Raw genomic sequence first — 54,678 nt, 5'->3', positions numbered from 1 at the left:
TGCCCGACCCGGTCTGGGCCGAGACCAGCACGTCGCGGCCCTGCGCCTCGGGCGCCAAGACGGCGGATTGCACGCTGGTCAGGGACTCGTAGCCCTTGTCGGCCAACGCCGCCTGCAACGGTGCGGGGATATTCAGTTCGGTCATGTGATTCGCCAAATGCGGGGGTGCCAAAGCGGTTGCCGACACCCGATGAGTGGCACCTCTCGTCGCTGCGACCGGCCCACCCTGCACCCGCCGCCCCGGACAGTCTGGGGCCAAAGGCGGTGCCCTAAACCCTTGGCCGGGGAAAGTCCACAGCCAATCACCTGTCCGGGGTCAGGAGGCGGTGCGCGCGGCCTCCTGCCGGGCGGCGATCTCGCGGCGCATCGTGCGGCGGATCTCGGCGGCCCGCCAGCGGCGGGTGTCCACGTCGTCGCGCGGCTCGGGGCGCGGCACGGGGACGGGATGGCCGTCCGCGTTCACGGCCACCATGGTGAAATAGCACGAGTTGGTGTGGCGGCGGGTGCCGTTGCGGATGTTCTCGGCCTCGACGCGGATGCCGATCTCCATCGAGGTGCGGCCGGTGTGGTTCACGCTGGCGCGGAAGGTGACCAGCTCGCCCACGTGGATCGGCTCCTTGAAGGTCACCTGATCGACGGAAAGGGTCACCGCATATTCCCCCGACCAGCGCGAGGCGCAGGCATAGGCCACCCGGTCCAGAAGCGCCAGCAGCGCCCCGCCATGCACCTTGCCGCTGAAATTCGCCATGTCGGGCGTCATCAGCACCGTCATCTCCAACCCGCGCTTGTCCATCGGCCGTCCCCTGCCACTCTTCCTGGGTCCGGGTGTAGTGACAGCCCCATGACATCGCCACCAAAATCGCCCCCGCGCGCTTGACGCGCCGCGCCCCGCCCGCCACCAAGGCCGCCAGTGACAGGGGACCGCCATGCCGACCGCCATGCCCACGCTGCACCAGTCCTTTTGGGTCTGGGCCCGCATCGCCGCCCTGTCCTTCGGCGGGCCTGCGGGCCAGATCGCGGTCATGCACCGCATCCTGGTCGACGAGCAGCGCTGGATCGACGAGCCCCGCTTCCTGCACGCGCTGAACTTCTGCATGCTGCTGCCCGGCCCCGAGGCGCAGCAGCTGGCCACCTATGTCGGCTGGCTGACAGGAGGCGTGCGCGGCGCGCTGATCGCAGGCGTGCTGTTCATCCTGCCCGGCGCGCTGTCGATCATGGCGCTGTCCTGGATCTATATAACCCTGGGCGACGTGCCCGCGATCGAGGGGCTGTTCTTCGGCCTCAAGGCCGCTGTGCTGGCGCTGGTGGTGCAGGCGGTGATCCGGCTGGCGGGCCGCGCCCTGCCCGGGCCGGGCCTGCGCGGGCTGGCGCTGGTGGCGTTCCTGGCGCTGTTCGCGCTGGACGCGCCCTTTCCGCTGGTCATCGCGGGGGCGGCGCTGATCGGCGCCGTGGCGCTGCGCACGGCGCCTCCGGACCCGGCCGCCCTGCCCCGCCCCGATGACCGGACCGATGCCCGCGCCGCCCGCATCGCGGCGGTCTGGGCGCTGGCGCTGTGGCTGGCACCCGTGGCGGCCCTGCTGGTCCTGGCCCCCGGCAGCGTCTTCACCGAGATCGCGGTCTTCTTCTCGAAGCTGGCCGTCCTGACCTTCGGCGGCGCCTATGCGGTTCTGGCCTGGGTCGCGCAGGAGGCCGCAGGCCCCCTGGCCTGGCTGACCCCGGCCGAGATGCTCGACGGGCTGGGCATGGCCGAGACGACCCCGGGCCCGCTGATCATGGTGCTGCAGTTCGTGGGCTTCCTGGCGGCCCTGCGCGAGGCGGGCTGGGCCAATCCCCTGGGGGCGGCGACGCTTGGCGGGCTGCTGGCCACCTGGGTGACCTTCGCGCCCTGCTTTGCCTGGATCTTCCTCGGCGCCCCCTACATGGAGCGTCTGCGCGCCAATGCCCGTCTGGCGGGCGCGCTGCGGGCGGTGACGGCGGCAGTGGTGGGGGTGATCCTGAACCTGGGCCTGTGGTTCGCCCTCCACCTGATCTGGCGCCAGACCCGGCCGCTGCAGGCCGGTCCCGTGCAGGTCGAGCTGCCGGTCTGGTCCTCGCTGGACCCGGCGGCGGCGGGGCTGTCGGCGCTGGCGCTGCTGGCCGCGCTGCGCTTCCGCGCGGGCATGGGCGCTTTGCTGGCGGGCGCGGCCCTGGCCGGGATGGCCCTGCATCTGGCCGGGCTGACCGCGGCCTGAACACCCCTTGCGCGGCGGGCCGGGCGCGGCTAGCCTGATTCGTGCAAACCGTTGGGGTGTCCCGTTCAGGGGCTGAGAGGCTGCAAGCCAACCCATCGAACCTGATCCGGGTCATACCGGCGGAGGGAACGGTGCAGATGCGTGCGGCCCCCCGGGGTCGGCCTGTCGTCCTCGCCCCCCTTTGTCCGCTCACGACCCGTCGGGCCAACCGAAGGGGACGACGTGACCACAGCCATTGCCCTGACCATCGCAGGCTCTGATTCCGGGGGCGGCGCGGGGATCCAGGCGGATCTCAAAACCTTCTCGGCGCTCGGCTGCTACGGCGCCAGCGTGATCACCGCGCTGACCGCCCAGAACACCCGCACTGTCACGTTGATCGAACCCGCCAGCCCCGCGATGATCGCGGCGCAGATGGCCGCGGTCTTCGACGATCTGGACATCCGCGCGGTCAAGCTGGGCATGCTGGGCGACGCCCGCGCCATCGCGACCGTGGCCGAGGGGCTGCGGGGCCGCGATCTGCCGCTGGTGCTGGACCCGGTGATGGTCGCCAAGTCCGGCGACACGCTGCTGCCCGACGATGCCATCGCCACGCTGCGCGACCTGCTGCTGCCCCGCGCCACCCTGCTGACCCCGAACCTGCCCGAGGCCGCGCGCCTGCTGGACACCTCCCCCGCCACGACCGAGGCGCAGATGGCCGAACAGGGCGCGGCGCTGCGGGCCCTGGGCGCGCGGGCGGTGCTGATGAAGGGCGGCCATGCGGCGGGGCCGGTCTGCACCGATCTTCTGATCACGGCGCAAGGGATCACCCGCCTGACCGCCCCCCGGCAGGCCACCCGCAACACCCACGGCACCGGCTGCACCCTGTCGGCGGCCATCGCCACGGGGCTGGCCCGAGGGCTGGACCTGCCCGAGGCGGTCGCCCTTGCGCATGGCTATCTGCAGCGCGCCATCGCGGCGGCGGACGGGCTGCGCGTTGGCTCGGGCCACGGGCCGGTGCATCATTTCCATGCGGTCTGGGCCCATGTCTGACGTCACCATCATCGGCGCCGGGGTGGCGGGCCTCTTTGCCGCACACGAGCTGCTGGGGCGCGGTGTCACGCCGCGCATCCTGGACCGCAACGGCCCGCCGGGGCCGCATGGCTGTTCCTGGTGGGCGGGCGGCATGCTGGCGCCCTGGTGCGAGGGGGTAACGGCGGAGCCCGTCATCACGCGCCTCGGCGCGGACGCCGCCAACGCATGGGCGGCGGTCACCCCGGTCACCCGCCTCGGCACGCTGGTCCTGGCGCTGGACCGCGACCGGTCCGAGCTGGCGCGCTTTGCCCGCCGCGCCACCGGCCACCGGACCTGCGACAGCGCCGCGCTGGAACCCGACCTGCCCCCCCGGCAGGGCCTGCATTTCCCCGACGAGGCGCATCTGGACCCCCGACGCGCGCTGGCCGACCTGCTGGCCGCACTGGCCGCCCGGGGCGTCACCGTCGAACGCGCCGAGGCCGATCCCGCCGACATTCCCGGCCCGGTGATCGACGCGCGCGGGCTGACAGCCGCCCTGCCCGGCCTGCGCGGCGTGCGGGGCGAGATGATCGTCCTGCACGCGCCCGAGATCACCCTGACACGGCCCGTCCGCCTGCTGCACCCGCGCCATCCGCTGTATATCGTGCCGCGCGCGGGCGGCCTGTTCATGCTGGGCGCCACGCAGATCGAAAGCGCCTCGCGCGCGCCCGTCACCGCGCGATCCGTTCTGGAATTGCTGTCGGCGGCCTATGCGCTGGATCCGCGTTTTGCCGAAAGCTCGGTGATCGAGCTGGGGACCGACCTGCGCCCGGCCTTCCCCGACAACATCCCCCGCGTGACCCTGCGGGGCCGGGTGATCCATCTGAACGGCCTTTTTCGCCACGGCTATCTGATGGCGCCCGCGCTGGCCGCTCAGGCCGCCGATTACCTGACCACCGGAACCAAGGGAGAGCTGATCCATGAGGATTGAGGTCAACGGAGACCCCCGCGACATCGCCGCCACCACCGTCGCGGGCGCGCTGTCGGAACTGGGCTGGGGGGAGGCCCGCGTCGCCACCGCGTTGAACGGCGAGTTCCTGCCCTCGGCCGCCCGCGCGGAGCAGCCGCTGCGCGATGGCGACCGGCTGGAAGTGCTGGCCCCCATGCAGGGGGGCTGAGCGGATGCGCGATTTCTATGGCGTGACCCTGCCCGGCGCGATGATGCTCGGGACGGCGCAATACCCCTCGCCCACCATCATGGAGGCGGCGTTCCGGGCCAGCGGCGCCTCGGTCGCCACCGTGTCGCTGCGGCGCGAGGCCGGAGGGGGCCAGGCCTTCTGGGATCTGATCCGGGGGATGGGCCTGCGCGTGTTGCCCAACACCGCCGGATGCCACACCGCACGCGAGGCCGTCACCACCGCCCGCATGGCCCGCGAGGTCTTCCAGACCGACTGGATCAAGCTGGAGGTGATCGGGCATGCCGACACGCTGCAGCCCGACCCCTTCGGCCTGCTGGAGGCGGCGGAAACCCTGTGTGCCGAGGGGTTCCAGGTCTTCCCCTACACGACCGAGGATCAGGTGCTGGCGCAGCGGCTGGTCGATGCGGGCTGCCGGGTGCTGATGCCTTGGGGCGCGCCGATCGGGTCGGGCATGGGCCTGAACAATCGCCACGGGCTGCGCAGCCTGCGCGCCGCCTTCCCCGACATTCCCATGGTCATCGACGCCGGTCTGGGCCTGCCCAGCCACGCGGCCGAGGCGATGGAGATGGGCTTTGACGCCGTCCTTCTGAACAGCGCCGTCGCGCAGGCGGGCGATCCGGTCGCCATGGCCCGCGCCTTCGGGCTGGCCGTGCAGGCGGGCGCACTGGCGCGCGGCGCCGATCCGATGGGGGTGCGCGAGATGGGCGTGCCCTCGACCCCTCTTCTGGGAAAGGCCTGGCTGTGATGCTGCCGCGATTCTATCCGATCTTCGACGATGCCGCCTGGCTGGACCGCGCCCTGCCCCTGGGCGTCCGTCTGGTGCAGCTGCGCCTGAAGGACCGCACGTCCCCTGATCTGCAGGGCCAGATCCGCCGTGGGCTGGTCTTGGCGCGGCAGCATGGCGCCACGCTGGTCGTGAACGACCACTGGCAGATCGCCATCGACGAGGGCGCCGACTGGCTGCATCTGGGGCAGGAGGATCTGGACAGCGCCGACCTGCCCGCCATCCGCCGCGCCGGGCTGCGGCTTGGCGTCTCGACGCACGACCATGCAGAACTGGACCGGGCCTTGGCGCTGGCGCCCGATTACGTGGCGCTCGGGCCGGTCTATCCGACGATCCTCAAGCAGATGAAATGGCATCAACAGGGGCTGGAGCGGGTCACCGAGTGGAAGTCCCTGATCGGAGACATCCCCCTGATCGCCATCGGCGGCATGTCGGTCGACCGCGCGCCCGGCGCCTTCGCGGCGGGCGCGGATGTGGTCTCTGCCGTCACCGACATCACCCTGCATCCCGACCCCGAAGGCCGTCTGCGCGACTGGCTGGCGGTGACGGCATGAACCGCTATGCCCGCCAGATGCCCCAGATCGGCCCGGAGGGGCAGGCCCGGCTGGCTGCCGCCCATGTCCTGATCGTGGGCGCGGGGGGCCTGGGGTGCCCGGCGCTGCAATATCTGGTGGCGGCGGGGCTGGGGCGGATCACGCTGGTCGATCCCGACCGGATCGAGGTCACCAACCTGCACCGCCAGCCGCTCTATCGCAGCGACCAGATCGGCCAGCCCAAAGCCAGCGCCGCCGCCGCCGTGATGGCCGCGCTGAACCCTGACGTTCAGGTCATCCCCCGCGTGGAATGGCTGACCCCCGCCAATGCGCCCGCGCTGGTCGGGGATGCCGATGCGGTGCTGGATTGCGCCGACAGCTTCGCCGTCAGCCTGACCCTGTCGGATGCCTGCAGGACGGCGGGCAGGCCGCTGATCTCGGGATCCGCGCTGGCCCTGTCGGGCTATGCGCTGGCCTGCGGGGCGGGGGCGCCCAGCCTGCGGGCGGTGTTCCCCGACCTGCCCCGGCAAGGCGCCAGCTGCGCCACGGCGGGCGTGCTGGGGCCGATCGTGGGGATGATTGGCGCGCTGCAGGCGCAGATGGCGCTGGCGGTGCTGGCCGGGCTGGACCCCTCGCCGCTCGGGCGCCTGATCAGCTTCGATGCGGCCAGCTGGCGGATGGGCGGCTTCCGTTTTGATGCCGCGCCCGAGCCTGCGGCCCCCTTGCCCTTCATCGCCGCCAGCCAGATCCGCCCCGGCGATCTGCTGATCGACCTGCGGACCGAAAGCCCGCCCTTTGCCGGGGCGACCCATGTCCCGCCCGAGCGCATCGCCGACCTGGACCCCGGCTCGGCCCCGCGCGTCGTGCTGGCCTGCCGCACGGGCCTGCGCGCGCAGAATGCGGGCCAGGTGCTGCAATCGCGCTGGCCGGGGCAGATCGCCCTGCTGGCCCTGACCGAATTCGACCTAGGAGAGACCCCTTGAAAGCGCTGACATTTGCCTTTGCCACGCTGGCCCTGCCCGCCCATGCGCAGACGGACCTGACCGTCATGCTGGACTGGTTCGTCAATCCTGACCACGCCCCCATCGTGCTGGCCGAGGAGCTGGGATATTTCTCCGAGGCCGGGCTGGCGGTCGCGCTGGTGACCCCCTCGGACCCCAATGATCCGCCGCGCATGGTGGCCGCCGGGCGGGTGGACATCGCCGTCAGCTATCAGCCGCAGCTGCATCTGTCGCGCCATCAGGACCTGCCCGTCACCCGCGTGGGCACGCTGGTCGAGACCCCGCTGACCTGCCTTGTGGTCCTGGCCGACAGCGGCATCGAGACCCCCGCCGATCTGGAGGGCCGCAAGGTGGGCTTTGCCGTCGCGGGCGTGCAGGAGGTGATGCTGAACGCCATGCTGGCCGATGGCGGGCTGGCCCCCGACGCGGTCGAGCAGATCAATATCGGCTGGTCGATCTCTCCGGCGCTGATGTCGGGACAGGTGGACGGCGTCATCGGCGCCTTCCGCAATTTCGAGCTGAACCAGCTGCGGCTGGAGGGATTCGAGGGGCGCTGCCTCTACCCCGAGGCGCATGGCATCCCCGCCTATGACGAGTTGATCTATCTGGCCGATCCCGCCCGCATGGACACAGCCGCGGTGGCCGGGTTCCTGGACGCCACCGAACGCGCCACGGCCTTCATCCAGAACGACCCCGGGGCGGCGTGGGAGATGTTCGCGGCCACCGCATCGGAACTGCAGACGCCGCTGAACGAGGCCGCGTGGCACGACACCTGGCCGCGCTTTGCCGCCCGCCCCGCAGCCCTGGATGCAGGCCGCTATCTGCGCTTCGAGGCGTTTCTGCAGAACCAGGGCGCGACGCCGGGCGGGCTGCCCTTGTCCGATCTGGCCATCGACGTGAACGCGCCATGAGCGCCCCGGACTATGGCCGCGCCTTCGCCCTGTGGCGGCAGGCGGCGGGGGCGGAGTGGAACCGCTATGTGGACCATCACTTCGTACGCCAGCTGGCGGCGGGCAGCCTGCCCCGGGACAGCTTCCTGCATTACCTGCAGCAGGATTACGTGTTCCTTTTGCATTTCGCGCGCAGCTGGTCGCTGGTCTTCGCCAAGTCCGACCGCCTGTCCGAGATGCGCGCGGCCTCGTCCATCGCGCATGGGCTGCTGAATGGCGAGATGCCCCTGCATGTCGAGATCTGCGGGCGGGAAGGGATCACCGAGGCGATGCTGGAACGGACCCCGGAATCCCCCGCCAACATGGCCTATACCCGCTATGTGCAGGCGACCGGCTATTCGGGCGACATCCTGGACCTGCTGGCGGCGCTGGCGCCCTGCGTCTTCGGCTATGGCGAGATCGGACGGGTGCATGCGGCCAGCGGCGGGCCCTATGGCGACTGGACCGCAACCTATGGCGGGCCGGATTATCAGCGCGTCTGCCACGAGGTCGGCGCCCTGACCGATGCGGCGCTGGAGGCGCGGCTTGGACCCGACTGGCCCGCCCTGCCCCGCGCGGCGACGCTGGCGCGGCATTTCACGCAGGCCACGCAGCTGGAGGTCGGGTTCTGGCAGATGGGGCTGGATCGGACATGACGGGGACGGCTGGCAGGGGGGCGCTGCCCCCCGTCCTGCGGACTCCCCCCGGGATATTTGAGCCAAGATGAAGAGGGGCGAGGGGGCGGTGGGGATCCGGGGGGATCTGTGGCTGAACGGGGCGGTGCTGGCGCGGGGGGTGGAGATCGCGGCGGTGGCCGGGGGGTGGACCTGCCTGATGGGGGCCTCGGGCGTGGGGAAGTCGACCTTGGGGCGGATGGTGGCGGGACTGCCGGTGGCGGCGCGGCTGGAGGGCCGGTTGCAGGTGCCGGGGGGGCGGGTGGCGCTGATGGGGCAGTCGGATCAGCTGCTGCCTTGGGCCTCGGCGCTGGCGAATGTCACCCTCGGGGCGCGGCTGCGGGGGGCGCGGCCCGATCTGGCGCGGGCGCGGGCGCTGCTGGCGGATCTGGGGCTGGCGGGGATGGAGGACCGACGGCCCGCCGCGCTGTCGGGCGGGCAGCGGCAGCGCGTCGCGCTGGCCCGCACGCTGATCGAGGATTGCCCGGTGGTGGTCCTGGACGAGCCCTTCTCGGCCCTGGATGCGGCGACGCGGGCGGCGATGCAGGATCTGGCGGCGCGGGCGCTGGCCGGGCGGACGGTGATCCTGATCACCCATGATCCGCTGGAGGCGGCGCGGCTGGCCGACCGGGCCTATCTGATCGGGGCAGCGGGCAGCCGGGCCTTGCCCCTGCCGCCCGGTCCCGTCCCGCGCCCGCTGGCGGCGCCCGAGGTGCTGGCGGCGCAGGCGGCGCTGTTCGGGGCACTGTCGCGGTCATTTGCGCCATGACGGGGGGGCGGTTTCCGGCGCTTGCGCGGCGGGGGGCGGGGCTTGCCGTGCTGCCGCTGGTCGTGCTGGCCCTGTGGCAGGCGGTGGTCTGGGCGACCGGGGTGCCGCCCTTCATCCTGCCCGGGCCCGGGCGCGTCGGGGCGGCGCTGCTGGCCCATGCGCCGATGCTGGCCGAGCATGCGGGCTTCACGCTGGCCAATCTGGCGATGGGGCTGGCGGCAGGGGTCGCGTTTGGGGTGGTCACGGCGCTGAACCTGGCGCTGTCGCCCGTGGCGCGGCGGCTGATGCGGCCCCTGCTGGTGGCGGCGCAGGCGGTGCCCATCTTTGCCTTGGCGCCGGTGGTGACGCTGTGGCTGGGCTATGGGGCGCCGTCCAAGGTGGTGATGGTGGCGCTGGTCGTCTATTTCCCCGTCACCTCGGTCCTCTTCGATGCGCTGATGCGCCCGCCGCCCGCGCTGGAGGATCTGGCGCGGATGATGCGGGCGCGGCCCCTGCCCGAGCTGATGCTGATCCGCCTGCCCCATGCGCTGCCCGCGCTTGGATCGGGGCTGCGGCTGGCCGCCGTGCAGGCGCCCTTCGCGGTGATCATCGGGGAATGGGTCGGCTCCAGCCGGGGGCTGGGGCACCTGATGCTGATGGCCAATGGGCGCGGGCAGACCGACCTGATGTTCGCCGCCCTGACGGTGCTGGCGGCGATGGGGGTCGGGCTGTTCGCGGGCGCCGGGCTGGTCCAGCGCGCCCTGGAGCGGGGCCGCCCCTGACGGCGGCCCCAAGGGGTCTTACCAGGAGGTCAGGACGGCGCCCTCGTAGGTCTCGTCGATGAAGGCCTTCACCTCGGGGCTGTGATAGGCCTCGACCAGGGTCTGGACCCAGGGCTCGGCCTCGCGGCCTTCCTGCACCACGATGATGTTCACATAGGGGCTGTCGGCCTTTTCCATGGCGATCGCGTCGCCCTTGGGCGACAGGCCCGAGGCCAGCGCATAGTTGGTGTTGATGATCGCGATATCGGCATCGGCCAGCGTGCGGGGCAACTGCGCGGCGTCCAGTTCCAGGAACTGCAGCCCCTTGGGGTTCTCGGCCACGTCCAAGGGGCTCGGGACCAGGCCCGTGCCCTCGGCCAGGGTGATGATCCCCAGATCCTGCAGGATCAGCAGCGCGCGGCCGCCATTGGTGGGATCGTTGGGGATCGCCACCTGCGCGCCCTCGGGCAGGTCGGCCAGATCCTCGATCCGGTCGGAATAGATGCCCATCGGCGTGGTGATGGTGGTGCCGACCTCGACCAGACCGAAGCCGCGATCGCTGATCTGGTTTTCCAGATAGGGGCGGTGCTGGAAGCTGTTGGCATCCAGATCGCCATCCGCCAGCGCCTGGTTCGGCACGACGTAATCCGAGAACTCGATGACCTCGATGTTCAGGCCCAAGGGGGCGGCCACTTCGGCCACCTTCTCCATGATCTCGCCATGTTCGCCGGGCGAGACGCCGACGGTGATGTCCTGGGCCAAGGCGGTGGAGGCCATGGCGGCGGTGGACAGGGCAAGGGCGGAGACGAAGGTTGTCAGACGCAGCATGGGATTGGTCCTTTCTTGTCTGCGGGAAAAAGTCAGAGGCCGCGGTTGCGCGGCGCGCGGCGGTCGACGCGGGCGGCGATCCATTCGCCAAGCGACTGGACCAGTTGCACCAGCACGATCAGGATGACGACGACCGCCGCCATCACCTCGGGCATGAAGCGCTGGTATCCATAGCGGATGCCCAGATCGCCCAGGCCCTGCCCGCCGACGGCGCCGACCATCGCGGAATAGCCGATCAGGCTGACCACGGCCAGCGTCAGGCCCAGGGTGATGCTGGGCAGCGCCTCGGGGATCAGCACCCGGGCGATGATCTGCAAGGGTGTGGCGCCCATGGCGCGGGCTGCCTCGATCAGGCCCTGATCGACCTCGCGGATGGCATTTTCCACCAGCCGGGCGATGAAGGGGATCGCGGCCAGCGTCAGCGGCACCATGGCCGCATTCGTGCCGATCGAGGTGCCGGCGATCAGGCGCGTGAAGGGGATGATCGCCACGACCAGAATGATGAAGGGAACCGAGCGCGTGGCATTGACCACCAGCCCCAGGATATTGTTGATCCATGGCGCGCCCAGCAACTCGCCGCGCTGCGAGGTCGCCAGGAAGACCCCCAGGGGCAGCCCGCCAAGCGCGCCCAGCACCGAGGAGACGGCGACCATCCACAGGGTCTGCAGCGTCGCCTCCCACAGCAGGGGGATCAGGTTAGCGGACATGGCCCAGCACCTCCGTCGTCAGCCCGTGGGTGTCCAGGAAGGCCCGGGCGCGGTCGCCCTGATCCGCGGGCACCGAGATCAGCAGGTTGCCGAAGGGGCGCGGCCCGATCTCCTCGATGGCGCCGCCGAGGATGTTGGCGCTGATGCCCAGTTCCGTTGCCAGCCGGGCCAGCATCGGGTCGGTGGCGTGCGTCCCCGCGAAGGTCACGCGGATCACCTGGTCGCCGGGCGGGCCGTCCTGCAGGCGCCCGGCCACGAAGGCGGGCAGCGTGGCGCCGGTCACCCCCGACAGGAAACTGCGGGTGGTCGGATGCACGGGCTTGGTGAAGATGTCATAGGTCGGCCCGGATTCCACAATGCGGCCCGCCTCGATCACCGCCATATGGGTGGCGATGTCGCGCAGCACGGCCATCTCATGGGTGATCAGCAGGATGGTCAGGCCCAGATCGCGGTTGATCCGGCCCAGCAGCTCCAGCACGGTCTGGGTCGTCTCGGGGTCCAGCGCGCTGGTGGCCTCGTCCGACAGCAGGACCTGCGGGCCGGTCGCCAGCGCGCGGGCGATGCCCACGCGCTGCTTCTGGCCGCCCGACAGCTCGGCCGGATAGCGGTCGGCCAGCGGGCCGAGGCCCACCTGGTCGATCAGCTGGTCCACCCGGGCGCGGATCCGGCCGCCGGGCGTGCCCGCGATCTGCAGCGGCAGGGCGATGTTGCCGCGCACCGTGCGCGAGGAGAGCAGGTTGAAGTGCTGGAAGATCATCCCGACATTGCGCCGGATCGCGCGCAGCGCGGGGCCGCGGGCCTGACCGACATCCTGGCCGGTGACGGTGACGCGGCCCTCGGTCGGGCGCTCCAGCCCGTTGACCATGCGCAGCAGGGTGGATTTGCCGGCACCGGACCGGCCGATGATGCCGGTGATGCTGCCCGCAGGCACGGTCAGGTCGATCCCCTCCAGCGCCATGACGCGGCCGCCGGCCTTGGGAAAGCTCTTTCCCAGGCCCTCGAAGATGATCGCCGCGTCCTCTGCCCTGCCCGTCATGTCGCCCGCCTGCCGAAAGTCAGGGCGCGGTCCTGCCCGAAAGCGCGGACGGGCGCAAGCGGATCAGGACCCGCCAGCCGCGCCGGACCGGAACGTCCATTCGCCGCCCTCGCCCAAGCGCGGAACGGTGGCGGGGCGCGCAGCAGCCGCCGCGAAACGCGGGCGGCGGGCCGGGCGGGGCCCAGGGATGGGCGTTCTTATTCCGCCGCCGGGCGCAGGTCGCGGGCCAGCAGCGCGGTCAGGATGGCACGCAGCGTGTCGGGGCGGAAGGGCTTCTCGATCAGCGGCGCATGGTCGAAGCCCTGCGGCAGATGCTCGCGCCCATAGCCCGAGACGAAGCAGAAGGGCACCGAATGCGCGTCGAACATGCGGGCGACCTCGTCCACCGGCTCGCCCTTGAGGTTGCCGTCCAGCAAAGCCAGATCGACCTGACCCTTGCCGCCCGCCTCCAGCGCCTCGGCCACGCTGCGCGCGACTCCAATGACGATGGCGCCGGCATCCTCCAGCTCGTAGCGCAGGTCCAGGGCCACCAGCGGCTCGTCCTCGACCAGCAGCACCCGGCAGCCCTTCAGCGACGAGGGGCGCCCGGCCGCGGCCACGGGCGGCGCCTCGACGGCGCCCGGCACGCCCGACAGCCGCGTGACGCCATCGGCCAGGCGGATGGTCCAGACGACGCCCTCGGGGCGCCAGTCGACCTCGACCGCGCCCGAATCGCCGCCCCCGGCCGCCCCGATCAGCGTGGTGCCGAAGCCGCTGCCCTCGGGCGGGGTCACCGCCGGGCCGCCGGTCTCGCGCCAGACCAGCACCAGATGGCCCGATTCCAGCCGCCAGGACAGGCTGATCCGCCCCTGCGGGACCGACAGCGCGCCATACTTGGCCGCGTTGGTGCCCAGCTCGTGCAGGGTCAGGGCCAGCCGCAGCATGGTGTCGGGGGACAGCTCCACCGGCGGGCCGTCGCGCAGCAGCCGGTCGCCGTCCAGCGTGCCCGAGCTGATCTGGTCGTCGATCAGCTGGTCCAGCGGCGCGCTGGCCCAGGTCGCGTCCGACAGGATCGAATGGGCCCGGGCCAGCGCCTGCAGGCGCCCGCCGAAGCTGGCCTCGAAATCGGTCAGGCTGGCCGACTGGCGCAGGCTCTGGCGCGCGATGGCCTGCACATTGGCCAGCGTGTTCTTGATGCGATGGTTCAGCTCTCCGATCAGCAGGGACCGGATCTCCTCGGCCTGCTTCCGCTCGGTGATGTCCAGAACCTGCAGCGACAGGGACTGCCGCCCCGGCCCCTCGGACAGGACCGAGCCATAGACCTCGCAGCTGATCGGCCCGATATCGGCGTGATCCAGGCTGATCTCGGCCGAAAAGCGCGGGGCGCCGTCCTGGCGGCTGTCCAGCCAGCCAGTCAGCAGGTCCGCGCCCTGATCGTCCAGCCAGCCCGACAGCGTGGCGGTCATGCCCAGCATGTCGCCCGCCGCGCGCCCGAACATGCGCTCGGCGCCCTTGGACCAGCTGCGGATGCACAGATCGCGGTCCAGCGTCACGAAGGCCAGGGGCGAGTTGTCGGCATGCGCCTTCAGCTGCGCCATGGCGCGGTCGCGGTGGCGCGCGATGTCCTGCATCTCGTCGCGCTGGCGTTCCAGATCCTTGGCCTGCCGCCCGATGCGGAAGAACACCTCGGCCTTGGAGCGCAGCACCACCGGGTCGATGGGCTTGAAGATGTAGTCGACCGCCCCCGCCTCGTAGCCGCGAAAGCGCCGCGCCTCGTCCATCTCGGCGGCGGTGACGAAGATGATCGGCACGCCCCGGGTGCGTTCGGTCGACCGCATCAGCTCGGCCAGCTCGTAGCCGTCGGTGCCGGGCATCTGCACGTCGAGGAAGGCCAGCGCATAGTCGTGCTGCAGCATCAGCTCCAGCGCCTCGCTGGCGGTACGGGCGCTGTCCACCACCAGCCCGTCGCGGCGCAGAAGCGCCTCCAGCGCCATGATGTTCTGGTCGATGTCGTCGACGATCAGGAAACGGATGGGTCTATGAGGCATGGGCTGTCTCCTGGGCGGCAGTCCGGCGCCAGATCCGGTCGGGTTCGGCAAAGGCCGCGAAGGAGGCGGCATGGGTGGAAAAGCGCAGCGTCTCGTGCGAGCCGAGGCCCAGGAACCCGCCGCGGGTCAGCGACTCGGCGAAGAGGCCCAGGGCCCGATCCTGTAACGTGTTGTCAAAGTAGATCAAGACGTTGCGGCAGGAAATCAGGTGCACCTCGGAAAACACCTGGTCGGTGGCCAGATTGTGTTCGCTGAAGACGGTCCGCGCCCGCAGGCTGCGGTCGAAGGCGGCGCGCTGGTAGCCCGCGAAATAGTAGTCCGCCAGCGATCCCAGCCCGCCTGCCTGCTGATAGTTGCGGGTGAAGACCGGCAGGCGGTCGATGTCGTAGATACCGCTTTCCGCCCGGGCCAGCGCGCGGTGGTTGATCTCGGTCGCGTAGAACAGCGTGCGGTCGAACAGCCCCTCCTCGCGGAAGAGGATGGCCAGCGAATACAGCTCCTCGCCATCCGCGCAGCCCGCCACCCAGACCTTGAGCGAGGGGAAGGTCCGCAGATGCGGGATCACCTCGCGCCGCAGCGCCAGGTAATAGCCGGGATCGCGGAACATCTCGCTGACCTGCACGGTCATCGCGTCGATGATGTCGGGCAGGACGGCGGGATCGTGCAGCAGGCGGCCCTGCACCTCGGAGAGGGTCGCGCAGCCAAGCCGCTCGCGCGCCAGATCGGCCCGCCGCGCCAGCGAGCTGCGCGAATAGGACCGGAAATCGTAGTGATAGCGCCGGTTCAGCGCCTCGAGGAACAGGTCCAGCTCGATCGCGTCGCCCGGACGCGCGGGCACGGGATCGGGGCTCATCGGGGCATCCAGACGCGGGTCAGCGACAGCAGCTTGTCGACGTCCAGCGGCTTGGACAGATAGTCGTTGGCCCCGGCGGCCAGACACTGGTTCTGATCCTCGGCCATGGCCTTGGCGGTCAGCATGATGATGGGTAGGGTCTTCCAGCGGTCGATCTTGCGGATCTCGCGCGTGGCGGTCAGGCCGTCCATCTCGGGCATCATCACGTCCATCAGCACCAGATCGACCTTGGGCGCCGCGCCGTCGTTGACGCGGCCCAAGGCCTCCAGCGCCTCGCGGCCGTTCCTCGCGATCTGCACGGTGGCGCCGTGGGGCTCGAAGACGCCGGTCAGGGCATAGACGTTGCGGATGTCGTCCTCGACCACCAGGATGCGGCGCCCTTCCAGCTGGGCGTCGCGGTTCAGCGAGGCGGCCAGCATCTCGCGCTGCTTGTCGGGCAGGTCGCTGACCACCTGGTGCAGGAACAGCGTCACCTCGTTGATCAGCCGCTCGGGCGATTTCGCGCCCTTGATGATGATCGACTTGGAATAGCGGCGCAGGCGCTGCTCCTCGTCGGGGGACAGGGCGCGGGCGGTGTAGACGATGACCGGCGGGAAGGACGCGGTGCCGTCGCCGTCCAGCTGTTCCAGCACGTCGAAGCCCGAGGCGTCGGGCAGCGTCATGTCCAGCACGATGCAGTCGACCGTCTGGCTGCGGCAGACCTGCAGCGCATCGGCGGCGGTGCCCGCGCCCACGGTCTCGACCTCGTCGCTGGCCAGAAGGGCCTTGAGCCCCTCCATCTGCGCGGGATCGTCCTCGACGATCAGCACACGGCGCAGGCGCTGTTCCATCCGGTCCTCCAGATGGCGCAGCGCGTCCGACAACTGTCCCCGGTCGACCGGCTTCATCATGTAGCTGATGGCGCCCTGCGCCAAGGCATCCTTCACGTGATCGTTGGCCGAGACCATGTGCACCGGGATGTGCCGGGTCGTGGTGTCGCGCTTGAGCCGGTCCAGCGCGGACAGGCCCGAATGGTCGGGCAGGCCCACATCCATGACGATGGCCTGCGGCAGGTAATGGCGCGCGGCGCGCACCGCATCGTCGGCGCGGCCCACGCAGACGCAGCGGAACCCCAGCTCGCGCCCCAGATCGTAAAGGATGCGGGCGAAGGCCGGATCATCCTCGACCATCAGCATGACCCGGTCGCCGGGCGAGATCTCGGCGCGGTCGTCGCTGACGCCGGGCAGCGCGTCCAGCATCATCGGCTCGGTCGTGGCGGGCACGGACATGGGCGCCGGCTGCGCGGCCAGGCGCTGCGGCGCGGCGGCGGGCTGGCGGTTCGGCGGGGTCGCGGGCAGGATCAGCGTGAAGGTGCTGCCCCGGCCCTTCTCGCTGCTCAGCGTGATGCGCCCGCCCAGCAGGTCGGCCAGCTCGCGCGAGATCGACAGCCCCAGCCCGGTGCCCCCGAAGCGGCGCGAGATCGTGCCGTCGGCCTGCCGGAACGCCTCGAAGACGGTTTCCTGCTGGTCGGGGTCGATGCCGATGCCGCTGTCCTCGACCGAGAAGGCGATGCCCTGCGGCACCGGGGCGATGTGCAGCACCACCTGCCCCGCATCGGTGAATTTCAGCGCGTTCGAGACGAAGTTGCGCAGCACCTGCTCCAGCCGCTGGCGGTCGGTTTCGAAGGCGGGCAGGCCCGGGGCCACGCGCGTGGTCAGGGTCAGGCCCTTCTGGCGGGCCTGCGCCTCGAAGCCGCGCTGCAGCTTTTGCGCCACGTCCTGCGGATCGACCGCGTCGCGGGCCAGATCCAGCTTGCCCGATTCGATCTTGGCCAGGTCCAGGATGTCGTTGATCAGCGCCAGAAGGTCCTTGCCCGAGGCCTCGATGGTCTCGGCCCACCGGACCTGCTCGGCCGTCAGGGTGCGGGCGCGGTTGTCCGACAGCAGGCGCGACATGATCAGAAGCGCGTTCAGCGGCGTGCGCAGCTCGTGCGACATGTTCGCCACGAACTCGGACTTGTAGCGGCTTTCGCGGGTCAGCGCCTCGGACTGGTCCTCCAGCATGCGGCGCGAGCGGGCCAATGCGTCGCGCTGTTCCTCCAGCTCCTGCGTCTGGCTTTCCAGCCGGGCGTTCTGGCCCTCCAGCTCGGCCTGCTGGATCTCCAGCCGGCGCTGGCTGTCCTGCAGGGCGCGGGTCTGCTCCTCCAGCTCCTCGTTCGAGGCGGACAGCTCCTCGCCATGGCTGCGCAGCTCCTCGGCCTGGCGGCGGGTCTCCTCCAGCAGCTCGCGCAGCTGCTCGCGATACTGGGCGGATCGCAGGGCGATGCCCAGCCTGTCGTCGAGACGGTCGAACAGGCCCAGCATGCGCCCCGAGGGCGGGCCGTCCAGCCCGAATTCCAGCACGCCGTTGACCAGCTGCCCGTCGCGCAGCGGCACGATCAGCACATGCGCCGCCCGTCCCCGGGCCAGCCCCGAGGCCCAGCTCAGCGCCTGATCCGGCGGCAGGGCCAGATGCAGGGGGCGCGCCTCGCTGATGGCGCGGCCCAGATGGCCCTCGCCCTCGGTCACGCGCTCGGCCAGACCCGCCGCATCCACGCCCCAATGGGCAAGGCGGCGATGGCCGTTCCCGTCGCGCGCATAGGCTATGGCGGCGCGGGCGCCGATCCGGTCGGCCAGCACGCGCAGCACCTGATCGGCCAGGCGGTCGCTGCTCAGTTCGCCCTGCAGGGCGCGCGACAGGTCGATCTGCGCCTGGTTGATCCATTCGCCACGCATCAGCCGTTCGCGGTTCAGGATCAGGTTCCGCCCGATCCAGCCCAGGGTCAGGTAGACCAGCCCCGCCATCGTTCGGTTCATCGCGGCCACGTCGGGGTCGATCCCCGCCCGGTCGGGCCCGAAGGCGATCGTCATGGCCGCGCAGGCCGCGATCGCCACGCCCAGGGGCAGCAGCGGCCAGGTGGACCGGAAGGCCAGCGCCAGAGGCAGGATGTAGATCAGCCAGACCGCCGTCCCTAGGGGAAACTGCAGGTCCAGCGCGAAGACGCCGGCAAGGGCGGCTAGGATGACGACGACGATCGCCAGGTCGGGGGTCTTGATCACGAAGTCTCCTGCAGCGCCGGTCATGGCCGAATGTTTCGACGGCACCGTCGAACGTCCGAAATGGGGATTTCGTTCACCGGGCCAAGATCGATAAATGATAACGGGCCTCGCGGACCGGCCGGTCACGCAGCGCCTTGTTGTTCCTAGCCGAACGCGGCGCCACGTGTCGAGTCCCGGGCGCGGCGGACGCTGCGGCGCATGGCCCCGGGCACCAAGGCGCCGTCAGGGCCGGGCACGGGGCGGCCAGATTCGCTGCCAGACGCCGTCGCGCAGGATCAGCGCATGGTGCAGCCCCGCGCCGACATGCAGCGCCAGCACCGCGAGCAGCGCCCAGGCGGCCCCCTGATGCAGGGCCGAGGCGGCGTCGGCCAGCGCCTCGGACCGGGGCACCAGCGTGGGCAGGCCGATCGCGTCCAGCGCCTCGATCGGGAAGCCCCCGGCGCGGACGCGGACATAGCCCGACAGCGGCATCGCGACCATCAGGACATACAGCGCCAGATGCGACAGGCCCGCCGCCCGGCGCTGCCAGCCCGGCAGATGGGCGGGCAAGGGCGCGGGCGGATGGGTCAGCCGCCAGACCAGCCGCAGCGCCACGAGGGCGATCAGCAGGCTGCCCACGTTCTTGTGAAAGATGAACAAGGCGTCCTGAAACCCGCGATCCAGCCCTTCGCGGACCATGATCACGCCCACCGGGATCATCGCCAGGATCAGCGCCGCGACCAGCCAGTGCAGCACGCGCGCCGTCGTTCCGTAGCCGTTCGCGCCCAGGGCCATGGCGTCCCCTCCCCCATCGGGACCACGATAGCGGTCCGGGGCGATCACGCAAGCGTCTTTGCCGGGGCGCTTGACGCGTCATGTTTCGGTCATATTGTCTGGCGATGCAGATTTCCCCGCCCCGCACCGCCTCGATTCCGCCCGCCGCCGCGCGCCGCCACCTGCCCGAGGGGCTGGCGCTGGCGCTGCCCGCCGGGCTGGCCCTGACCTTGGCCGTGGGGGTGCTGGTCCTGAACCAGGGCAGCGGCGCGCTGCTGGCAGGCGGGGCTTATCTGGCGGCCGCGGCGCTGGTCGGCGTGATGATGCTGCGCCATTACCCGCATGACCGGCTTGGCGCCTGCAACGCGGTGACGCTGATGCGCATGGCCCTGACCATCGCGCTGCTGGCGCCCTTGGTGGGCGTGGGCGCGGCGGGCGGGATCGTGGCCGGCATCGCCACCCTGTCCCTGACGCTGGACGGCGTCGACGGGTACCTGGCCCGCCGCAGCGGGCTGTGCTCGGCCTTCGGCGCGCGCTTCGACATGGAGGTCGACGCCGGCCTGGCCCTGATCCTGGCGCTGCACGCCTATGTCGGCAGCCCGGTGGGCGCCGAGGTGCTGATCTTGGGCATCATGCGCTATGTCTTCGTGGCCTTGGGCTGGATCTTTCCGTGGATGACGGCGCCCCTGCCGGTCAGCTACGTGCGCAAGACCGTCTGCGTGCTGCAGCTGGCGACGCTGATCGCGCTGCAGCTGCCGCAGATGCCGCCGGACCTGGCCATCTGGCTGACCCGGCTGGTCTCGGCCGCGCTGCTCTGGTCCTTCGGCAGCGACATGCTGTGGCTGCGGAGAACCCGGTGATCCAACGCCGGCCGCCTGCCCTGTGGTCCCTGCTGGCCGCGATCCTGCTGCTGCACGCCCTGACCGCGCTGCCGACCGAGATGGCGCGGATGACCTGGCGGGCCTGGGCCCTGCCCGCGCCCGAGCTGCTGGCCTTGCTGCTGGCGGCACTGGCCGTCGGGCGGTCGGTCGCGGGCACGGCGCTGCGCGTGCTGGTCACCGTGGTGCTGGGGGCGGTCACGGTCCTCAAGGTGGCCGATCTGGCGATGATGGAAAGCCTGGGCCGCCGCTTCAACCCCGTCGGGGACCTGCCGCTGCTGGACGCCTCGGTCCGGCTGATCGCGGGCAGCCTGGGCAAGCCCGCCGCGGTCGCGGCGGTGCTGGGGGCCATCGTGCTGATCGTCCTGATCTTCGTCGGCCTGTGGTGGGCGATGGGCCGCGTCCTGTGGCAGGCCCCGCACAGCCTGTGGCGGCGGCGGTCGGCCCTGGCGGGAGCCGTGGCCCTTGTCGTGGCGATGATCGCCGCCCCGCCGCGCGGGGTCGAGGCGCTGACCCCCGCCACCTCGACCTATGCCATCCAGCGCGCGCAGCTGGCCGCCCGCACCCTGACCGAACTGCGCCGCTTTCGCGCCGATGTGGGCCACGAGGCGCTGGCGGCGCTGGACGATCCTCTGGGCCTGATCGACCGCGACGTGCTGGTGATCTTTCTGGAAAGCTATGGCCGCACCAGTTTTGACACGGACTTCTTCGCGGACCTGCACCTGCAGACCCTGGCCCGGGCCGAGGATCAGCTGACCGCGCAGGGCGTGGCCACGGCCTCGGGCTTTCTGACCTCGCCCACGCATGGCGGGCAAAGCTGGCTGGCGCATGCGACCTTGGCCAACGGGCTGCGGATCGACGACCAGACCCGCTATCAGGCGGCCATCGTCAGCGGGCGCAAGACCCTCTACCACCATGCCGCCGATGCGGGCTTCCGCACCGCCGCCGTGATGCCCGCCATCGTGCGCCCCTGGCCCGAGGCGCTGACGATGGGCTTCCAGCGCATCCTGGCCTTCCCCGATCTGGGCTATGAAGGGCTGCCCTTCAACTGGGTCACCATGCCCGACCAGTTCACCCTGGCCGCGACCGACCGGCTGCTGCGCCAGGGCGACGATCCGCGCCGCCTGTTTGCGCAGATCGCGCTGATCTCGTCCCACGCGCCCTGGACCCCCGTGCCGCGCATGCTGCCATGGGAGGATCTGGGCGACGGCACCAAATTCAACGCGATGTCGCAGGAGGGCGATCCCCCCAATGTCGTCTGGCGCGACCGCGACCGGGTGCGCGCGCAGTATCGCGACAGCGTCGACTATACCCTGCAGGCGGCCCTGGACTATGCCCTGCGGCAGGGCGAGGAGCCGCCGCTGATCCTGCTGGTCGGCGATCACCAGGCCGCGACCTCGATCGGGCTGGACGAGCGGCGCGAGGTGCCGCTGCACGTGATCGGCCCGCCCCATCTGGTCGCGCGCACCGCCGCCTGGGGGCTGACCGAGGGGCTGATCCCGGCCCCCGGCAGCCCCACGCGGCCGATGGAGGATCTTCGCGATCTTTTCCTGCGCAACTTTTCCGGCGCGGGCGACGTACCTCCTTCATGAATGTGACACGCGGTCTGCAGATCCTGGTGGCCTTGGTGGTCATGTCCCTGTTGTGGTTCGGGCTGGACGGGCGGCAGGCCCTGCGCCTGCTGGCCCAGGCCGACCCGCGCTGGCTGGCCGCCGCCATGCTGGCGCTGACGGCGCAGACGGTGCTGTCGGCGCTGCGCTGGCGGATCACCGCGCGGCAGCTGGGCCAGACCATCCCGATGAGCCGCGCGGTGGGCGAATACTATCTGGCGCAGGTGGTCAACCAGTCCCTGCCCGGCGGCGTCATGGGCGATGCGGGCCGCGCCGTCCGCGCCCGGCATCAGGCGGGGCTGAAGCGCGCGGGCGCCGCCGTCGCGATCGAGCGGCTGGCCGGACAGGTCACCCTATTCCTGGTGCTGGCCGTGGGCGCGCTGGCCGTCACGCTGCATCCCGACGGGCTGGCCCTGCCCGCATGGGTCATGGGGCTGATCGGCATGCTGCTGGTCGCGGCCCTGGGGCTAGTGCTGGCCATCGCCGGCGCCGGGCGCCTGTCGCGCCGCGCCGATGCGGCCGCCCGCGACCTGCGCGCCGCCCTGCGGGCGACCCTGCTGACCCGCGACGCCCTGCCCCGCCAGATCGCGTTGAACCTGGCCATCACCGGCGCCAACCTGGCAGCCTTCGCCTTCTGCGCCCGCGCGACCGGCACCGTGCTGTCGCCCTCCGAGACCGCCGTCCTGGTGCCGCTGATCCTGCTGACGATGATCCTGCCCGTCACCGTCAGCGGATGGGGCCTGCGCGAGGGCGCCGCGGCGGGCCTTTTCCCCTTGGTCGGCGCCACGGCACAGGCGGGCTTCGCGGCCAGCCTTGCCTTCGGGCTGGTGTTTCTGGCCAGCACCCTGCCGGGGCTCTTGGTCCTTCTGACACAGCGGCGCCGGGATGCGGCGGCGATCTCCACTCCCTCCTCCATCGCACAGGCCGATCCGTGACCGACCCTCGACATCTGACCTTCGCCCTGCCGGGCGACATCACCACGCTGACCGGCGGCTACATCTATGACCGCCGCCTGGTCGAGGGGCTGCGCGCCCAAGGGCGCCGGGTCGAGGTGCTGGCCCTGCCCGACAGCTTCCCCACGCCCTCGCCCTCGCAGATGGCGCAGGCGCTGGCCGATCTGCAGGCGCTGCCGGAGGATCGCCCGGTGATCGTCGACGGGCTGGCCTTCGGCGCGCTGGACCCGGCAGGGGTCGCCGCGATCAGGGCGCCCATCGTGGCGATGATCCACCATCCGCTGGCGCAGGAAAGCGCCCTGCCCGCCGATCTGGCCGACCACCTGTGGCGGACCGAGCGCGCCAATCTGGCCCATGCCCGCCATGTGCTGGTCCCCAGCCCCCATACCCGCGCCATGCTGGTCGAGCGCTACGGTGTCGCCCCCGAGCGCATCACCGTTGTCCGCCCCGGCACGGACCGTCCCGCGACCGCACTCGCCCCGGCGCCCGTCGCGCCGCCGCTGATCCTGTCGGTGGGGATCCTGCATCCGCGCAAGGGCCATGACGTGCTGATCGCGGCACTGGCGCAGCTGGCCGATCTGGACTGGCAGGCGGTGATCGCGGGCAACCCCTGGGACGCGGCGCATGTGCTGGCCCTCGAGGACCAGATCCGCGACAGCGGCCTTGGTGCGCGGCTGGAGCTGGCGGGCCGGGTCGCGCCCGAGCGTCTGGCGCAGCTTTACGCCCAGGCCTCGATCTTCGCGCTGGCCACCCGTTACGAGGGCTATGGCATCGTCTTCGACGAGGCGCTGTCCCACGGGTTGCCCATCGTCAGCACCCGCACTGGCGCCGTGCCCGACACGGTGCCACAAGATGCGGGCCTGCTGGTCGCCCCCGACGACGTGCCCGCCCTGGCCCAGGCTCTGCGCCGCCTGCTGGAGGACCCGTCGGAGCGCAGCGCCCGCGCCGCCGCCGCCGCCCGCGCGGGCGCGGCCCTGCCCGGCTGGCCGGACACGGCGCGGCTGGCGGGGCAGGTCCTGGACGCGCTGGCCTAGGCCGCGCGGGCCCGGTCCGCGCCCGCCAGCGCCACCACCCGGTCGCAGGTCCGCGCGACCAGCTGCACGTCATGGCTGACGATCATCAGCCCCATCCCCGTCTCGCGCGCGACCTCGACCATCAGGGCCGTCACCTCGGCCTGCGTGATCAGATCGAGGCGCGAGGTCGGCTCGTCGGCGAACAGGAAGACCGGGTCCAGCAGCAGCACCCGCAGCAGTGCCAGCCGCTGCAGCTCGCCGCCCGAGACCTCGGTGGGTCGGCGGGCCAGCAGGGCGGGCGACAGGCGCAGCCGGTCCAGCAGCGGCGCGATGCGGGCGCCGTCCAGCCGGTGCAGGCCCACCAGATCGGCCAGCGCCCGGCCCAGGGTGACCGCGCGGGGGAAGGCGCTTGGCGGGTCCTGGTACAGCTTCTGATAGCGCACGGCCGCGATGCCCGGGGCCTTGGCGACACGGCCCGCATCGGCGGGCGCCAGTCCCAGCAGCGTGTCGCCCAAGGTCGACTTGCCGCAGCCGCTCGGCCCGGTGACGCCCAGGATCTGGCCCGGATGGACCGCCAGGTCCAGACCTTGGACCAGCATCCGCCCATCCCGGCTGACCGCCAGTCCCTCGGCCCGCAGGACGGGGGCGCCCTCTGCCGCGCGGGTCGCGCCCTGCGGCCAGCCGGCCGGGTCGGCGGCGATCAGCGCGCGGGTATAGGCGTGGGCGGGCGCCGCGAGGATCCGCGCCGCCGGGCCCTGCTCGATCACCCGGCCCTTCAGGACGACCATCAGATCGCCGCCCAGCTGGCGGGCCAGCGCCAGGTCATGGGTGATGGTCAGCAGCCCGCCGCCCTGCGCCACGCCCGCCAGCAGCAGGGCGCAGATCTCGTCGCGGCGGTCGGCGTCCAGGCCCTTGGTCGGCTCGTCGGCGATGATGATGCGCGCCCCGCCCGCGCGGGCGGCGGCGAAGGCCGCGCGCTGCGCCATGCCGCCCGACAGCTGGTCGGGACGCTGCCCGCCCGCCCCGGTCAGGCCCAGCTCGTCCAGGTCGGCGGCGGCCGCCCGGCGGGCCCGGGCCCAGGACAGGCCGCGCAGGAAGGCATGCCCCTCGGCCACCTGCGCCGCCGCGGGCATCAGGGGGTCCAGCGACAGCCAGGGTTCCTGCGGCAGCACGCCCAGCAGGCGCCCCCAGAGCGGGCGGAACCCCGCGGGCCGCGCCGCATCCAGCACCTGCCCGCCCAAAGCGACCCGGCCGCGCGCCGTCAGCCCGTCCGGCAGCGTGCCGATCAGCGCCTGCGCCAGCAGGCTCTTTCCCGATCCGGTCTCGCCCAGGATGGTCAGCGGGCGGCCCGCCCGCAGGGACAGCGCGGCCGGGTGGACCAGCAGCGTGTCCCCGGCATGGACCGAGATGTCGGTGGCACTCAGCAGCAGGGTCATGCGCGGCGTCCTTGGGCAAGCAGGTTCAGGGCCAGGATGGTCAGGAAGATCGCGATCACGGGCTGGACCAGCGCCAGCGGCGCCTCGCGGTAATAGGGCAGCAGCTCGACCATCATCTGGCCCAGCTCGGGGCGCGGCGGGCGGATGCCCACGCTGACGAAGCCCAGGGCCGCGATCAGCATGATCGCCGTCGCCGCCCCGAAGGCCGCGACGGTCAGCAGCATCGGCGCCAGCTCGGGCCACAGATGGCGGCGGAACACGTAGAGCGCGCCAAAGCCCAGCAGGCGGCTGGCCTGCACGCCGGGGGCCGCCAGCAGGCGCGCGGTCGCGGCGCGGGTCAGGCGGAAATACTCGATCCACAGGACCAGCGTCAGGCCGACCCAGAAGGCCAGTGCGGTGTCGGGGATGATCGCGCTGACGATCAGCACCATCAGCAGCCCCGGCAGCGCCAGCACGCTGTCCGACAGCAGGGCCAGCACCCGGTCGGTCCAGCCGCCGCGCCAGGCGGCCAACACGCCCAAGGCCACGCCCAGCAGCCCGGCCGAGATCACGGCGGCCGCCGCGATCACCAGCGACAGCCGCAGCGCCGCCGCCAGCCGCGCCATCAGCGACCGCCCCAGATGGTCATAGCCGAAGGGCGCCGCCGCATCGGGACCGGCCAGCCCGTCCAGAAGGCTCTGGTCCAGGGGATCGGTGGGCACCAGCAGGGGCGTGCCCCAGGCAAAGGCCGCCACGGCCAGCAGGATCGCGGCCCCGGCCCCTTGGGCGCGGGTCGGGCCCCGGGCGGCGGCGGGGGCCAGGGTGGCGTCGGACAGGCTCATGCAGAAATCCCCCTCGGGTCGATCAGGCGGGCCAGAAGGTCGGTCAGCGCGTTCAGCACCACGAAGCCCAAGCCCAGCAGCAGGGCGGTGCCCTGCACCATCGGCACGTCGCGCCCGAAGATCGCATGGACCAGCGCATGGCCGATCCCGGGCCAGCCGAAGATCGATTCGACAACGACGACCCCCTCCACCAGCATCACGAATTGCAGCGAGAGGAAGGTGACCATCGCCACGCCGATATTGCGCAGCCCGTGGCGGCGCAGCATCTGGCCCTCGGTCAGGCCCTTCCAGCGCCCGAAGGCGTAGAAGGGCCGCGCCGCCACCTCGGCCATCGCGTCCCGCGCCACCCGGGCCGAGACCGCCGCCATGCCCAGCGCCAGCGTCAGCGCGGGCAGCGCGACGTGCCGGGCCTGCCCGTGCCCCGCCGCCGGCAGCCAGCCCAGCTGGATCGAGACCAGCACGATCAGGATCAGCCCCATCAGGAACTGCGGCACCGCCCGCAGCGCCGCGGACACGACCAGCAGCCCCCGGTCCAGCCAGCCCCCGGCGCGCAGCCCGGCCCAGATGCCGAGCGGCGGGCCGATCAGCGCCGACAGGATCACCGCCACGCCCGCCAGATGCAGGCTGGCGCCCAGCTGGTGGCGGATCTCGGCCCAGACCGGGCGGCCCGAGATGACCGAGACGCCCAGGTCCAGCCGCGCCAGATCGCCCAGCCAGATCAGGAAGCCCTGCCAGGCGGGCCGGTCCAGGCCCAGCTCGGCGCGCACCGCCGCGGCCGCCGCCGCGTCGACCATGTCATAGCCATAGCGTCCCGCCGCGATGCGGAAGGCCATGTCGCCCGGCAGCGCCTGCATCATCAGAAAGGACAGCACGCCGACCAGCAGCGCCACGACCAGCGCCTGCGCCAGCCGGTATCCCAAAGCCCGCCAGATCATTGGCCCGCCCATTCCATCCGCGACAGCCCGATCGTCCGCTCGAACGGGTCGATCACCGCGCCGGTCACGCCTTGGCTGACGGCGGCGGTCTGCTGGTACCAGGCCACGGGAATCACCGGCAGCTCGGCCTGCAGGATGGCCATCGCCGCGTCGCGCTGCGGCTGGCCGCCCTGGCCCGCCGCCAGATCGCGGATCAGCGCGGCGAAGGCGTCGTTGCCCCAGCCCATCGCGCCCCAATCGCCGTCCTGCGCATAGTCGGTCAGGATCGTGCCGATCGGATCGGGCACCAGCGCGAAGTTGCGCGCCAGCAGCGCCAGATCCAGCGAGCCGTCCATGTGGCCCGCCGGGATCTCGCTGGAATTGGTGGAGTTGATGGCCACCTCGACCCCGATCCCGGCCATCATCTGCTGGATGACCGCCGCCGACAGCGGCAGTTCGGGGCGGTCGGGATAGGTGGTCAGGACCAGGCTGAACCTCTCGCCGTCGCGCGTCAGGATGCCGTCGGGACCGGGGGTCCAGCCCAGATCGGCCAGGATGGCGCGGGCGGCCTGGGGGTCGTGGGCCAGAGGCTCCAGCCCCGCCACATGCCAGTCCGGGACCGAGGGCGGGAACAGCTGGTCCGCGCCCGAGGGATAGCGCAGGATCGCCTGCGCCAGCCCCTGCCGGTCGATGGCCAGCGACAGGGCCCGCCGCGCGCGGGGGTCCGACAGCGCCGGATGCCCGGCATTCACCTTGATCAGCAGGGACCGGGGCACGGGAACCGACAGGACCTCGACCGCCTTCCCATCCGACAGGCGCCGGACCGAGGCCGGGTCCAGGTTGAAGACGTAATCGGCATCGCCGCTTTCAGCCAGAAGCGCCCGCGTCTCGGCCCGGCCCACGGCCTGGTAGGTGACGCGGTCGATCCGGGCCGCCTCCCCCCAGTAATCGTCGAATCGCGCCGCCTCCAGCCGCAGGGGTTCCTGCAGGGCGGTCAGGCGATAGGGGCCGGTGCCGATCACCTGCGTGGCGGTGCCGGCCGCGTCATAGGCGGCGGGCGCATAGATCAGCGCGCGATATTCCGACAGGAAGGCCGGCAGCGGCGCGAAGGGTTCGGACAGGGTGATGCGCAGATCGGCACCCTCAGCCGCGATCGCCGTGATGGGGGCGGTGTCCAGCAGCCCGGGCTTGGCGCGGGCATGGGTCAAGGCCCCGGCCACCGCCTCGGCCGTCAGGGGCGTGCCGTCGTGAAAGAGGACCCCTTGGCGCAGGCGGAACAGCCAGGACAGTCCGTCCCTTGAGACCTGCCAGTCCGTGGCCAGCCCCGGCACAAGCCGCCCGTCGGCATCGGCATTCACCAGCGTCTCGGCCAGCTCCATCTTGATGAAGACGTTGCCCGAGGTGGAAGGGTCGGCGCCCTTGATCTCGAAGGGGGCGACCACGTCCAGCACCCCCTCGGTCGCAAGGGCCGGGGCGGCGGTCAGGGCGGCGAGGGCCAAGGGCAGGATCAGGCGCATGGGGGGTCTCCTGTCAATTTACGTGATAATATTACATTACTCATCCCGGACCGCAACCGCCTTGCGGGCGCTTTGCGCGATGTGCATGACTGCGCCTGCAACCCTGCGGAGGCCGCCATGAGATCCCTGTTCCACCTTGCCATCCACGTCACCGACCTGGACGCGGCCCGTCGCTTCTATGGCGACGTGCTGGGCTGCGCCGAAGGGCGGTCGACCGAGAGCTGGGTCGATTTCGACTTCTTCGGCCATCAGCTGTCGCTGCATCTGGGCACGCCGTTCCCCGTCACGCGCACGGGCCGGGTCGGCGATCACATGGTGATGATGCCGCATCTGGGCGTGGTGCTGCCGCTGCCCGACTGGTTGGCGCTGGCCGACCGGCTGGAGACGCAGGGCGTAAGCTTCGACATCCCCCCGCAGATCCGGTTTCAGGGCGAGCCCGGCGAGCAGCGGACGATGTTCTTCTTCGACCCCTCGGGAAACCCGATCGAGGTCAAGGGTTTTGCGGATTTCGACGGGCTCTTCGCGGCATGACCGGGTTCGTGCTGCCCCCCGCCCCGCTGCCCTCGGTCCCCGTCCATGGCACCACCGACCGCTTCGCCGTCCGGCGCATCTTCTGCGTGGGGCGCAACTATGCCGACCATGCGCGCGAGATGGGCCATGATCCCGACCGCGAGCCGCCCTTCTTCTTCACCAAGCCCGCCGATGCGCTGCTGACCGGGGATGCCGACCTGCGGTGGCCCCCGGCGACGCGGGACCTGCATTTCGAGGGCGAACTGGTCGTGGCGTTGGGCGCGGGCGGGGCCGACATCCCGGCCGGCGAGGCAGGCGGGCTGATCTGGGGCTATGGCGCGGGCAACGACCTGACCCGCCGCGACCTGCAGGCCGAGGCCAAGCGCATGGGCCGCCCCTGGGACATGGCCAAGGGCTTCGACGGCTCGGCGGTCTGCGGGCCGCTGCAGCCCGACGCGCCCGCTGAGGAGGCGCGGCTGGTGGTCGAGGTGAACGGCCAGGTCCGCCAGGACGGGCGGCTGTCGCAGATGATCTGGTCTGTCACCGAGATCATCGCGCATCTGTCGCGGCTGGTGCGGCTGGAGCCGGGCGATCTGATCTTCACCGGCACGCCCGCGGGCGTGGGCGCCCTGCAGCCCGGCGACGAGGTCGTGGTGCGGATCGAGGGGCTGGCCCCCGTCCGCACCCGGCTGGTCTGAGAATTCAGCCCCAGACGGCCTGGAACTCGCGCCATTCGCGCGCGCCCATGCCCGAGGTCTCCTGCGTGATCGCCTCGCCCGCCAGGCGGCGTTTCAGGGCCGCGGCGCCCTGCGCCGACAGGCTGACCGCATCCATCCGGTAGTCGCGGAAGGCGTTGAAGGCGGCGGGCACCCAATCACGGGTGATGTCGCACATCAGGTCGGCATAGGCCCGGATCTCGTATTGCGCATGGGCGTCGGCGCGCAGGCGCAGGAAATGCAGCAGGTTGTGCAGGTCCACCTTCCAGTACCACTGGGTATAGATATTGGCGGGCAGGTTCATCCGCGCCAGTTCCCGCGCCAGGCCTTGCTGGCCGTCCTGGCTCAGCATCGCCTCGTAATGATCATAGCTGCGCATCGCATCCTCGCGCAGCAGGTCCAGCACGCGCTGCGCCTCGTCGCCTGCCAGCACTTCGCCCCGGCCCTGATTGTTCTGCGCCGATTGCGCGGCCAGCTGCTCGGGGGCGGGAATGTAGAACTCGCGGTCGAGGATCGAGTAGCGCGCGGAATATTCGTTCACGTTGGCGGTGCGGTGGCGGATCCACTGGCGGGCCACGAAGACCGGCAGCTTGACGTGGAACTTGACCTCGCACATCTCGAAGGGCGTCGAGTGCCAGTGCCGCATCAGATAGCGGATCAGCCCCTCGTCGTTCTGCACCGACTTGGTGCCGGTGCCATAGCTGACCCGCGCCGCCTGGCAGATCGCCGCATCGTCGCCCATGTAGTCGACGACCCGGACCAGGCCGTGATCCAGCACCGGATGGGGGACATAGAGATGCGCCTCCATCCCCTCGGAGACCGCGCGCAGGGTCTGGCGCGGGGTCGCGCGCTGCTGGTCGATCTCGGCCTGCTGTTCGGCGGTCAGGGGCATGGCGGAGTCCTCATGGGCGAATGTCTGGCTTCCCTTGCCATGAATGCGCCGACAGGTTCAACCACGCAGGCACGCCCCCTGCTGCGGCATCGGGGTGAGGAACCGAGCGACCGGCAATTTGTTGCAGGGGCTGCACCGCCGTGGCACCGTCCCCGGCGAGACGTCAAAGGAGACTTCCATGAACATCCGCTATCTGCATACCATGGTCCGCGTGCAGGACCTCGACAAGACGATGGACTTCTTCCGCCTGCTGGGGCTGGAGGAAACGCGCCGGATCGACAATGACAAGGGCCGCTTCAGCCTGGTCTTCATGGCGCCTCCGGGCCAGCCGGAATGCCCGGTCGAATTGACCCACAACTGGGACGGCGACGAGGGCCTGCCCTCGGACAGCCGCCATTTCGGCCATCTGGCCTACCGCGTCGGCAACATCTACGAGATGTGCCAGACCTTGATGGATGCGGGTGTGACGATCAACCGCCCCCCCGCGATGGCCACATGGCCTTCGTGCGCAGCCCCGACAACGTCTCGATCGAGCTGCTGCAGGAGGGTGACGCGCTGGAGCCGCAGGAGCCCTGGGTCAGCATGGAGAATACCGGAAACTGGTAAGATCGCTGCGGCCGTCGCGGACCCCCGCGACGGCTGCGGACACCGGACGGGGCCTCAGTAGATGTACCGGATCTGGTCGCCCCAGAACCGCTCGATCCGGCGGCATTGCAGGTTGACCTGCGGCAGGGGAGGATCCTCCAGCACGCCGGACATGGCCAGCCCCTCGGCATGGCGGATGAACAGCTGGCGGACCATCTCGCGCATGGCCTGCCCCTCGGGCGTCAGCCGCACCTTGACCGAACGGCGGTCCAGGTCGCAACGCTCGTGATGGACATAGCCCATCGCCACCAGCTTCTTCAGGTTGTAGCTGACATTCGAGCCCTGATACATGCCGCGCGAGCGCAATTCCCCGGCCGAGACCTCGGCCTCGCCCATGTTGTAGAGGATCATCGCCTGCACCGGGGTCAGGTCGCCGTGTCGCAGCCGCTCGAACTCGTCCTTGACCAGATCCAGCATCAGCCGGTGCATCCGTTCCAGCAGCTGCAGGGATTCCAGATAGGCCCGGGTCATGTCGGGAAGCGCCTCGGCATCTGCCGGGACGGTCGGGCGCGGATCGCGGGGTGCAGGGGCAAGCATGGCGGCGGGTCGTCCTGTCCTGTTCGTCTGACCCGACTTTTGCAGGGGAAAGCACAAGACCCGGTTAATTTTGCATCGAAAACAGCGCGTTTCACCGCGCCGTTCGCTTGGATTTTACGGATTTTCCGAGAAGCGGGCGACTGCATGCGCGGCGACCCGGTCCAGCATCGGCACCAGGATGTCGGGCGCGCCGCGGTCGGGGGCCTCGTCCTGGCCCATCTGCGCGGTCACCCACAGGTACAGGTCCTGATCGTTCTCGCCCAGCATCCGCTCGTAGAGGTCCAGATCGGCGGCGTTCAGCTCGGCCAGGCACTCATCCGCGAAATGGCCCAGGATCAGGTCCATCTCCTTCATGCCGCGCCGCCAGCTGCGCATGTGCAGGCGTTTCAGCCGGTGCTCGGGGGTTTCCATCGTCTCAGCCATGGGACAAAGCCTCTTCCAGACGTTCCACGCGGGCGCTGGCCTCGGCCAGAAGACGGCGCAGATCGGCCAGTTCGGCCCGCAGATGGGCGCCCGCACTGTCGTCTTTGGGTCCCGCGCCCTGCCCCGTCAACAGCCAGACGGGCGATACCCCGGTGACTGTGGCGATCCGCCCCATCAGGCTGGCGGTCGGTTCGGCCTGATCGACCTCCCATCCCTCCAGCGTCTCGGGGCGCAGGCCCAGGGCCTCGGCCATGGCGGCGACGTCCAGGCCCGCCCCCTCGCGGGCGGCGGTCAGCCGGTCGCCCAGGGTCGCCATCGGCTCGGCATAGCTGTCCATCCGTCCATCCCCTGCTTGTGGCACATGCGCGGCCAGCGTATGCCATGCGGGCCGACAGATCAAACCGACAGCAAGGGGTGCCAAGATGGCGTTCATTTCCGACCGGCTGGCCCGCATCAAGCCCTCGCCCACCATCGCCATGAGCATGCGCGCCGCCGAGCTGGCCGCCGAGGGGCGCGACATCATCAGCCTGTCCGCCGGAGAGCCCGATTTCGACACGCCCCTCAACGTGCGCGACGCCGCCAAGGCCGCCATCGACGCGGGCCACACGCGCTATACCGCGGTTGACGGCACGCCGTCGCTGAAGCGCGCCATCGCGGACAAGTTCGCGCGCGAGAACGGGCTGGATTACACCCCCTCGCAGATCACGGTCGGCACCGGCGGCAAGCAGATCCTGTTCAACGCGCTGATGGCCACGCTGGACGCGGGCGATGAGGTGATTGTGCCCGCGCCCTACTGGGTCAGCTATCCCGACATGGTGCTGCTGGCGGGCGGCACGCCGGTCGTCGTGGAATGCGACCAGGCCGCCGGGTTCCGGCTGACCCCGCAGGCGCTGGAGGCGGCGATCACGCCGCGCACCAAGTGGCTGATCCTCAATTCGCCCTCGAACCCCACCGGGGCGGGCTATGACCGCGCGCAGATGGCCGCGCTGTGCGAGGTGCTGCTGCGCCACCCGCAGGTCTGGGTGCTGGCCGACGACATCTACGAACATCTGGTCTTCGACGGCTTCGAATTTTGCACCCCGGCCGAGGTCGAGCCGCGCCTGAAGGACCGGGTGCTGACCATGAACGGGGTCAGCAAGTCCTATGCCATGACCGGCTGGCGCATCGGCTATGGCGCCGCCCCCGAGGCGCTGATCCGGGCCATGGCCAAGCTGCAGTCGCAATCGACCTCGAACCCCTGCTCGGTCAGCCAATATGCGGCCGAGGCCGCGCTGACCGGCCCGCAGGATTACATCCGCGACAGCCGCGCGGTGTTCCAGCGGCGCCGCGATCTGGTGGTGGCGGGGCTGAACGCCTGCGCGGGGCTGGATTGCCCGGTGCCGCAGGGGGCCTTCTACGTCTATCCCTCGATGGCGGGCCTGATCGGAAGGACCAGCGCGGAGGGCACCCGGATCGACAGCGACGAGGCCTTCGCCAACGCGCTGCTGGACGAGCAGGGCGTGGCGGTGGTCTTTGGCGCGGCCTTCGGCCTGTCGCCGCATTTCCGCATCTCCTACGCCACCGCGGACGAGGTGCTGGAGGACGCGATGGCCCGCATCCGTCAGTTTTGCGCAGGCTGCAACTAGCCTGCCCTAGCGTGCGTTGAGCAGCGCCGAGCAGACATAGAAGGAGCTGACAATGCTGCCCCACAACGCTGTGGTGGTCGTCGCGGACGGCCACTCTGCCACCATCTTCCGCAACATCGCCAAGCACGGGCTGGAACTGACGGAAACCGAGAAGGTCACCCCGGACAGCCTGACCTCGGGTCCGACGGCCCAGCTGGACGAGATCTCGCCCCGCGATGCGGAAGAGGCCGGGTTCGCCCTGCAGCTGACGCGCCACCTAAACGCGATGGTCCTGAAGAACCGGTTGGAGGACATCGCCATCATCGCCGATCCCTCGACGCTTGGCGTGATGCGCAAGCATTATCACAAGGAGCTGCAGCTGCGGCTGCGCAAGGAGATCGCGAAGACGCTGACGAATGCGGACATTCAGGCGATCCAGAACAGCCTGCTCTGATCCCGGTCCGAAGGACGCCCCGCCATCGCGGGGCGCCCCTGCTGCATCAGAAGATGCCGAGCACGTAGAGGATCACGATCACCACGACCGGGACCCCCAGAAACCAAGCGCCAATACCCTTCATGACCGTCTCCCTGTTGCCATCGATGGCATAACCCGCTGAATTGCGGACAGGTTTCGGTCAGAGTGCGGTCCAGCCCCCGTCGACGCTGATCGTGGTGCCGGTGATTTGCGCCGCGGCACCGCTGCACAGGAAGACGGCGGTGTCGCCCAGCTGGTCGGTCGTGGCGAAATCCTTGGAGGGCTGGCGCTCCAGCAGCACCTTCTCGATCACCTCCTCGCGATCCATGTCGTATTTCTTCATCGTGTCGGGGATCTGCGCCTCCACCAGCGGGGTCAGCACGTAGCCCGGGCAGATCGCGTTGGCGGTGATCGCCTCGCGCGCGGTCTCCAGGCCCGTCACCTTGGTCAGGCCGACGATGCCGTGCTTGGCCGCGACATAGGCGGATTTGTAGGGGCTGGCCGTCAGCCCGTGGGCCGAGGCGATGTTGATCACCCGTCCCCATCCCGCCGCCCGCATCATCGGCAGCGCCGCCGCCGTGGTGTGGAAGGCCGAGGTCAGGTTGATGGCGATGATCGCGTCCCATTTCTCGGCCGGGAAATCCGGGATCGCGGCGACATGCTGGATGCCCGCATTGTTGACCAGGATATCGCAGGCGCCCGCCTTTTCGATCAGTGCGCGGCACTGTTCGCCCTTGGACATGTCGGCCTGGATGTAGCGGACGGTGACGCCATGGTCCGCCGCCATCTTCCGGGCCAGCGCATGATCCTCGTCGGTGTCGGAAAAGCTGTTCAGGACCACGTCGGCCCCCGCCCGCGCCAAGCGCTCGGCCACGCCCAGGCCGATGCCGGAATTGGATCCGGTCACGACGGCCGTCTTGCCCTTCAGGAATGTCTCGAACATCGGCTGCTCCTCGCCTTGCCTCTGGACCGGGCCCGCGGGACGCATCCCGGGTCGGTCTTGCAGCCGCAGCATCGGAAAAAAAAGGCGCCCGCACAAGGCGGGCGCAAGTCATGAGGCAGGTTTCATACAGGCAAGAAACCTATCGAGCAGTGTCCTGTTTATACGCGAGGAACCGCGCGAGGCCAACAGCGATCTTCCAGCGTCGGTTGACGCCCGCCGGTCAAGCCTGTTGATAATGCGGCCAAACAAGAAACGGCGGGGCGGCGGGCGATGCGAATCTTCGAAAAGCTGAACAATCACGTGCTTAAAGGCCTTGTCGCGGGTCTGGGGGTCGTGGCAGCCGGTGTTGCAGCAATGCCTCTGGCAAGCCTTGCCGAACCTGCCCATGGTCTTGCAATCTATGGAGAACCTGCCCTTCCCCAGGGATTCGCGCATCTGCCCTATGCCAATCCCGACGCGCCGCAGGGCGGCACGATTCGGATGGCCGAACCGGGCGGTTTTGATTCCCTCAAACCCTGGGTTCTCAAGGGAAACGCCGCATGGGGCGTGGGCGTGCATGTGACCGAATCGCTGATGATGCGGTCCATCGACGAGCCCTTCACGCTGTATGGCCTGCTGGCCGAAACGGTCGAGGTCGCCCCCGACCGGACCTGGGTCGAGTTCGTGCTGCGCCCCGAGGCGCGCTTTTCCGACGGCAGCCCGGTCACCGTCGAGGACGTGATCTGGTCCTACGAGACGCTCGGGACCCAAGGCCATCCCCGCTATCACAGCGCCTGGTCCAAGGTCGCCCGGATCGAGCCCGCCGGCGCGCGCGGCATCCGGCTGACCTTCACCGAGCCGGACCGCGAACTGCCCCTGCTGATGGGCCTGCGCCCTATCCTGAAGAAGGCGCAATGGGAGGGGCAGGACTTTGCCGAGTCGGGGCTGGAGCCGCCGATCGGCAGCGGCGCCTATGTCATTGACCAGGTCGATCCGGGCCGCGCGATCAGCTTTCGCCGCAATCCCGACTATTGGGGCCGCGACCTGCCGCTGATGGCCGGGGTGAACAATTTCGACGTGATCCGCTATGACTATTTTGGCGACGCCAATGCCATGTTCGAGGCGTTCAAGGCCGGCGAGGTCACCGTCTGGCGCGAGCTGTCGGCGCAGAACTGGGCGACCGAGTACGACTTTCCCTTGGTCGCGCGCGGCGAGGTCGTCACCTCGGAAATCCCGAACGAACGTCCTTCGGGGATCGTGGGGCTGGCGATGAACACCCGCAACCCGATCTTCGCCGACTGGCGCGTGCGCCAAGCGATGATCGAGATGTTCAACTTCCGCTTCATCAACCAGACCCTGAACGGCGGGGCCGATCCGCGCATCACCTCGTATTTCTCGAATTCGGTGCTGGGCATGGACCACGGCCCCGCCACGGGCCCGGTGGCCGCCCTGCTGGAACCGCATGCCGCAAGCCTGCCCCCCGGCGCGCTGGAGGGGTATTCCCTGCCCGAGGGGGATGCCCGCGCCATGGACCGCGCCGCCATCCGCCGCGCGATGGCGCTGATGGCCGAGGCGGGCTGGACCATCCAGGACGGCCAGCTGCGCGACGACCAGGGCCAGCCCTTTTCCTTCGAGATCCTGCTGAACCAGAACGGCACCGCCATGCGCAGCGGCTCCGAGGTGCGCCAGATCGTGAACATCTATGTCGAGGCGCTGCGCCCCTTGGGCATCACCCCGCGCGTGACACTGACCGATGCCGCGCAATATGTGGAACGCACCAACAACTACCAGTTCGACATGACCTGGTACGAACGCGGGCTGTCGCTGTCTCCGGGCAACGAGCAGCGGCTCTACTGGGGCCGCGACGGGGTGACGACGCCCGGCAGCCGCAACTGGATGGGCATGGACAGCCCCGCCGCCGACGCGATGATCGACGCGATGGTGGCCTCCGAGACCGCCGAAGCGTTCACCGCCGCCGTGCAGGCGCTGGACCGGGTGCTGACGGCGGGACGCTATGTCATCCCGGTCAGCTTCTCGCCCGTGTCGCGGCTGGCGCATGCCGCCGATCTGACATATCCCGAGAATATTCCCATTTACGGAGACTGGCCGGGCTTTCTGCCCGAAGTCTGGTGGCAGGAGACGAACTGATGCGCATGTTTTGGGTTACAATGCTGGCCTGCACCGTTTTGGCAGGATGCAACACCGTCGCCGGCGTCGGCGAGGACATCACAGGGGCAGCGCGCTGGTTCCAGGGCGGCCTGCCGACAGGAGGTTACTGATGAAATGGCACCATGTGCAGGAAAACTGGTCGGCCTTCTACGAAGCGATCATCGACAAGTGGCCCGAGGCCGACGAGGCCGATCTTGACGAGGTCGACGGCGACCAGCGCGCCTTCGTGACCTATCTGGCCGAGGCCACCGGCCAGGAGCCCGAGGAGATCCGCGAGGAGCTGCGCGAATGGCTGGTGGGCGAGATCCCGTCGGATGTCGTGATGGACCCGGTCCATGACAACCACTCGATCGCGCTGTCGGCCAAGTTCGTGGGCGAGGGCGAGGACGAGTTCTCGGACGATGCCCGCTTCGGCGACGATTCCGACCGCAACGACGGCTGACCGCCGCGACGCCGGGCGATCCGTGGCATGGCGCCGTCCCGGACCGGGGCAGCGCCTTTCGCGTTCGGGTGCCTATGCGCCGATCCCGTCCAGCCGCGCCAGCCTGCGGGCCAGCAGCAGATAGACCAGCCCATAGAGCCCGGCGACGATCAGCCCGACCCACTGGATCTGGAAGGGCGTGAAGACGTAGGCCCCGACCAGAGCCAGTTGCAGGGCGAAATGCAGCGGGTAATAGCCGCGGTCGCCCAGCTTCTCGCGCGACCAGCCCAGATTGGCGGAATACAGCCGGATCAGGCTGTCCAGCGAGTTGATGACGAAGACCACGCCGACCGAGATCATGAACCAGTTCAGCCAGCCGGGGATCGTGACGCCTCCCTGGTGATAGACGAAGAGGACCGAAAACCACAGCCCCAGGAGAATCGCGGGCAGCGCCACCATGGCCAGCGCCAGCTGCCAGACCTGCATCCCGCCCACGAATCGCGCGACGAACTGCCCGATCATGATCGACCAGGCGAACCACCAGAACAGGTAGAACTCGTGATAGTCCGCGATGGGCACCGCGAAGCGCGGCAGATGCAGGAAATAATCTGACAGAAGCCCGATATTGCGGGTGAAATCGCCAAGATCCACCCGGCTGTAGACGAAGGCGATCATCGCCAGCGCGGTGAAGGCCAGCATCCCGAAGCCATAGCTGGACGCGATCGCCAGCCATTTCATCACCACCATGTTCCCGCTGGAGATGACCGCCGTGGCGATCACCCCCACGACCAGCGCCCAGACCGCGCCCTGCGACAGGTCGGGCGCGTAGGTGGGCAGGTTCGACATGAACAGGTAGCAGGTGAAGGAGCAGGTCGCGATGATCGTCAGGTTGTAGATCCACTTGACCGCCGGGATCTGGAACAGCAACAGGCGCGGCTCCAGCACGATGAAATAGAAGGTGGCGACGAAATACATCAGCCAGACCAGGGGCCCCCACATGCCGAACTCGACCGCCAGGGCATTGGTGAAGCCGAAGGCCGGGTCGCCTTCATAGATGGGAAACTCGGCCAGGGGCAGCATGACCAGCCCCATGTCGAGGCCCGCGGTGAACAGCAGCGCGATCAGGGTGAACAGGCCGACGGGCTCTTCACCCTGCAGCCGCAGGCGGGGCCAGCGGATCAGGACGAACAGCGCGCAGGCCAGCACGCTGAGATAGGCGACGGTGATGATGGGCGTCATGGGCGATCCTTCTTCGTCGTCCGAATGATGGGCGCCGCGATGTCCCGCCGGGGCACAGCCCCGCGCGCGGCGCCGGGGCTGCCGGATCGCCACCGGCGCGGCCCTGTCGCGCCGCAGCATTGTTTGATGCCCTAAGCTTGATATGAATTGAGTGATCAGTCAATCAAAAACCCGTGCCGGAGCGGTCGGTGGCCGGGACCGGCAGAAACACGCCATGCCCGCTTGGCACGGGGCACCGCTTCTGACAGATGCTGGCCGGACCGGATCGTGGAAGCGACAAGGGGACCGAACCTGTGTCAACCAGTCTGAAAATCGCCGCCGGCAGCATTCTGGTCGGTCTGGTCGTGCTGGCGCTCAAGACGCTGGCCTGGCGCCTGACCGGGTCGGTCGCGCTGCTGTCGGACGCGCTGGAAAGCATCGTCAACGTCGCGACGGCGATGGCGGCGCTGGTGGCGATCAAGGTCGCGCAGCGCCCCGCCGATCCGGGCCATCCCTACGGGCATCACAAGGCCGAGTTCTTCAGCGCCGTGCTGGAGGGGGTGCTGATCATCTCGGCCGCGCTTCTGATCCTGCGCGAGGCCTGGCACGCCTTCCAGAACCCGCGCGAGATCGCGGATGCGGGCCTGGGCATGGCGATCAATGCCAGCGCGGGCGTGCTGAACGCGGTCTGGTGCGGGGTGCTCTTGCGGCAGGGGCGCCGGCTGCGATCCCCCGCGCTGGTGGCGGATGGCAAGCACCTGCTGTCGGACGTCATCTCCTCGGCGGGGGTGCTGCTGGGCGTGGGGCTGGCCGTCGCCACGGGCTGGGCGGTGCTGGATCCGCTTCTGGCGATGCTGGTGGGGGTCAACATCCTGTGGTCGGGCTGGAAGGTCATGGCCTCGTCGCTGTCGGGGCTGATGGACGAGGCGGTGCCGGAAACCACGCTGGCGGTGATCCGCGAGATCATCTCGGACAAGGCCAGCGGCGCGCTGGAGGCGCATGACCTGCGCACCCGCCATGCGGGCGCGGTGACCTTCATCGACTTCCATCTGGTTGTGGACGGGCAGACGACCGTGGCCGATGCCCATGACATCTGCGACCGGGTCGAGGCCAGCATCATGGCCCGCCTGCCCGACGCGCAGGTGACCATCCATGTCGAGCCCGAGCACAAGGCAAAGCATTCCGGCGTGCTGGTGATCTAGGCGGCCAGGCGCACCCAGACCGGGACATGGTCGCTCGGCTTCTCGCCCGCGCGGGCGTCGCGGTCCACGCCGGTCTCGATCATCAGGTCGGCGGCCTGCGGCGACAGCAGCAGGTGGTCGATGCGGATGCCGTTGTCGCGGTTCCACGCCCCCGCCTGATAGTCCCAGAAGGTGAAGGGCCCGCGCGTGGACCACGGATCGCGGATGCGCACCGCATCCGTCCAGCCCTGGTTGACGATGGCGCGGAAGGCCGCGCGGCTTTCGGGCCGGAACAGCGCGTCCTCGGTCCAGGCCTCGGGGGTGGCGGCGTCGCGGGGCTCGGGGATGATGTTGAAATCACCCAGCAGGACCACCGGCATCTCGGAGGCCAGCAACTCGGCGGCGCGCAGGCGCAGGCGTTCCATCCAGGCCAGCTTGTAGTCGTATTTCGGCCCCGGCGCGGGGTTGCCGTTGGGCAGATAGAGGCCCGCGATCCGCACGGCCTGGGCGCCCACGACCGTCGCCTCGATATAGCGGGCCTGCTCGTCCGTGTCGTCGCCGGGAAGGCCCCGTGTCACGTCCTCCAGCGGCATCCGCGACAGGATCGCGACGCCGTTGAAGCCCTTCTGGCCGTGGGTCTCCACCTGCCAGCCCAGATCCTGGAAATGCTCGCGCGGGAAGCCCTCGTCGACGGACTTGATTTCCTGCAGGACGACCAGATCCGCATCGGTCGCGGCCAGCCAGTCGGTCAGCGCCTGGATGCGGGCCTTGACGCCGTTGATGTTGAAGCTTGCGATTTTCATGGCGGCATCTTTAGCGGGCGTGGCGCGTTTGGCAACCTGAAGCGCCGTCGAAAGGCCCCGATGATCCGTGTTCTGACCCTGATGCTGCTGCCCGGGCTGGCCTGGGCCGAAACCCGCCCGCCGACGGGGCTGCTGGCCGTGGCCAGCCCCCTGCCCGCCACGATTCCCTTCCAGGTCCGCGCCCCCGAGGGGCAGGATTACGCCATCGTGCTGACCGATTCCGAGGGCGCGCGGGTCATCAGCGCCTATCTGCGGGGCGGATCGGTGCTGCGTCTGCTGGTGCCGCCGGGCGATCATCGCCTGACCGTGGCGCCGGGCCCGCCCGAGGACTGGCAGGGCCCGAAAGACCTGTTCGGCGCCCCCGCCGCGACCCTGCCCGGCCCCCTGCCCTTCCGCATCGCCAACAACCGGCGCGAGGGCCAGTCGATCACGCTGGAGCGGGCGGCGGACGGGCTGCGCATCGGCGACGGGCAGGACCGCACGACCTGCCAGATCGCGGAATGGTCCACCGAGCGGGTCGCCAAGACCACGCCGCTTGGCACGGAGCTGCGCTGGCTGGACCCGGAGCTGTCGACCCGCAGCCGGCCCTGCGACTAGATGGAAAAGGAGGTGCCGCAGCCGCAGCTGCTGGTGGCGTTGGGGTTCTCGATCACGAAGCGCGCGCCGATCAGCTCGTCGGTGAAGTCGATCACCGCGCCCGCCAGATAGGGCAGCGAGACCGGATCGACCAGAACGCGCTGGCCCGCGCCTTCCAGCACCAGATCGTCGGCCTCGGGCGCGTCCTCCATCCGGATGTCGTACTGGAACCCGGAACAGCCGCCCCCCAGGATCGCGACCCGCAGGGCCACGGGATCCTTGCCCGCATTGATCTGCGAGAGGCGTTCGAAGGCGCGTTCGGTGACTTTCGGCGGCAGGTTCATGGGGCGTTCCCGTATGCGGCGGTTGGCTTCGAATATAGGGTCCGGGCCAGCGACCCGCAAGGAAGGCCCTGATCCCGTGACCGCACTCGCGCCCTTTGCCTGCCAGCCCCAGGACAGCCGCGGCCGTCTGCATGACGAAAGCCTGTCGACCTTCCGGTCGCCCTGGCAGCGCGACCGCGACCGCATCATCCATTCCAGCGCCTTCCGGCGGCTGAAGCACAAGACCCAGGTCTTCGTGGAACATGACGGCGACGCCTATCGCGGCGACTATTTCCGCACCCGCCTGACCCACACGATCGAGGTGGCCCAGGTCGCCCGCACCATCGCGGGTACGCTTGGTCTGAACACCGACCTGGCCGAGACGGTGGCCCTGGCCCATGATCTGGGCCACCCCCCCTTCGGCCATACCGGAGAGGACGCGCTGGCCGCCCTGATGGCCCCCTTCGGCGGCTTCGACCACAATGCGCAGGCCCTGCGCATCGTCACGCGGCTGGAACGGCATTACGCCGATTTCGACGGGCTGAACCTGACCTGGGAAAGCCTCGAGGGCATCGCCAAGCATAACGGGCCCATCACCGGCGATCTGCCCTATGCGCTGGCCGACGTGAACGCGCTCTGGGATCTGGAACTGCACACCAATGCCAGTGCCGAGGCGCAGGTGGCGGCCGTCGCCGACGACGTGGCCTACAACCATCACGACCTGCATGACGGGCTGCGCGCGGGCCTCTTCACCGAGGCCGAGCTGTCCGAACTGCCCGTCATCGGCCCCGCCTTCGCCGAGGTCGACCGCCGCTATCCCGGCCTCGATCCGACGCGGCGGCGCTACGAGGCGCTGCGCCGGGTCTTCGGGGTCATGGTCGAGGACGTGATCGCCGTGGCGCAGAACCGTCTGGCGGGGCTGCAGCCGCAGAGCGCCGACGACATCCGGGCGATGGACGGGCCGATCATCCGCTTTTCCAAGCCGCTCTATCAGAACATCAAGGCGATCAAGTCCTTCCTGTTCCAGCGCATGTATCGCGCACCGTCGGTCGTGGTGGAACGCCACAGCGTGACGGCGATGCTGAACGACCTCTTCCCGCTGTATCTGGACCATCCCGACCGCCTGCCCGACCAGTGGCGCGAGGCCGCGCTGGCCCTGGACAGCCAGACCGACCGCGCCCGCCTTGTGCTGGATTACGTCGCAGGAATGACCGATCGGTACGCGATTGCGGAACATCACCGCCTGTTCACCGCGGCGATCTGAACCTTGGCTTGTGTCGCGGCGTTGTGCCCGCGACACTGAGATCAACGAAAAGGACACCACATGATCACCCGCACCGGATCGGCGCAATGGGATGGCGGACTGAAGGCTGGCAAGGGCAAGGTTTCGACCAAGTCCGGCGCCCTGAACGCCCTGCCCTACGGCTTCAACACCCGCTTCGAGGACAGCCCCGGCACCAACCCCGAGGAACTGGTGGGCGCGGCCCATGCCTCCTGCTTCTCGATGGCGCTGGCCATGATGCTGGAGCAGGAAGGCGTCTCGGGCGTCTCGATCCAGACCACCTCCGACATCTCGATGGACAAGGACGGCGACGGCTTCGCGGTCAAGAAGGCCCATCTGACGACCAAGATCACCGCCGACGCCGATGAGGCAAAGGTGCTGGAAGTGGCCGAGAAGGCCAAGGCGGGTTGCCCGATCTCGAAGCTGCTGAATGCCGAGATCACCATGGACGCGACGGTCGTCTGATGCGAGTCCGGGTCGGTCATGAAATTAGCATCCGGGTCACGCAGCCAACGCCGCTGATCTGCATGGTGGCGCCCGAAGTGTCGCGGCACCGCGACTTCATCGGGCCGGAGTTGGTCTCGACCAATCCCCATGTGCCGATCCACAACTACTACGACCGCTACAACAACATCTGCCGGCGCATCGTCGCGCCGGCGGGTGAGTTCACGCTGCGGGGCGACGTGACGCTGCAGGACAGCGGGGACTGGGACGAGGTGAACCCGGCCGCGGAGGAACTGCGCGCCGAGGATCTGCCCGACGAGGTCATGGGGTTCCTGACCGCCTCGCGCTATGTCGAAAGCGATCTGGTCAGCCAGGAGGCGTGGGACCTGTTCGGAAGCGTCACGCCCGGCTGGACGCGGGTGCAGACGGTCGTGGACCACGTGAACGGGCTTCTGACCTTCGACTATGGCACGGCCTCGGTCTATCGGACCGCTGCGGGCGCCCGTCAGGGCGGCATCGGCGTCTGCCGCGACTTCGCCCACCTGGCGCTGGCCTATCTGCGCGCGCTGAACATCCCGGCCCGCTACGTGAACGGCTATGTCGGCGACATCGGCGTGCCCAAGGTCGACGCGCCCATGGATTTCGCCGCCTGGACCGAGGTCTATCTGTCCGGCAAGTGGTACACCTTCGATCCGCGCAACAACGAACGCCGGATCGGGCGGGTGGTGGTGGCGCGGGGCCACGATGCCGCCGACGTGCCGCTGATGAACAGCTTCGGCGCGCACGAGCTGACGGGCTTCACCGTCTGGTGCCATCCCGTCGACGAGCAGGGCAACGAGCTGGACGGGATGCTGTTCGGCAAGTGACGGGGTCCGAGGCCATGCGCCTCAGACCATCATCTCCTTGGTGGCGGTCAGCTTGATCTCGGGGTGATCGCGGCCGATGCGGTCGATGTCCCATTGCAGCCGGGTCAGATAGACCAGGTCGCCGTCATGGTCATGGGCCAGGTGGCCCTTGTTCACCTCGGCGAAGGCCTCGACCTTGGGCCTCGGCCCTGCGACCCACCGCGCGCTGGTGAACTGGCTGCCCTCGAAGCGGACAGGGATGCCGTATTCCAGCTCGATCCGGCTGGCAAGCACCTCGAACTGCAGCGCCCCCACCACGCCCACGATGAAGCCCGAACCGATGGTCGGCTTGAAGACCTTGGCCGCGCCTTCTTCCGCGAACTGCATCAACGCCTTTTCCAGATGCTTGGCCTTCATCGGATCGGTCGCCCGGACCGAGTTCAGCAGTTCCGGCGCGAAGCTGGGAATGCCGGTGAAGCGCAGCGCCTCGCCCTCGGTCAGCGCATCGCCGATGCGCAGCTGCCCGTGGTTCGGGATGCCGATGATGTCGCCCGCCCAGGCCTCCTCGGCCAGCTCGCGGTCGGCGGCTAGGAACAGGACCGGGTTCGACACGGACATCGGCTTCTTCGTCCGCACATGGACCATCTTCATGCCGCGTTCGAAATGCCCCGAGGCAAGCCGCACGAAGGCCACGCGGTCGCGGTGCTTGGGGTCCATGTTGGCCTGCACCTTGAAGACGAAGCCGGTGACGGTGGTCTCCTCGGGCGCGATCTGGCGTTCGGCGGCATTCTGGATCTGGGGCGGCGGGCCATAGGTGCTGATGCCCTGCATCAGCTCCTGCACGCCAAAGCTGTTGATCGCGCTGCCGAACCAGATGGGGGTCATGTGCCCTTCCAGGAACGACTTGCGATCGAAGGCAGGCAGCAGCTCGCGCGCCATCTCGACCTCGTCGCGCAGCTTGGCCAGCAGCTCGGCGGGCACGTGCTGGGCCAGCGCGGGATCGTCCAGACCGTTGATCTTGATCGATTCCGCCACCTTGTTGCGGTCGGCGCGGTCCATCAGCTCCAGCCGGTCGCGCAGCATGTCATAGCAGCCGATGAATTCCCGGCCCACGCCGATGGGCCAGCTGACCGGCGCCACGTCGATGGCCAGGTTCTCCTGGATCTCGTCGATGATCTCGAACGTGTCGCGGGATTCGCGGTCCATCTTGTTGCAGAAGGTCAGGATCGGCAGGTCGCGCAGCCGACAGACCTCGAACAGCTTGCGGGTCTGCGATTCGACCCCCTTGGCCCCGTCGATGACCATGATCGCCGCATCCACCGCCGTCAGCGTGCGATAGGTATCCTCGGAAAAGTCGCTGTGACCGGGCGTGTCGACCAGATTGAAGCGGTGCCCGTCGAAATCGAAGGACATGGCCGAGGCCGAGACCGAGATGCCCCGGTCCTGCTCCATCTTCATGAAGTCCGAGCGTGTCCGCCGCGCCTCGCCCTTGGCGCGCACCTGCCCGGCCATCTGGATGGCGCCGCCATACAGAAGGAATTTCTCGGTCAGCGTGGTCTTGCCCGCATCGGGATGCGAGATGATCGCGAATGTCCGGCGGCGGGCGATCTCGGACGGAAGGTCGGGGCGGTTTGTCATGCAGGCGCTTTAGCGCGCCCGCGCGCGGGGCGCAATCGGGGGCTACGCGTCAGAATAGTCCCTCGACCTGCCCCTGATCGTCCAGCCCGATCACCTCGGCCGCGGGATGGCGCGGCAGGCCGGGCATGGTCATGATCTGCCCGCAGATCGCCACGACAAAGCCCGCCCCCGCGTTCAGCCGCACCTCGCGCACGCCGATCACATGGCCCGTCGGCGCGCCGCGCAGGGTGGGGTCGGTCGAAAAGCTGTATTGCGTCTTGGCGATGCAGACGGGCATGCGGCCATGGCCCGCCGCCTCCCATGCGGCCAGCTGGTCGCGGATGCCGGGCGCGGCTTCCACCCCGCCGGCGCGGTGGATGCGGGTGCAGACCGTCTCGATCTTGTCCCACAGCGGCAGATCGTCGGGATAGAGGGTTGAAAACTGCGCGCCCCCCTCAGCCAGATCCACCACCGCGCGGGCCAGATCCTCGGCCCCCGCGCCGCCTTCCGCCCAGTGGCGGGCGAGGATGGCCTGCACGCCCTGCCCCGCGCAATACTCCTGCAGGGCGGCGATCTCGGCCTGGGTATCGCCGTCGAAATGGTTCAGCGCCACGACGACGGGCAGGCCGAAGCTGCGGATATTCTGGATATGGCGGCCCAGATTGGCGCAGCCCTCGCGGACGGCGCCTGCATCCTCGGTCCCCAGATCGGCTTTGGCCACGCCGCCATTCATCTTCAGCGCGCGGATGGTCGCCACCAGCACCACCGCCGCGGGGGCCAGCCCGGCCAGGCGGCATTTGATGTTGAGGAACTTTTCGGCCCCCAGATCGGCTCCGAAACCGGCCTCGGTCACCACATAATCCGACAGGCGCAGGGCCGCGCGGGTGGCGATGACGCTGTTGCAGCCATGGGCGATATTGGCGAAGGGCCCGCCATGGACCAGCGCGGGATTGTTCTCCAGCGTCTGAACCAGATTGGGCTGCAGCGCGTCCTTCAGCAGCACGGTCATCGCGCCATCGGCTTTCAGATCCCGCGCCGTCACGGGCTGGCGGTTGCGCGTCTCGCCGATGACGATGCGGCCCAAGCGGTCCTGCAGGTCGGCCAGATCGCGCGCCAGGCACAGGATCGCCATGACTTCGGAGGCCACGGTGATGTCGAACCCCGACTGGCGCGAGAATCCGTTGGCCGGACCGCCCAGACCCACCACAACGTCGCGCAGCGCGCGGTCGTTCATGTCCATGACGCGGCGCCAGCTGATCCGGCGCGTGTCCAGATCCAGCGCGTTGCCCCAGTGGATATGGTTGTCGATCATCGCGGCCAGCAGGTTGTGGGCCGAGGTGATGGCGTGGAAATCTCCGGTGAAATGAAGGTTCATGTCCTCCATCGGCACGATCTGCGCGCGGCCCCCACCCGCCCCGCCCTTCATCCCGAAGTTCGGGCCAAGGCTGGCTTCGCGGATGCAGATCGTCGCGCGGTGGCCGATGCGGTTCAGCGCATCGCCCAGACCCACGGTGGTGGTCGTCTTGCCCTCGCCCGCGGGCGTCGGGTTGATGGCGGTGACAAGAATCAGCCGCCCCTCGGGGCCCGACAGCCCGGCCAGCGCCTCGTGGGTGATCTTGGCCTTGTCATGGCCATAGGGCAGGATCTGGTCATAGGTCAGGCCAAGGCGCTTGGCGACATCGGCGATGGGCCGCTTGGTGGCGGCGCGGGCGATCTGAAGGTCGGTCTGCATGGTCCTAGCGCACCACCATCACCGAGACGGGCGAATGCCGCACCACGGCGTTCACGTCGCGGCTGACGCGGATGCTGCGCAATTCGTCGGGGTTGTCGCTGGCCATGACGATCAGGTCCGCCTTGTATTTGGTCGCGGCTTTCAGGATCGTTTCCGCGACATGGCCATGGCCCACATGGATCTGCACCCGCGCCTCATCGGGGAAATGCTTTGTGGCGAAATCGTCCAGCGCCTGCTTCATCTGCTGCAGAACGGCCTTTTCATAGCCCTTGGGCAGAAAGGTCGCCACCATCGAGCTGCCGAAATCATGCACGATCCCCAGCAGATGGATCACGCCCTGATCCCCCGCCAGCCGCTGTGCGGCAGGCAGGGCCTTTTCCCAGCTTTCGGGATGCTGCAAGTCGATGGGTAACAGCACGGTGTCATGCATGGCGTGGCCCTTTCCGGGTCGATGCGGGGGCTTGGCCCGGACCTTCGCGGCGGCGCTGCAGCCAGACGACCACAGCCAGCAGCAGGAAGGCCGGGATATAGATCCAGTAGCGCGACGGCGCCGCCGTCGGCGCATTGACCGCCAGGATGGTCTGATCCCAGTCCAGACCGGCAGCCTGCGCGGGGCTGTCGAAGGCCACGTTGTCGATCATCACCCGGTCGCCGTCCGTGATCAGCTCGATGCCTGCGGCGGCCAGCCGCTCCTCGCCGGTCTCGCCGGGGGGGACGGGCAGCAGGGCGGTGAACTCGACCGGGTTGCCGATGTCGTTCAGTCCGGCAATGCGCAGCCGCAGCCCGTCGCCGACCTCGCTGCCCTCCAGCGCCTGCACGAATTCGGTGCCGGGGCGTTCCTCGAAGGCCGGGAAGGCATAGCCCCAGAAGAAACCGGGGCGGAAGATGGTGAAGGAGATCAGCAGAAGCAGGATCGTCTCGTAGAAGCGGTTGCGGACCAGGAACCAGCCTTGCGTGGCCGCCGCGAAAAGCAGCATGGCGACGGTGGCGGTGATGAAGACGAAGATGCCCTGCAGCCAGCCCACGTCGATCAGCAGCAGGTCGGTGTTGAAGATGAACAGGAAGGGCAGCGCCGCCGTCCGCAGGCTGTAGCCGAAGGCCACGACGCCCGTCTTGATCGGATCGCCCCCCGACACGGCGGCGGCCGCGAACGAGGCCAGCCCCACCGGCGGGGTCACGTCGGCCATGATGCCGAAGTAGAAGACGAACAGATGCACCGCGATCAGCGGCACGATCAGCCCGTTCTGCTGGCCCAAGGTGACGATGACCGGCGCCAGCAGCGCCGAGACGACGATGTAGTTCGCGGTCGTGGGCAGCCCCATCCCCAGGATCAGCGACAGCACCGCCGTCAGCCCCAGGATGGCCAGCAGGTTGCCGCCAGACAGCACCTCGACCACGTCGGCCAGCGCCGATCCGACGCCCGTCTGGCTGACCGCGCCGACGATGATGCCCGCCGTCGCCGTGGCGATGCCGATGCCGATCATGTTGCGCGCGCCGCTGATCAGCCCGTCGACCAGATCGTCGGCGCCCGAGCGCAGGGCGCGGCCCGTGGTCCGGTTGCCGGTGCGGTCCATGCCGCGCAGCAGGACCATCAGCGGGCGCTGCGTCAGCAGGATGAAGATCATGTAGGCGGTGGCCCAGAAGGCCGACAGGCCCGGCGACAGCCGGTCCACCATCAGCGCCCAGACCAGCACCACGACCGGCAGGATGAAGTGCAGACCCGAGCGCACCGTCGGCCCCGGCAGCGGCAGGGCCGTCACCGGCGCGTTGGGATCGTCGATCTGCAGCGGCTCCTCGCGCGAGGCGACCCACAGCAGGCCGACATAGGCGGCGCCCAGCAGCGCGAAGACCACGTAGGGGGCGCTGCTGCCAAAGGCGGGCCGGATCCAGCCCATCGTGTAATAGACGACCAGCGACAGGGCGCAGACGCCCGCGATGATGAAGGCCGCGCTCAGCAGGCGCTGCAGCATCGGCGGCGGGGTGTAGGAGCGTGGCAGCCCCTCCATCCCGGCCTTCATCGCCTCAAGATGGACGATATAGACCAGCGCGATATAGCTGATCGTGGCGGGCAGGAAGGCGTGCTTGACCACGTCGAAATAGGGAATGCCCACATATTCGACCATCAGGAAGGCGGCGGCGCCCATCACGGGGGGCATGATCTGGCCGTTCACGGATGAGGCGACCTCGACCGCGCCGGCCTTCTCGCTGGAAAAGCCCACCTTCTTCATCAGCGGGATGGTGAAGGTGCCGGTGGTGACCACGTTGGCGATGCTGGAACCCGAGATCAGGCCGGTCATCGCGCTGCTGACCACGGCGGCCTTGGCCGGTCCGCCGCGCAGATGGCCCATCAGCGAGAACGCCACCTGGATGAAGTAGTTGCCCGCCCCCGCCTTGTCCAACAGCGCGCCGAACAGCACGAACAGGAAGACGAAGCTTGTGGACACGCCAAGCGCGATGCCGAAGACGCCCTCGGTCGTGACCCATTGGTGGTTGGCGACCTCGGTCAGGGAATTGCCGCCATGCGCGATGATCGAGGGCATGTAGGGCCCGAGGAAGGCATAGACCAGAAAGACCGTCGCCACGATCATCAGGGCCGGGCCCAGGCTGCGGCGCGTGGCCTCCAGCAGCAGCAGGATGCCGATGACGGCCACGATCAGGTCGCGGGTGATGGGCGCCCCGACGCGGCTTCCCAACTCGTCGCTGAAGACGAAGACATACATGGTGACCGCGACGCCCATCAGGGCTAGCGCCCATTCCCAAGGCGGCACGCGGGATTTGGGGCTGCCCAGCAGGATGGCGGCGATCACGCCCGCCCCGGCCAGCGCGATCCACCAGATCGGCATGCTGCCGGGGGCGGCATAGATGAACAGGCCCGACAGCAGGACCGGCACGCCGACCCCCAGGACCAGCTGGAAGGGCGACTTTTCAGCGGGATAGGCCATGAAGGCCAGAAACAGCGCGAAGGCCAGATGGACCGCGCGGGCATCGGTGGCGCTGATGATGCCGAAGTTCAGCATGAAGGGCAGCGGCGAGGCGATCCACAGCTGGAACAGCGACCAGCACAGGGCCACCCCCAGGATCAGCTTGCCCACCGCGCCGGGCGGGGTGCGCGCGCCCGTGTCGGACGAGGCGACAAGTTCGTCCAGCTCGGCCTGACTGAGCTCTCCGCGCCCCGAGGCCTGCATCTCGACGGCGGCAGCCTGCTGCTGGCGCTCTCTGGTCCTGTCGTCGTCGCTCATCACGGCACCCCCTGCGATGCAATTTTTATGGTTCTGGCATGATGAAGGGGCGGCCCCGAAGGGCCGCCCCGGTCAGGCGTGGATCACTCGACCCAGCCCTGTTCGCGATAGTAGCGCTCGGCGCCCGGATGCAGGGGCGCGCTGTTGCCGTCGGCCACCATCTCTTCGGGTTCCAGCGTCGCGAAGGCCGGGTGCAGGCCCTTGAAGCGGTCGAAGTTGTCGAAGACCGCCTTGACGACCTGATAGACGGTTTCCTCGGGCACGGCGGCCGAGGTCACCATGGTCGCCTTGACGCCGAAGGTCTCGGTGTCCTCGTCGTTGTTGGCATACATCCCGCCGGGGATGATCGCCTTGGCATAGAACGGGTTGTCCGCGACCAGCGTGTCGATCGCCTCGCCCGAGACGCTGACGATCGTGGCGTCCACCGTCGAGGTGGCCTCCTGGATCGAGCCGTTGGGATGGCCCACGGTATAGCTGATCGCATCCACCTGATTGTCGCCCAAGGCCGCCGACTGTTCCGCCGGGCGCAGTTCCGAGGACAGGGCGAAATCGTCCATGCTCATGCCCATGGCGTCCAGCACGACCTCGAAGGTGCCGCGCGATCCCGAGCCGGGATTGCCCACGTTCACGCGCTTGCCGACCAGATCCTCGAAGGTCTCGATGCCGCTGTCGGCGCGGGCCACGACCGTGAAAGGCTCGGGATGGACGGCGAAGACGGCGCGCAGATCCTCGAAGGGCTCGCCCTCGTAGTCCGAGCTGCCGTTATAGGCGTGGTACTGCCAGTCGGACTGGGCCACGCCCATCGTCATGCCGCCGGCCTTGATCTGGTTGATGTTGTCGATGGACCCGCCGGTGGCGGGGGCGGTGCAGCGCAGGCCGGTCTCGGCGGTTTCGCGGTTCACGAGGCGGCAGATCGACTGGCCGACGACATAATAGACGCCCGTCTGTCCGCCGGTGCCGATGGTGATGAACTGTTCCTCCTGCGCCATCAGCGGCGTCGCGGCCAGCGCGAAGGCGGTGCTCAGCAGGATCGGTTTGAGTTTGCTCATGCGGCGTCTCCCTGTAGCATGTGGGCGGCGCGCGGACATGACCTGCCCCCGCCCCGCAAGATACCGTTAAGGTTAAAGACATCGGCCCGAAAGGCAAGCCTGACAGGTACGGTTCAGCACACCGCGGCCCTACGCAACCGGGGCGGGTGCCGACAGGGCGCCGTCGCCCAGCTGGCAGGCAACGGCAGCGCGCAGTCGGGGCAGCAGGTCGGTTTCGAACCACGGATTGGCGCGCAGCCAGCCGGTGTTGCGCCAGCTGGGATGGGGCAGCGGAAAGACCGTCGGGGCATGCGCCCGCCAGTCGCGCACCGTGTCGGTGACGTTGCGCGCCCCCAGATGCCAGCGCATCGCATGCCCGCCGACCAGCAGCGTCAGACGCTGCTGCAGCTGCGCCATCACCGGGGCGCGCCAGGTGGCGGCGCAGATGGCGGGCGGCGGCAGGTCCCCGCCCTTGGCGTCGTAGCCCGGAAAGCAGAAGGCCATCGGCACGATCGCCACCCGCGACAGGTCGTAGAACTGCGCCTCGGTCACGCCCATCCAGTCCCGCAGCCGGTCGCCCGAGCGGTCGGTGAAGGGCCGCCCGCTGGCATGGACCCGCGCGCCCGGCGCCTGGCCCACGATCAGCACCCGCGCATCGGGGCGGAACCACACGACGGGGCGGGGCGCATGGCGCGTCGCGGTCAGCGCGAAGCGGTTGCGGCACAGGCGGCAGGTGCCGATCTGCGCGGCAAGCGGAGGCGTGGGTGAGCTCATCGGTCACATCTAGACACAATTTGCCGTGTTTTAAGTCTGGTCGGATGGCGATTTCCGGGGTTCCATGGCAAGGCTGGACAGCCGGACCCTGCGGGCCTAATGTCGCCGCGGCAGTCTGGCCCCCCGGCATGGCACGCCTTGTGCCTGAATTAACGATTGCAAAGCAACCTCATGCTTGAATTTGACAGCGTCTCCAAGTCGTTCTGGACCGGCCGGCAGCACAAGATCATTCTCGATCGTGCCTCCTTCCAGGTCGAGCTGGGCAATTCCCTGGGCATCCTCGCGCCCAACGGGACCGGCAAGACGACGATCATCAACATGATGTGCGGGCTGGAGAAGCCCGACGAGGGCAAGGTCCGGCGCGAATGCCGCATCTCGTTTCCCCTGGGCTTCATGGGCGGGCTGGTCAACCGCCACAGCGGCAACGAGAACGCCCGCTACATCGCCCGGATCTACGGGCTGGACCCCGACTACGTCTCGGCCTTCACGCGCTGGCTCTGCGACATCCACGAATATTTCGACATGCCGGTCGGCACCTATTCGGCGGGCATGAAGCAGCGTTTCAACTTCTCGCTGCTGCTGGCGCTGGATTTCGACATCTACCTGATCGACGAGGGCATGCCGCAGACCACGGATGCCGAATTCAACCGCCGGGCCGGACGCGTCCTGTTCGAGCGGTTGCAGACCTCGACCGTGGTCATCGTGTCCCACCAGCCCGGCACGATCGAGAAATTCTGCAACCGCGCGGCGATCCTGCGCGACGGCAAACTGTACATGTTCGAGTCCCTCGACGAGGCCAAGCAATATTATGACTACACCGCCTAAAGCCCGCCGCTATCATGCGTCCCCGTCGGATTCGGTCGCGGCGCGCCCGTCGCCCCGTCCGGCCGATCCCGCCCCCGAGATGCCGCCCAAGCGCGCGCGGCTGGAGGTGACGCCGCGTCCCACGGCCGCGCCCGGCCCCCGTTCTGCCAATGCGGGCACGCCGCCTCAGGACAGCGATGCCGGTCGCATGGACCGCTTCCTGTCCACCGGGCCGGTCGATGACGGCTTCGGCGATTTCCGCATGACCCGCCCGGCCAAGGCCGACGCCCAGCCCCAGCCCAGCCCCGCCGCTGCCGAGGCACCCGCCGAGGGGGAGGACCTGGAGGCGAAGCTGGAGGCCATCCGGGCCGAGAAGCTGACCGACCGGCAGCTGCGCATCGCCCGCCGCATCGCCACGCTGCACCAGATCGAGGTCAACTCGGGCGAGGAGGCCGTGCTGCGGCTGCGCGAGCGGGGCATCGACCCCTCCCATCGCGGCGCGGTGGGCAGCATCCTGTCCTCCGAGGGCAGCCGCGTGCTGTCCGCCCCCGTGGCCAATCCCCCGGCCCTGCGCGCCGGCCTACCCACGATCATGCCGAACAATCCCCCGGCGACGCGGCCCGAGATGCCCTCGCGCGAGGACCTGACCGAAGAGAAGCGCGCCGCCGAGATCTACCGCATCCAGCGCGATCTGGCGCGCCGCCGCCGCCGCCGCATGGCGATGCTGGCCGCGCGGCTGATCGCCTTCGTGCTGATCCCGACCGTGCTGGTCGGATGGTATTATTTCCGCGTCGCCTCGCCGCTCTATGCGACGGTGTCGCAGTTCCAGATCCAGTCCGCGGATGGCGGCGGGGCCGGCATGGGCGGCATCGGCGCGGCCCTGGGCGGCGTCGGCACCAACACGGACGCGGTGGCGGTGCAAAGCTATCTGACCTCGCGCGACGCGATGCTGCGGCTGGACGGGGATCTGGGCTTCCGCCAGGCCTTCCAGGATCCCGGCGTCGATCCGATCAAGCGCCTGCCCGAGAATGCCACGAACGAGGCGACCTTCAGCCTGTATCAGGACAGCGTCAAGATCGGCTACGACCCGACCGAGGGCGTGCTGGACATGGAGGTGATCGCCCCCGACCCGGCCCTGAGCGAGCAGTTCTCGCGGGCGCTGATCTCTTATGCCGAGGAACTGGTCGACGCGCTGACCTCGCGCATGCGCGAGGACCAGATGGAG

The 54,678-nt window shown here is 69.5% G+C and carries 55 protein-coding genes, 1 pseudogene and 1 riboswitch (2 of these 57 cut by a window edge); of the genes and pseudogenes, 29 read left to right on the top strand and 27 right to left on the bottom strand.

Annotation, left to right across the window (positions count from 1 at the left end):
• Both E4191_RS04540 and E4191_RS04535 read right to left on the bottom strand, forming a co-directional pair.
• Positions 1-145, bottom strand: the start of a protein-coding gene (locus E4191_RS04540; protein ID WP_135312348.1) for a DEAD/DEAH box helicase. Its footprint begins 1,775 nt before the window's first position; the window shows 145 of its 1,920 coding nt (coding positions 1-145); the start codon lies at positions 143-145; its stop codon lies off the left edge, out of view.
• Positions 146-316: 171 nt separating this feature from the next.
• On the bottom strand, positions 317-793 hold the full coding sequence (locus E4191_RS04535) for an acyl-CoA thioesterase (RefSeq protein ID WP_135312347.1): 477 nt from the start codon (positions 791-793) through the stop codon (positions 317-319).
• 133 nt (positions 794-926) lie between these two features.
• Here E4191_RS04535 and chrA point away from each other — a divergent pair, with 133 nt between their 5' ends.
• The 11 genes from chrA to E4191_RS04480 all read left to right on the top strand — a co-directional run bounded on the left by chrA (position 927) and on the right by E4191_RS04480 (position 9,871).
• On the top strand, positions 927-2,231 hold the full coding sequence (gene chrA, locus E4191_RS04530; protein ID WP_135312346.1) for a chromate efflux transporter: 1,305 nt from the start codon (positions 927-929) through the stop codon (positions 2,229-2,231).
• A 42-nt stretch (positions 2,232-2,273) separates the two neighbouring features.
• Positions 2,274-2,376, top strand: a riboswitch (TPP riboswitch).
• A gap of 77 nt (positions 2,377-2,453) precedes the next feature.
• Entirely contained in the window at positions 2,454-3,260 is an 807-nt protein-coding gene (thiD, locus tag E4191_RS04525) for a bifunctional hydroxymethylpyrimidine kinase/phosphomethylpyrimidine kinase (RefSeq protein WP_228461545.1), read from the top strand.
• On the top strand, positions 3,253-4,212 hold the full coding sequence (locus E4191_RS04520; RefSeq protein ID WP_135312345.1) for an FAD-dependent oxidoreductase: 960 nt from the start codon (positions 3,253-3,255) through the stop codon (positions 4,210-4,212). Before thiD ends, E4191_RS04520 begins: the two co-directional genes overlap by 8 nt.
• Positions 4,202-4,399, top strand: coding sequence for a sulfur carrier protein ThiS (gene thiS, locus E4191_RS04515; protein WP_135312344.1), 198 nt, complete (start codon positions 4,202-4,204; stop codon positions 4,397-4,399). The genes E4191_RS04520 and thiS overlap by 11 nt, the downstream gene beginning before the upstream one ends.
• Before the next feature lie 4 nt (positions 4,400-4,403).
• The gene (locus E4191_RS04510; RefSeq protein WP_135312343.1) at positions 4,404-5,165 is read left to right on the top strand and encodes a thiazole synthase; all 762 of its coding nucleotides are present in this window, start codon (positions 4,404-4,406) and stop codon (positions 5,163-5,165) included.
• Positions 5,162-5,758, top strand: a complete 597-nt coding sequence (locus E4191_RS04505) for a thiamine phosphate synthase (RefSeq protein WP_135312342.1) — start codon at positions 5,162-5,164, stop codon at positions 5,756-5,758. The genes E4191_RS04510 and E4191_RS04505 overlap by 4 nt, the downstream gene beginning before the upstream one ends.
• Positions 5,755-6,720 carry a HesA/MoeB/ThiF family protein gene (locus E4191_RS04500; protein WP_135312341.1) on the top strand — a complete coding sequence of 322 codons (966 nt, stop codon included), beginning with the start codon at positions 5,755-5,757 and terminating at the stop codon, positions 6,718-6,720. The genes E4191_RS04505 and E4191_RS04500 overlap by 4 nt, the downstream gene beginning before the upstream one ends.
• Complete coding sequence (locus tag E4191_RS04495; protein ID WP_135312340.1) at positions 6,717-7,649, top strand: ABC transporter substrate-binding protein; 933 nt, start codon at positions 6,717-6,719, stop codon at positions 7,647-7,649. The genes E4191_RS04500 and E4191_RS04495 overlap by 4 nt, the downstream gene beginning before the upstream one ends.
• Positions 7,646-8,323 (top strand): TenA family protein, encoded by a 678-nt coding sequence (locus tag E4191_RS04490; RefSeq protein WP_135312339.1) that lies wholly within the window; start codon positions 7,646-7,648, stop codon positions 8,321-8,323. Before E4191_RS04495 ends, E4191_RS04490 begins: the two co-directional genes overlap by 4 nt.
• 67 nt (positions 8,324-8,390) lie before the next feature.
• Positions 8,391-9,110 (top strand): ABC transporter ATP-binding protein, encoded by a 720-nt coding sequence (locus tag E4191_RS04485; protein ID WP_135312338.1) that lies wholly within the window; start codon positions 8,391-8,393, stop codon positions 9,108-9,110.
• Positions 9,107-9,871, top strand: coding sequence for an ABC transporter permease (locus tag E4191_RS04480; RefSeq protein ID WP_135312337.1), 765 nt, complete (start codon positions 9,107-9,109; stop codon positions 9,869-9,871). Before E4191_RS04485 ends, E4191_RS04480 begins: the two co-directional genes overlap by 4 nt.
• An 18-nt stretch (positions 9,872-9,889) precedes the next feature.
• Here the strand turns inward: E4191_RS04480 and E4191_RS04475 are convergent, their stop codons facing one another.
• The 7 genes from E4191_RS04475 to E4191_RS04445 form a co-directional block, all read right to left on the bottom strand.
• A complete protein-coding gene (locus E4191_RS04475) occupies positions 9,890-10,678 on the bottom strand; it encodes a MetQ/NlpA family ABC transporter substrate-binding protein (protein ID WP_135312336.1) in 789 nt (262 codons plus the stop codon).
• 32 nt (positions 10,679-10,710) lie between these two features.
• Positions 10,711-11,385, bottom strand: a complete 675-nt coding sequence (locus E4191_RS04470) for a methionine ABC transporter permease (protein WP_135312335.1) — start codon at positions 11,383-11,385, stop codon at positions 10,711-10,713.
• Positions 11,375-12,421, bottom strand: coding sequence for a methionine ABC transporter ATP-binding protein (locus tag E4191_RS04465; RefSeq protein WP_135312334.1), 1,047 nt, complete (start codon positions 12,419-12,421; stop codon positions 11,375-11,377). The genes E4191_RS04470 and E4191_RS04465 overlap by 11 nt, the downstream gene beginning before the upstream one ends.
• Before the next feature lie 197 nt (positions 12,422-12,618).
• Positions 12,619-14,448, bottom strand: coding sequence for a response regulator (locus E4191_RS04460; RefSeq protein WP_135312333.1), 1,830 nt, complete (start codon positions 14,446-14,448; stop codon positions 12,619-12,621).
• Positions 14,438-15,301, bottom strand: a complete 864-nt coding sequence (locus tag E4191_RS04455) for a CheR family methyltransferase (protein WP_135312332.1) — start codon at positions 15,299-15,301, stop codon at positions 14,438-14,440. Before E4191_RS04455 ends, E4191_RS04460 begins: the two co-directional genes overlap by 11 nt.
• The gene (locus E4191_RS04450; RefSeq protein ID WP_228461540.1) at positions 15,298-18,378 is read right to left on the bottom strand and encodes a response regulator; all 3,081 of its coding nucleotides are present in this window, start codon (positions 18,376-18,378) and stop codon (positions 15,298-15,300) included. Before E4191_RS04450 ends, E4191_RS04455 begins: the two co-directional genes overlap by 4 nt.
• A gap of 222 nt (positions 18,379-18,600) precedes the next feature.
• Positions 18,601-19,152, bottom strand: coding sequence for a cytochrome b (locus E4191_RS04445; protein ID WP_135312330.1), 552 nt, complete (start codon positions 19,150-19,152; stop codon positions 18,601-18,603).
• Between the two features lie 104 nt (positions 19,153-19,256).
• Here E4191_RS04445 and E4191_RS04440 point away from each other — a divergent pair, with 104 nt between their 5' ends.
• Genes E4191_RS04440 through E4191_RS04425 form a run of 4 tightly spaced genes read left to right on the top strand, consistent with a single transcriptional unit; the run spans position 19,257 to position 23,606 of the window.
• Entirely contained in the window at positions 19,257-19,991 is a 735-nt protein-coding gene (locus E4191_RS04440) for a CDP-alcohol phosphatidyltransferase family protein (protein WP_135312329.1), read from the top strand.
• Positions 19,988-21,601, top strand: coding sequence for an LTA synthase family protein (locus E4191_RS04435; protein WP_135312328.1), 1,614 nt, complete (start codon positions 19,988-19,990; stop codon positions 21,599-21,601). The genes E4191_RS04440 and E4191_RS04435 overlap by 4 nt, the downstream gene beginning before the upstream one ends.
• Positions 21,598-22,554 (top strand): lysylphosphatidylglycerol synthase transmembrane domain-containing protein, encoded by a 957-nt coding sequence (locus tag E4191_RS04430; protein ID WP_135312327.1) that lies wholly within the window; start codon positions 21,598-21,600, stop codon positions 22,552-22,554. The genes E4191_RS04435 and E4191_RS04430 overlap by 4 nt, the downstream gene beginning before the upstream one ends.
• A complete protein-coding gene (locus E4191_RS04425; protein WP_228461539.1) occupies positions 22,551-23,606 on the top strand; it encodes a glycosyltransferase family 4 protein in 1,056 nt (351 codons plus the stop codon). Before E4191_RS04430 ends, E4191_RS04425 begins: the two co-directional genes overlap by 4 nt.
• On the opposite strand, the gene E4191_RS04420 is transcribed toward E4191_RS04425, so the two are convergent.
• From E4191_RS04420 to E4191_RS04405, 4 genes are read right to left on the bottom strand one after another with little or no spacing between them, the layout of a single operon-like run.
• Positions 23,603-25,021 (bottom strand): ABC transporter ATP-binding protein, encoded by a 1,419-nt coding sequence (locus tag E4191_RS04420; RefSeq protein WP_135312326.1) that lies wholly within the window; start codon positions 25,019-25,021, stop codon positions 23,603-23,605. The two genes, E4191_RS04425 and E4191_RS04420, sit on opposite strands and share 4 nt — an antisense overlap.
• Complete coding sequence (locus E4191_RS04415; protein WP_135312325.1) at positions 25,018-25,842, bottom strand: ABC transporter permease; 825 nt, start codon at positions 25,840-25,842, stop codon at positions 25,018-25,020. Before E4191_RS04415 ends, E4191_RS04420 begins: the two co-directional genes overlap by 4 nt.
• Entirely contained in the window at positions 25,839-26,777 is a 939-nt protein-coding gene (locus E4191_RS04410; protein WP_228461537.1) for an ABC transporter permease, read from the bottom strand. Before E4191_RS04410 ends, E4191_RS04415 begins: the two co-directional genes overlap by 4 nt.
• Positions 26,774-28,273, bottom strand: a complete 1,500-nt coding sequence (locus E4191_RS04405; RefSeq protein WP_135312324.1) for an ABC transporter substrate-binding protein — start codon at positions 28,271-28,273, stop codon at positions 26,774-26,776. The genes E4191_RS04410 and E4191_RS04405 overlap by 4 nt, the downstream gene beginning before the upstream one ends.
• A gap of 117 nt (positions 28,274-28,390) precedes the next feature.
• Here E4191_RS04405 and E4191_RS04400 point away from each other — a divergent pair, with 117 nt between their 5' ends.
• Both E4191_RS04400 and E4191_RS04395 read left to right on the top strand, forming a co-directional pair.
• Positions 28,391-28,804, top strand: a complete 414-nt coding sequence (locus E4191_RS04400; protein WP_135312323.1) for a VOC family protein — start codon at positions 28,391-28,393, stop codon at positions 28,802-28,804.
• The gene (locus E4191_RS04395) at positions 28,801-29,481 is read left to right on the top strand and encodes a fumarylacetoacetate hydrolase family protein (protein WP_135312322.1); all 681 of its coding nucleotides are present in this window, start codon (positions 28,801-28,803) and stop codon (positions 29,479-29,481) included. The genes E4191_RS04400 and E4191_RS04395 overlap by 4 nt, the downstream gene beginning before the upstream one ends.
• A gap of 4 nt (positions 29,482-29,485) precedes the next feature.
• On the opposite strand, the gene thyX is transcribed toward E4191_RS04395, so the two are convergent.
• Complete coding sequence (thyX, locus tag E4191_RS04390) at positions 29,486-30,391, bottom strand: FAD-dependent thymidylate synthase (protein ID WP_135312321.1); 906 nt, start codon at positions 30,389-30,391, stop codon at positions 29,486-29,488.
• Between the two features lie 178 nt (positions 30,392-30,569).
• Here thyX and E4191_RS04385 point away from each other — a divergent pair.
• Positions 30,570-30,997 (top strand): annotated as a pseudogene (locus E4191_RS04385) (VOC family protein).
• A 54-nt stretch (positions 30,998-31,051) separates the two neighbouring features.
• Here the strand turns inward: E4191_RS04385 and E4191_RS04380 are convergent.
• The 3 genes from E4191_RS04380 to E4191_RS23640 form a co-directional block, all read right to left on the bottom strand.
• Complete coding sequence (locus E4191_RS04380) at positions 31,052-31,573, bottom strand: MarR family winged helix-turn-helix transcriptional regulator (protein ID WP_135312320.1); 522 nt, start codon at positions 31,571-31,573, stop codon at positions 31,052-31,054.
• A gap of 114 nt (positions 31,574-31,687) precedes the next feature.
• The gene (locus E4191_RS04375; protein WP_228461535.1) at positions 31,688-31,996 is read right to left on the bottom strand and encodes an FAD assembly factor SdhE; all 309 of its coding nucleotides are present in this window, start codon (positions 31,994-31,996) and stop codon (positions 31,688-31,690) included.
• A complete protein-coding gene (locus tag E4191_RS23640) occupies positions 31,989-32,333 on the bottom strand; it encodes a helix-turn-helix domain-containing protein (RefSeq protein ID WP_168217321.1) in 345 nt (114 codons plus the stop codon). The genes E4191_RS04375 and E4191_RS23640 overlap by 8 nt, the downstream gene beginning before the upstream one ends.
• 85 nt (positions 32,334-32,418) lie before the next feature.
• Between E4191_RS23640 and E4191_RS04365 the strand changes: the two genes are divergently transcribed.
• Complete coding sequence (locus tag E4191_RS04365; protein WP_135312318.1) at positions 32,419-33,621, top strand: pyridoxal phosphate-dependent aminotransferase; 1,203 nt, start codon at positions 32,419-32,421, stop codon at positions 33,619-33,621.
• 52 nt (positions 33,622-33,673) lie between these two features.
• Entirely contained in the window at positions 33,674-34,054 is a 381-nt protein-coding gene (locus E4191_RS04360) for a baeRF12 domain-containing protein (RefSeq protein ID WP_135312317.1), read from the top strand.
• A 181-nt stretch (positions 34,055-34,235) separates the two neighbouring features.
• Here the strand turns inward: E4191_RS04360 and E4191_RS04355 are convergent, their stop codons facing one another.
• On the bottom strand, positions 34,236-35,018 hold the full coding sequence (locus tag E4191_RS04355; protein WP_135312316.1) for a 3-hydroxybutyrate dehydrogenase: 783 nt from the start codon (positions 35,016-35,018) through the stop codon (positions 34,236-34,238).
• Positions 35,019-35,288: 270 nt separating this feature from the next.
• On the opposite strand from E4191_RS04355, the gene E4191_RS04350 reads away from it, so the two are divergent.
• Both E4191_RS04350 and E4191_RS04345 read left to right on the top strand, forming a co-directional pair.
• Complete coding sequence (locus E4191_RS04350; protein WP_135312315.1) at positions 35,289-37,145, top strand: extracellular solute-binding protein; 1,857 nt, start codon at positions 35,289-35,291, stop codon at positions 37,143-37,145.
• 130 nt (positions 37,146-37,275) lie between these two features.
• Entirely contained in the window at positions 37,276-37,608 is a 333-nt protein-coding gene (locus E4191_RS04345; RefSeq protein ID WP_135312314.1) for a hypothetical protein, read from the top strand.
• 72 nt (positions 37,609-37,680) lie between these two features.
• Here the strand turns inward: E4191_RS04345 and E4191_RS04340 are convergent, their stop codons facing one another.
• Complete coding sequence (locus tag E4191_RS04340; protein WP_135312313.1) at positions 37,681-38,826, bottom strand: BCCT family transporter; 1,146 nt, start codon at positions 38,824-38,826, stop codon at positions 37,681-37,683.
• 293 nt (positions 38,827-39,119) lie between these two features.
• Between E4191_RS04340 and E4191_RS04335 the strand changes: the two genes are divergently transcribed.
• The gene (locus tag E4191_RS04335; RefSeq protein ID WP_135312312.1) at positions 39,120-40,007 is read left to right on the top strand and encodes a cation diffusion facilitator family transporter; all 888 of its coding nucleotides are present in this window, start codon (positions 39,120-39,122) and stop codon (positions 40,005-40,007) included.
• Here the strand turns inward: E4191_RS04335 and xth are convergent.
• Positions 40,004-40,789, bottom strand: a complete 786-nt coding sequence (xth, locus tag E4191_RS04330) for an exodeoxyribonuclease III (protein ID WP_135312311.1) — start codon at positions 40,787-40,789, stop codon at positions 40,004-40,006. The genes E4191_RS04335 and xth overlap by 4 nt on opposite strands.
• 60 nt (positions 40,790-40,849) lie before the next feature.
• On the opposite strand from xth, the gene E4191_RS04325 reads away from it, so the two are divergent.
• Positions 40,850-41,386, top strand: coding sequence for a hypothetical protein (locus tag E4191_RS04325; RefSeq protein ID WP_135312310.1), 537 nt, complete (start codon positions 40,850-40,852; stop codon positions 41,384-41,386).
• Here the strand turns inward: E4191_RS04325 and erpA are convergent.
• Entirely contained in the window at positions 41,383-41,709 is a 327-nt protein-coding gene (gene erpA / locus E4191_RS04320; protein ID WP_135312309.1) for an iron-sulfur cluster insertion protein ErpA, read from the bottom strand. The genes E4191_RS04325 and erpA overlap by 4 nt on opposite strands.
• Positions 41,710-41,785: 76 nt before the next feature.
• Between erpA and E4191_RS04315 the strand changes: the two genes are divergently transcribed.
• From E4191_RS04315 to E4191_RS04305, 3 genes are all read left to right on the top strand, one after another.
• Positions 41,786-42,952, top strand: a complete 1,167-nt coding sequence (locus E4191_RS04315) for a deoxyguanosinetriphosphate triphosphohydrolase (protein ID WP_228461532.1) — start codon at positions 41,786-41,788, stop codon at positions 42,950-42,952.
• A gap of 60 nt (positions 42,953-43,012) precedes the next feature.
• Positions 43,013-43,435, top strand: a complete 423-nt coding sequence (locus E4191_RS04310) for an OsmC family protein (protein WP_135312308.1) — start codon at positions 43,013-43,015, stop codon at positions 43,433-43,435.
• Between the two features lie 62 nt (positions 43,436-43,497).
• Positions 43,498-44,280: a transglutaminase-like domain-containing protein gene (locus E4191_RS04305; RefSeq protein ID WP_331459631.1), complete on the top strand. Its 783-nt coding sequence runs from the start codon at positions 43,498-43,500 to the stop codon at positions 44,278-44,280.
• 21 nt (positions 44,281-44,301) lie between these two features.
• On the opposite strand, the gene E4191_RS04300 is transcribed toward E4191_RS04305, so the two are convergent.
• From E4191_RS04300 to E4191_RS04275, 6 genes are all read right to left on the bottom strand, one after another.
• Complete coding sequence (locus E4191_RS04300) at positions 44,302-45,897, bottom strand: peptide chain release factor 3 (protein ID WP_135312306.1); 1,596 nt, start codon at positions 45,895-45,897, stop codon at positions 44,302-44,304.
• 49 nt (positions 45,898-45,946) lie between these two features.
• Positions 45,947-47,608: a formate--tetrahydrofolate ligase gene (locus E4191_RS04295; RefSeq protein ID WP_135312305.1), complete on the bottom strand. Its 1,662-nt coding sequence runs from the start codon at positions 47,606-47,608 to the stop codon at positions 45,947-45,949.
• Between the two features lie 4 nt (positions 47,609-47,612).
• Positions 47,613-48,038: a universal stress protein gene (locus tag E4191_RS04290; protein WP_176562627.1), complete on the bottom strand. Its 426-nt coding sequence runs from the start codon at positions 48,036-48,038 to the stop codon at positions 47,613-47,615.
• The gene (locus E4191_RS04285) at positions 48,031-50,847 is read right to left on the bottom strand and encodes a TRAP transporter permease (RefSeq protein WP_135312303.1); all 2,817 of its coding nucleotides are present in this window, start codon (positions 50,845-50,847) and stop codon (positions 48,031-48,033) included. Before E4191_RS04285 ends, E4191_RS04290 begins: the two co-directional genes overlap by 8 nt.
• 83 nt (positions 50,848-50,930) lie before the next feature.
• A complete protein-coding gene (locus E4191_RS04280) occupies positions 50,931-51,896 on the bottom strand; it encodes a TAXI family TRAP transporter solute-binding subunit (protein WP_135312302.1) in 966 nt (321 codons plus the stop codon).
• A gap of 129 nt (positions 51,897-52,025) precedes the next feature.
• Positions 52,026-52,649 (bottom strand): uracil-DNA glycosylase family protein, encoded by a 624-nt coding sequence (locus tag E4191_RS04275; protein WP_135312301.1) that lies wholly within the window; start codon positions 52,647-52,649, stop codon positions 52,026-52,028.
• A gap of 171 nt (positions 52,650-52,820) precedes the next feature.
• Between E4191_RS04275 and E4191_RS04270 the strand changes: the two genes are divergently transcribed.
• Together E4191_RS04270 and E4191_RS04265 are read left to right on the top strand one after the other, a co-directional pair.
• Positions 52,821-53,474: an ABC transporter ATP-binding protein gene (locus E4191_RS04270; protein ID WP_135312300.1), complete on the top strand. Its 654-nt coding sequence runs from the start codon at positions 52,821-52,823 to the stop codon at positions 53,472-53,474.
• Positions 53,458-54,678 carry the 5' portion of a capsule biosynthesis protein gene (locus E4191_RS04265; RefSeq protein ID WP_135312299.1) on the top strand. 579 nt of this gene lie beyond the right edge of the window, so the window shows 1,221 of its 1,800 coding nt (coding positions 1-1,221); it begins with the start codon at positions 53,458-53,460; its stop codon lies beyond the right edge, outside the window. The genes E4191_RS04270 and E4191_RS04265 overlap by 17 nt, the downstream gene beginning before the upstream one ends.

It is taken from the genome of Paracoccus liaowanqingii, assembly GCF_004683865.2.
In the GTDB taxonomy this organism is placed as follows: Bacteria; Pseudomonadota; Alphaproteobacteria; order Rhodobacterales; family Rhodobacteraceae; genus Paracoccus; species Paracoccus liaowanqingii.
This window is presented reverse-complemented; position numbering and strand designations above follow the sequence as displayed.

Excerpts from the sequence above, each read along its gene's own strand:
- E4191_RS04375 (WP_228461535.1), bottom strand. The coding sequence starts at position 31,996 with ATGGCTGAGACGATGGAAACCCCCGAGCACCGGCTGAAACGCCTGCAC.
- E4191_RS04395 (WP_135312322.1), top strand. The coding sequence starts at position 28,801 with ATGACCGGGTTCGTGCTGCCCCCCGCCCCGCTGCCCTCGGTCCCCGTC.
- E4191_RS04355 (WP_135312316.1), bottom strand. The coding sequence starts at position 35,018 with ATGTTCGAGACATTCCTGAAGGGCAAGACGGCCGTCGTGACCGGATCC.
- E4191_RS04475 (WP_135312336.1), bottom strand. The coding sequence starts at position 10,678 with ATGCTGCGTCTGACAACCTTCGTCTCCGCCCTTGCCCTGTCCACCGCC.
- E4191_RS04535 (WP_135312347.1), bottom strand. The coding sequence starts at position 793 with ATGGACAAGCGCGGGTTGGAGATGACGGTGCTGATGACGCCCGACATG.
- E4191_RS04485 (WP_135312338.1), top strand. The coding sequence starts at position 8,391 with ATGAAGAGGGGCGAGGGGGCGGTGGGGATCCGGGGGGATCTGTGGCTG.
- thiS (WP_135312344.1), top strand. The coding sequence starts at position 4,202 with ATGAGGATTGAGGTCAACGGAGACCCCCGCGACATCGCCGCCACCACC.
- E4191_RS04405 (WP_135312324.1), bottom strand. The coding sequence starts at position 28,273 with ATGCGCCTGATCCTGCCCTTGGCCCTCGCCGCCCTGACCGCCGCCCCG.
- E4191_RS04295 (WP_135312305.1), bottom strand. The coding sequence starts at position 47,608 with ATGCAGACCGACCTTCAGATCGCCCGCGCCGCCACCAAGCGGCCCATC.
- E4191_RS04420 (WP_135312326.1), bottom strand. The coding sequence starts at position 25,021 with ATGACCCTGCTGCTGAGTGCCACCGACATCTCGGTCCATGCCGGGGAC.
- E4191_RS04465 (WP_135312334.1), bottom strand. The coding sequence starts at position 12,421 with ATGACGGGCAGGGCAGAGGACGCGGCGATCATCTTCGAGGGCCTGGGA.
- E4191_RS04470 (WP_135312335.1), bottom strand. The coding sequence starts at position 11,385 with ATGTCCGCTAACCTGATCCCCCTGCTGTGGGAGGCGACGCTGCAGACC.
- E4191_RS04305 (WP_331459631.1), top strand. The coding sequence starts at position 43,498 with ATGGTGGCGCCCGAAGTGTCGCGGCACCGCGACTTCATCGGGCCGGAG.
- E4191_RS04290 (WP_176562627.1), bottom strand. The coding sequence starts at position 48,038 with ATGCATGACACCGTGCTGTTACCCATCGACTTGCAGCATCCCGAAAGC.
- E4191_RS04285 (WP_135312303.1), bottom strand. The coding sequence starts at position 50,847 with ATGAGCGACGACGACAGGACCAGAGAGCGCCAGCAGCAGGCTGCCGCC.
- chrA (WP_135312346.1), top strand. The coding sequence starts at position 927 with ATGCCGACCGCCATGCCCACGCTGCACCAGTCCTTTTGGGTCTGGGCC.
- E4191_RS04490 (WP_135312339.1), top strand. The coding sequence starts at position 7,646 with ATGAGCGCCCCGGACTATGGCCGCGCCTTCGCCCTGTGGCGGCAGGCG.
- E4191_RS04415 (WP_135312325.1), bottom strand. The coding sequence starts at position 25,842 with ATGAGCCTGTCCGACGCCACCCTGGCCCCCGCCGCCGCCCGGGGCCCG.
- E4191_RS04345 (WP_135312314.1), top strand. The coding sequence starts at position 37,276 with ATGAAATGGCACCATGTGCAGGAAAACTGGTCGGCCTTCTACGAAGCG.
- E4191_RS04300 (WP_135312306.1), bottom strand. The coding sequence starts at position 45,897 with ATGACAAACCGCCCCGACCTTCCGTCCGAGATCGCCCGCCGCCGGACA.
- E4191_RS04510 (WP_135312343.1), top strand. The coding sequence starts at position 4,404 with ATGCGCGATTTCTATGGCGTGACCCTGCCCGGCGCGATGATGCTCGGG.
- E4191_RS04380 (WP_135312320.1), bottom strand. The coding sequence starts at position 31,573 with ATGCTTGCCCCTGCACCCCGCGATCCGCGCCCGACCGTCCCGGCAGAT.
- E4191_RS04500 (WP_135312341.1), top strand. The coding sequence starts at position 5,755 with ATGAACCGCTATGCCCGCCAGATGCCCCAGATCGGCCCGGAGGGGCAG.
- E4191_RS04280 (WP_135312302.1), bottom strand. The coding sequence starts at position 51,896 with ATGAGCAAACTCAAACCGATCCTGCTGAGCACCGCCTTCGCGCTGGCC.
- E4191_RS04365 (WP_135312318.1), top strand. The coding sequence starts at position 32,419 with ATGGCGTTCATTTCCGACCGGCTGGCCCGCATCAAGCCCTCGCCCACC.
- E4191_RS04270 (WP_135312300.1), top strand. The coding sequence starts at position 52,821 with ATGCTTGAATTTGACAGCGTCTCCAAGTCGTTCTGGACCGGCCGGCAG.
- E4191_RS04275 (WP_135312301.1), bottom strand. The coding sequence starts at position 52,649 with ATGAGCTCACCCACGCCTCCGCTTGCCGCGCAGATCGGCACCTGCCGC.
- E4191_RS04350 (WP_135312315.1), top strand. The coding sequence starts at position 35,289 with ATGCGAATCTTCGAAAAGCTGAACAATCACGTGCTTAAAGGCCTTGTC.
- E4191_RS04440 (WP_135312329.1), top strand. The coding sequence starts at position 19,257 with ATGCAGATTTCCCCGCCCCGCACCGCCTCGATTCCGCCCGCCGCCGCG.
- E4191_RS04400 (WP_135312323.1), top strand. The coding sequence starts at position 28,391 with ATGAGATCCCTGTTCCACCTTGCCATCCACGTCACCGACCTGGACGCG.
- E4191_RS04310 (WP_135312308.1), top strand. The coding sequence starts at position 43,013 with ATGATCACCCGCACCGGATCGGCGCAATGGGATGGCGGACTGAAGGCT.
- E4191_RS04430 (WP_135312327.1), top strand. The coding sequence starts at position 21,598 with ATGAATGTGACACGCGGTCTGCAGATCCTGGTGGCCTTGGTGGTCATG.
- E4191_RS04460 (WP_135312333.1), bottom strand. The coding sequence starts at position 14,448 with ATGCCTCATAGACCCATCCGTTTCCTGATCGTCGACGACATCGACCAG.
- E4191_RS04520 (WP_135312345.1), top strand. The coding sequence starts at position 3,253 with ATGTCTGACGTCACCATCATCGGCGCCGGGGTGGCGGGCCTCTTTGCC.
- E4191_RS23640 (WP_168217321.1), bottom strand. The coding sequence starts at position 32,333 with ATGGACAGCTATGCCGAGCCGATGGCGACCCTGGGCGACCGGCTGACC.
- E4191_RS04480 (WP_135312337.1), top strand. The coding sequence starts at position 9,107 with ATGACGGGGGGGCGGTTTCCGGCGCTTGCGCGGCGGGGGGCGGGGCTT.
- E4191_RS04360 (WP_135312317.1), top strand. The coding sequence starts at position 33,674 with ATGCTGCCCCACAACGCTGTGGTGGTCGTCGCGGACGGCCACTCTGCC.
- E4191_RS04340 (WP_135312313.1), bottom strand. The coding sequence starts at position 38,826 with ATGACGCCCATCATCACCGTCGCCTATCTCAGCGTGCTGGCCTGCGCG.
- xth (WP_135312311.1), bottom strand. The coding sequence starts at position 40,789 with ATGAAAATCGCAAGCTTCAACATCAACGGCGTCAAGGCCCGCATCCAG.
- erpA (WP_135312309.1), bottom strand. The coding sequence starts at position 41,709 with ATGAACCTGCCGCCGAAAGTCACCGAACGCGCCTTCGAACGCCTCTCG.
- E4191_RS04325 (WP_135312310.1), top strand. The coding sequence starts at position 40,850 with ATGATCCGTGTTCTGACCCTGATGCTGCTGCCCGGGCTGGCCTGGGCC.
- thyX (WP_135312321.1), bottom strand. The coding sequence starts at position 30,391 with ATGCCCCTGACCGCCGAACAGCAGGCCGAGATCGACCAGCAGCGCGCG.
- E4191_RS04445 (WP_135312330.1), bottom strand. The coding sequence starts at position 19,152 with ATGGCCCTGGGCGCGAACGGCTACGGAACGACGGCGCGCGTGCTGCAC.
- E4191_RS04410 (WP_228461537.1), bottom strand. The coding sequence starts at position 26,777 with ATGATCTGGCGGGCTTTGGGATACCGGCTGGCGCAGGCGCTGGTCGTG.
- E4191_RS04455 (WP_135312332.1), bottom strand. The coding sequence starts at position 15,301 with ATGAGCCCCGATCCCGTGCCCGCGCGTCCGGGCGACGCGATCGAGCTG.